This is a genomic window from Chryseobacterium sp. MMS23-Vi53 (assembly GCF_047651245.1).
Classification (GTDB): domain Bacteria; phylum Bacteroidota; class Bacteroidia; order Flavobacteriales; family Weeksellaceae; genus Chryseobacterium.
The window spans coordinates 1,152,656-1,210,326 of the sequence record NZ_CP180265.1 but is presented as its reverse complement, the minus strand read 5'-3'; the positions used below and the strand labels follow the sequence as shown (position 1 = coordinate 1,210,326).

Here is a 57,671-nt window from a genome sequence, read left to right as displayed (position 1 = left end):
AAGCTGTGTTGCTTTCTACAGATCATAAAGATTACGATTTATTGGCTGTAATTTCCAGAACGATTCGTGAAATGTCTGAAGGTGAGCTTCTTCAATTGGAAAAAGCCAGAAAATTAGACATTACGGAAGATGTTTACTATGAAATTATCCGTCAGAAAACAGCTACTTTAATTGCAGCTTGTTGCGAAATCGGAGCTTTATCAAACGGTGCTGATGAAAATTTAGCCGAAAAAATGATGAAGTTTGGAACGTACACTGGAATGGCTTTCCAGATCAAAGATGATCTTTTCGATTATTTAAGTTCAAACGTGATCGGAAAACCTGTCGGAATTGATATTAAGGAGCAAAAAATGACCTTACCTTTAATTCATACGTTAAAAATTGCCAACGAGAAAGATAAAAAATACTATTTCAACACAATTAAGCGTTATAACAATGACCAAAAACGTGTAAAAGAGTTAATTAATTTCGTGAAAAGTTCAGGTGGTCTTGAATATGCAATTACAGTAATGAAAGATTTTCAACAAAAAGCCAAAGATATTCTAAATGAATTTCCTGATTCTGAAGCTAAAAAATCTTTACATATTATGCTGGATTACGTAATTGAGCGAAAATTTTAAATTAAATAACTTTCATTGTTACGATAATTACAGCTAAAACAATGCAAAATAAAGCGATTAAAAATAAATAATCCGCAATATTCTCAAACTTGTTTCCACGCTTTAGATTTTTTGCTCTTATCGCCAAAAATGAAAAGAAGCAACTGAATGCAAAAAACAGACAGGCTACACCTGCAAACTCGTCCAAATGCGTGTCTTTACTGATCTTAGAGATTTTTAATGAAGTGATAATCACCAGTGAAAATCCTAAAAGGTTGCTAGATGCATTAAGAATGTGTGATGACTTTTTTTCCACTTTTACAAATTTATTCTAATATAAACACAATTTTTTTTATTATCAAATTTTTAAAAAAGATTATTAAAAATTAAAATTAATTTAAAAAGTGTATATTAGCAAAATACTTCAAAATAAAAATATTTAATATTTGGCTATGCAAACAACCTATATTGAAACTCAGCAGATTTCCTTTCAAGATTTTAAAAATCAGATACTTGAAGACTATAAATTAGGAAGAATCTCTCGTGAAATGTCCTATTTGGGAAGAAGAGAAGTTCTTACAGGAAAAGCTAAATTTGGTATTTTTGGGGATGGTAAAGAGCTTCCTCAGTTGGCTATGGCGAAAGTTTTCAAAAATGGAGACTTCCGTTCAGGATATTATAGAGATCAGACTTTTGCATTGGCTGTAGATGCGTTGACAGTAGAGAGTTTCTTTGCTCAATTATACGCAGATACAAGTGTGGAAAGAGAGCCTGCATCGGCTGGAAGACAGATGAATGGGCACTTTGCAACAAGAAGTTTGAATGAAGACGGAAGCTGGAAAGATTTAATGGCTCAGAAAAATATTTCTTCGGATATTTCTCCTACAGCAGGACAAATGCCAAGATTGTTGGGGTTGGCTCAGGCTTCAAAAATATATAAATCAGTAAAATTCGACGGTTCTGAAAAATTCTCAAAAGACGGTAACGAAATCGCTTTTGGAACAATCGGTGATGCTTCTACAGCAGAAGGTCATTTCTGGGAAACTCTGAATGCAGCTTGTGCGCTTCAGGTTCCGATGGTTGTTTCGATTTGGGACGATGGTTACGGAATTTCAGTTCCTACAAAAAATCAGAGAGCAAAAGCTGATATTGCTGAAATGCTGAGTGGTTTCCAAAGAAAAGAAGGGGAAGCTCAAGGATGTGAAATTATTCAGGTGAAAGCTTGGGATTATGCTTCATTATTAGATGCTTATGCAAGAGCAGAGCAGTTCGCAAGAATGGAATCTGTGCCGGTTGTAGTTCATGTCATTGAAGTTACGCAGCCGCAAGGTCACTCGACTTCTGGTTCTCATGAGAGATATAAAAATGAAGAGCGTCTGGCTTGGGAATCTCAATTTGACGGATTGGTGAAATTCAAAGAATGGATTTTGAATTATTCAATCGAAATTGATGGTAAAGAACAGGTTTTGGCAACAGCAGAAGAATTGGATGCTATCGATGAAGAAGCTAAAAAGTCTGTAAAGGTTGGTCAAAAACAGGCTTGGGAAAGTTATCAGAAGACAATCACGGATTTAACGAATTCAGTTTTACCTTTAGTTGAAAATATTAAAGGACAAAGTACTGAAATTGAGAATTATATTAATCAATTCAATAAATTAGTCTCAAAAGCTAAGAAAGATGTTTTCCATTTGGTAAGAAAATCTTTATTGGCGACAAGAGGAACAAATTCTGCGGAAAGAAACCAATTGATGCAGAAATACAACGAGATTTTTGAGGTTGAAAAAGACAATTATTCTTCTCATTTATATTCTCAGTCTCAGTGGAAAGCTGAAAATGTGCAGGAAATCAAACCTATCTATTCCGATGCTTCGGAAGATGTTGACGGAAGAGTAGTGGTAAGAAATAATTTCGATAAAATTTTCGAAAAATATCCTGAAACTTTAGTATTTGGTGAAGATGCCGGAAATATCGGTGACGTAAACCAGGGGCTTGAAGGAATGCAGGAAAAATACGGTGACGTACGTATTGCCGATACAGGAATCCGTGAAGCTACAATTCTTGGTCAAGGTATTGGAATGGCAATGAGAGGTTTAAGACCAATCGCTGAAATCCAATATTTAGACTATATTTTGTACTGTTTACAAGGAATGAGCGATGATTTGGCGACAGTTCAGTACAGAACGAAAGGTGGTCAGAAAGCTCCGGTAATCATCAGAACGAGAGGTCACAGATTGGAAGGAGTTTGGCATTCTGGTTCACCAATGGCAGGAATCCTTAATCTTTCTAAAGGTATTTTGGTATTGGTTCCAAGAAACTTGACGAAAGCTGCCGGATTCTACAACACAATGCTTCAAAGTGACGATCCTGCTGTGATTGTTGAATGTCTAAACGGTTACAGATTAAAAGAAAAACAACCTGATAACTTAGGTGAATTCACTGTTCCTGTTGGGAAAATAGAGGTTACGAAAGAAGGAAAAGATGTTACTTTGGTAACTTACGGTTCGACTTGGAGAATTGTAATGGAAGCGGCGGAAGAATTGGAAAAACTTGGAATTTCTGCGGAAGTTATTGATGTTCAGTCATTAATTCCTTTTGATTTAACGCAAGAAATTGCTGAGTCAGTGAAGAAAACAAACAGATTAGTCGTAATCGACGAAGATGTGGAAGGCGGAACTTCAGCGTTTATTTTACAGCAGATTTTAGAGAAACAAAAAGCGTTCAGATTCTTAGATTCTGATCCGTTGACGATCGCTGCAAATGACCACAGACCTGCGTATGCAAGTGACGGAGATTATTTCTCTAAGCCATCTGCAGATGATATGGTTGAAAGAATCTACGCCATGTTCAATGAAACAAATCCTCAGAAATATCCTGCGATATTTTAATTGGAATTTTAGATAAATTTTGAAACCGCTTTCTTTTGGGAAGGCGGTTTTTTGTTTAAATATTCTAAAATTTGTAGATTTAAATTTAATCAAATATAAACGATTTAAATGCTACAAGATCAAATAACTTTAAAAGATCGACACAAATCTTTTGTAAAAACAATTTCGGAAACAGGAATTGTATATGCCTTAAAAAATGAAGATGGTTATGCTACATCCGAATCAAATGAAATAGAAGATGAGGATGGATATCCTGTTGAGATCATTTGTTTCTGGTCTGATAAATCAATTGCTAAATCTTGTATAAAAAATGAATGGAGTGAATATAAAGTTTGTGAATTGAATTTGTCAGAATTTTTAGAAAATTGGTGTGTTGGAATGAATAATGATGGACTAATTGTAGGAATAAATTTTGATAAAAGCCTGTTTGGTTATGAAGTTGAACCTTTATATTTGATTTTAGAAATTATATCTGAATTAAATTTACAAAACAAACAAATTGAGTTTAAAAAATTTAATGGAATTAAAGATTTAGAAATTCAGGTTAAAGAAATTATTAAAGATTAAAAGGCTATCAAACGACAGCCTTTTTTATTTTCTTCTCTTCCAAAAGCGTTTTACAATCCTTCGCTTTATTCGGATCATAAACATGATATTTCGTTTCCCATTCTTCCAATTGATACAAAATCGGTAGCAATGCCAAACCTTTCTCCGTCAACGAATATTCAACTCTTGGAGGAATTTCTTTAAACTCTTCACGAATCACCAATCCATCGGCTTCCATTTCGCGTAATTGGTCTGTTAAAACTTTTCTCGAAATTACATTAATTCGCACCGCAAGTTCTCCAAAACGTAATTTTCGGTCTTTGATTACCAATACAATAATTGGTTTCCACTTGCTTCCCAAGGCAGACATTGCTTTGCCTAAAGGACAGCTGTATTCCATTAATTCGTTCTTTTTCATAAGGAGATTTTTATTTATTAAGCCCGAATGAAACCAAAATTTTATTCGTTACCTTTATGTTACTAATGTAAGTTACTGCAAAGTTACCACTTTTTTTAATTAAAAGGAACAAATATGAACTATTATTAGTTACTTTGTGTAACAATTATAAAATGTAAATTTAAAGATGAGTACAGAATCATTATTTAAACCTTTTAAATATAAGAATTTAGAACTAAAAAATAGAATCGTAATGGCTCCAATGACGAGAGCACAATCTGATAATGGAGTTCCGACTCAGCAAATTACAGATTATTACGCAAGAAGAGCTGCTTCAGAAGTTGGATTGATCCTTTCCGAAGGAACTGTCATCAACAGACCTGCATCAAAAAATATACAGAATATCCCTGATTTTTATGGAACAGAAGCATTAAACGGTTGGAAAAACGTGATCGATGCCGTTCATGAAAATGGAGGAAAAATGGGACCACAAATCTGGCACGTTGGAGATACAAGAAGTTCTGCAGATTATCCTTTGGTTGATATGGAAAAGGCTTCCACAATGACTTTGGAAGATATTCAGGATACGATTGCTCAGTTTGCAGCTTCTTCAAAATCTGCGAAAGATCTTGGATTTGATGTGGTTGAAATTCACGGAGCGCATGGTTATTTAATCGACCAATTTTTCTGGGAAGTAACCAATACAAGAACAGATGAATACGGCGGAAAAACATTGAAAGAAAGAAGCAAATTTGCTGTTGATGTTGTGAAAGCAATCAGAGAAGCGGTAGGAGAGGATTTCACGATTATTATCCGTCTTTCTCAATGGAAACAACAGGATTATTCAACAAAATTGGCGAATACACCGGAAGAAATGGAAGAATGGTTATTGCTATTAAAAGAAGCCGGAGTTGATATTTTCCACTGTTCACAAAGACGTTTTTGGGAAGCTGAATTCGAAGGTTCTGATTTAAATTTTGCAGGTTGGGCTAAAAAAATCACAGGTCAACCAACAATTACGGTAGGTTCTGTAGGTCTTGAAGGAGATTTTATGGGTGCATTTACCGGACAAGGAACTGGAAAAGCTGATTTAACTGAACTTATAAAAAGACTGGAAAGAGGAGATTTCGATTTGGTTGCTGTCGGTCGCGCACTTTTACAAGATCCGGAATGGGTGAAAAAAGTAAAAGAAGGAAAAACAGAAGATCTTTTGGATTTCAAAGCTGAAAGTATGGCAGTTTTATTTTAAAGTCAATTGTGAATTTTTGCTTTGCAAAGTGAATTGTGAATTTAAAATTTACAAGCGAAGCGAATTGACGATTCACTATTCACATATATTATTTTACCTATTTTTTATTTAATCGAAACCGCTTCAGGATCTTGTCTTGAAGCGGTTTTTAGTTTTTTAATTTGAAAGAATCTTAATTTGTTATGTATTTTGAAATAGATTGTTGATATATTCTTGTATTACTTATATAAATGAAATGCCTTTGTTTATCTTTAATTAAGAATATTAAATTTTCAAACAACTTTGTTTACCCTTGCGATAATTAAACGCAAAGCAAAACAAAGAAATATTAAAATTAAATTTAAAAAATAAGGTAAACAAAGGCGTTTCACTTATTTTCGAAAAACAAACTTTTTAGAATAAACGAAACTTTTGTTGAAATAATAATCATAATCACAAAAAACAAAACCACTTTCCAGGAATTTAGAAAGTGGCTTTTTTAACAGATTTAAATATCTAAATGCCATTAAAGGCAAAAAGTGATTCTTATATACCAATATTTTTTGTTGGCTTCAATTGTTTTTTGATTGATTTTGGAAGAGCATCTTTATGTACCAAAATTGCAGTCGATTTGTACTCAACATATGGTCTTGTCACGTAGATATAGCCTTCAAAATCATTCGTTACACCCCACGAATTCTTCACCATATAATATTCTTTTCCGGATTGATCTTTTGCCAATCCTACGATGTGCATCCCATGATCATCCGTTGTAGAAAGGTTGTTCAAGCCTTTTTGACGCATGTCTTCAGTGATCGTCTTATCTTTTTTAGGTTCTGTAAATAAAGTTCCCTTGTTGTCTTTTGTGATTTGATCCAAATCCATGTCCGGAACGTAAGCAACTCCATTTTTATAAGAGAAATAAGGCTCCGAAACGTCTGTTGCCCAACCTACAGAATATCCCTTGTTTACAGCGTTATCGATGATTGCCGTTAAATCTTTCATCGGTACATTCCAGTCAGAGTCATGGCTCCAGTTATCAGGAATTGGAACTACAAATTTTTGGTAATACGGATAATCTTTGTAAGAAGAAAGTTCTACATAGTCATCCGGATTAATGCCTACAACTTCCTTAGCAAAAGTCTGAGGAGTGTAGTTCTTTCCTTCATATGTAAAGTTTGTAGGAACTTTTCCCAGATATTCATCCAAAATTGCATCAACAGAAGACATCCAGTTATCCGTTAATTTTCCTTTTGAAGCAGCCTGAACCAAGCTGTCCAAAACAGGCTTCAATTTACCCTGCATTTCAGAGAAATTGTTTAATGTTTGTCCGGATTTTAAACCTGTATAAACATCTTGAGGAACTGCACCATATTTTTTGTACATGTTGACAACATCATGTAATTCACCTCCATCGCCCCAACTGATTGCTCCATTATTTAAAACATATAATTTTGCTTTATCATGATAAGAATTTCTTGCAGTGAAGATTTCTGCTAAATCAACAGGTTTTTTACCCATTCTTTGCATTTCAGACTCAAGGAAAGAGTTCCCGGAATAGCTCCAGCAAGTTCCTGAAGAACCTTGATTTTTTACCGAAGTTGCACCCACGTCTTTCAACGTTGTGAACTGGAAATTAGCATTTTGAGACTGGTTGTTCTTTAACTTGTTGATTAAGTCATCCTGAGCAAACATCATACTTCCTGCAGACAAAACAAAAAGTAATGATACAAATTTTTTATTTTTCATTACTAAATAAAGGGTTTTACTATTATAATAGTCGTTCATATTACAGATTTGTTACAAAGGGAAAGGTTAAATTTAATATTAAATTTTTTTGAAGAAATAAGGTAGAGAAGCCAAAGACAATCAACTAACAACAATCAACCATTTCCTTTGTTCAGGAGCTATTTCCCGCTTTTCACTGTATCTTTTTGGTTACGGCTTCCACTTCATTCCAGCCGCAACCAAAAAGGATGTCGTTTCAATCGGGGCTAGGGTGAAAGCCATCCATTCAAATATTTGGAAAAATATTCATGGAGTTTGTCATTCCGCAGGAATCTAGACTCGAATCATTCCATATTATTTCCTAATACTACACTTCGATACTTCCAGCATGACAAACTTTATGCAAAAAAAAATAAAGTAAAGAAAACCTTCGGAACCTCAACATTAATCGGCTTTTTAGACTGCTTTTCCATTTGTCTCAATCCAAAAAAATCATTATTTTTTCAAAAAAGTTTACAATGTTTCCAACGCTTTTTAAAATTTTTGCATCTATATAGTATAAAGTCAGACTATGGAACACAGATTACTGATAGAATGTCAACGGAACGACCGCAACGCACAGCGGAAAGTTTACGAAATAATGGCGGGTAAGCTCTACTCAGTCTGCAAACGCTATCTGAAAAATGATGAAGATATCGAAGAAGTGTTGGCGGATACATTTTATAAGATTTTTACGAAGATGAGTCAACTTCAAAATCCTGAGATTTTTGAAGCTTGGGCAAGAAAAATTGCAGTGAATGAATGTTTACAGAAATTAAGATCTACAAAAGCATTGCATATTTCATTAGAAGAAAATCATGTGGGAATTTCCGATTCTACATTAGAAAATGTTTCCTATGAAAAAGATATTTTGAGCTTACTGAACTTTCTTCCCGAAGGTTGTAGAGCGATTTTTAATCTTTTCGCTATTGAAGGTTATCCTCACAAAGAGATTGCGGTAATGCTTTCTATCAGTGAAGGAACATCCAAATCTCAGCTCAATTTTGCCAGAAAAAAACTTCAGGAACTTTTGATTAATCAAAACATTTAAACTTTACAACAATGGAAAATAATAATATTGATAAAACTTTCAACGAGGCTTCTAAGACATTAGAGGAACCTGCGACTTTTCCTGGGTTTGATAAAGTTTGGGCAAAAGTTGAGGAAAAATTAGACAAAAAAGAAGAGAAAAAAAGCAGGCTGATCACTATGTTGCTTCCCTACGGAATTGCAGCGAGTTTACTGATCGGATCTGGAATTTTTTACTTTAATAATAAAAAAGAAAACACAGAAATTACAACACCCGCAATTGCTAAAAATACAATTAAAAGTCAATCTAAAAATATTGAAAATAGTACTCCTGTTCCAGAAAATATCCAAAAAATAGACAGTACGGTAAAAGCAAATATCCAAAGTGAAGTTTTTGCGACTCCCATTCCGAAAATTGCTTATCACTCAGCTCCAAAAATGTATATTGAAGCTCCACAAGCTGCACCTGTATTCGAAAAAGCAGTTGAAACTTCTGATGATTTAAGAGAAATAATGAATTCGGGTAGAGCGTCGATGGATACTCTAAAACGAAGCAATATTGAAGAAGTAATTGCAATGGGAATTAAAAAAGAAAAGGCTAATTCGGCATCTTCTACGGTAATTCCCGATCTGGCTTTTGCAAAAAGAAAGAAAATTTCTGAACTCAATGTGATTGCAGATACAGCAGAAGTTTCTTATCCAATTGCTTTTAATGATAAAGGTCAAGCGCAGGAACCTGAAATTTTAGGATATAATAAATCTAATATTAAGAAAGCCAATTCAATTGCCATGAATTCTGGTTTTGCAAATAGGGTTGGAGAAAAAATGGCTTTTAATTCGCTAAGTGGAAAAGTCTCAGGAATTAATATCAATCCAATTTCAGGAGCACCGGGTTCCGGAAAAGTGGAAATTTCCCTTCATTGTCAAGGTTCTACAACGAATACAGGTCCGCTTTACATCGTTGACGGGGTCGTTACAGATGCAGAAGTCTTCAAAAAAATTGATGTAAAGAAAATTGTCGGAATGAATATTTTTAAAGGTGAAAAAGCGGTTTCATTATTCGGAAATAGAGCTATAAACGGGGCAATCGTCGTGGAAACAAAAGATATTTCAAAAAAGGAAAAAAGAAAGCTTAAAAGACTTATCAAAAAGGAGCTTCCAAAGAAATAGGCATTAAATTATAAGTTCATAATTATATTTTTGGTTGTTGGTGTGAGTAATACAGGCTGCTCACAAGGGTGGTCTGTATTTATTTTTACCCCAAGTTCTTACCTCGTATTTACACAATTCAAATAAAAAATTAAACTCTTAAAAAATAATTAAGATGAGAAAAATATGCATCACAATATTGGCATTGGCTTCATTGGCTGCCTGCAAAACGAAAAATGTTTCTAATGATTTGAAAGAATCAAAACCTTTAAGTCTTAAAAAAGATAAAGACCAGGATGGAATTGCAAATAAACTCGATAAATGCCCTGAAATTGCAGGACCAATAGAAAATGAAGGCTGTCCATGGCCGGATACAGACGGAGATGGTGTAATTGACAAAGACGATGCTTGTCCGACCGTTGCGGGTCCTGCCGAAAACAATGGTTGCCCGTGGCCGGATACCGATGGAGACGGAATTTTGGATAAAGATGATGCCTGTCCTACGGTTCCAGGATTGCCGGAATATAATGGTTGCCCAAAACCTAGAAAACAGACAGCAATGGAAATAGAAAGTGTTGTGGTAACGGGAGCAAGAGGTATCCAAAAAAGGGTGGCATCAATTAGCAAAAGCCAAGGATTTATAAGATCGACACCAGTTAAAAAAACAGGTAAAAAAGTCATCAAAAAACAAAGAGATTATAGCAATGAAGAATACGATGCTTTGGTTGAAAATCCTTTTGAACTGACACAAAATCAGCCGCTTTCTACTTTTTCGATTGATACGGATAATGCTTCTTACTCTAACGTCCGAAGAATGATAGAGTATGGTGAAGTTGATAAAAATGCTGTGAGAGTGGAGGAAATGATTAATTATTTTAAATATATCTATCCTCAGCCTAAGAATAATCAGCCTTTTTCGATTAATACAGAATTGAATACTGCACCATGGAATCCGAATCATAAACTGCTTAAAATTGGTTTAAAAGGAAAAGAACTTTCGATGAAAAATCTTCCGACTTCCAATATTGTTTTCTTAATAGATGTTTCCGGATCGATGAATGAGGAGAATAAATTACCGTTGTTAAAGTCTTCTTTTAAAGTTTTATTAGATCAATTAAGACCTCAGGATAAAGTTGCGATGGTGGTTTATGCAGGAAATGCAGGTGTTGTTTTGCCACCGACTTCGGCTTCTGAGAAAGCCAAAATTATTGAAGCTTTAGACAAATTGCAGGCGGGTGGAAGTACAGCAGGTGGAGTGGGAATCGAATTAGCCTATAAATTGGCAGAAGAAAATTTCGTAAAAGGAGGAAATAATCGTGTGATTTTGGCTACAGATGGAGATTTCAACGTAGGAGTTTCTTCTAAAGGCAGTCTGGAGGAGTTAATTGAAGAAAAAAGAAAATCCGGAGTGTTTCTTACTTGTCTTGGCTACGGAATGGGAAATTACAAAGACAATAAAATGGAAACTTTAGCGGATAAAGGCAACGGAAATTACGCATACATCGACAATTTGCAGGAAGCCAAAAAGTTTTTAGGAAGAGAATTTGCCGGAAACATCTACACAATTGCAAAAGATGTGAAAATTCAGATTGAATTTAATCCTAAATATGTAAAATCTTACCGTCTGATCGGTTACGAAAATCGAAAGCTGAGAAATGAAGATTTTGTAGACGATAAAATTGATGCTGGAGAATTGGGAAGCGGACATACAGTAACGGCTTTGTATGAAGTAATTCCTGCCAATGTAAACTCAGAATTTTTACCGAAGCAAAATAAATTAAAATACAGTGCCACATCAAAAAAACAGAATTTCGGAGATGAATTGGCCACAATTAAATTCAGATATAAAAAACCTACGGGAACAAAAAGTTCGGAAATCGTTCAGGTTGTGAAAAACTCTTCTCTTGCTGGAGTAAAAGCTAGTTCAGATTTCAAATTTGCATCTTCTGTGGCTTGGTTTGGCTTGGTGTTGAGAGATTCAAAATTAATTAAAAAGAGAAGTTTAACTGAAATTCAAAATTTAGCAAAAGAAAATAAAGGAAAAGATTCTGAAGGATACAGAACAGAATTTGTGAAGATGGTGGGAGATTACAAAAAACTTAAATAGGTTTATTAAATTACTTAAAAGACAGCAGACATCCATAAGAATGTCTGCTGTTATTATATAAAATCCCTTCTTATTTGGGAACTGTTTTCTCTCATCACATGTAAGATAACTTTAAAGGATTATATAAGAAGGGAAAGTTTTAATATAGTTATGTTAGCTGTTTTTATGTATTGAAAATCATTTAGTTGGCAATTTTATATCCGTATAAAGAACTTACAATTACCTGATACACACTACCGCTTGATACTGCTGCAACACCTGCCATGCTAACGGTCTCTCCAGCATTGAGATAAGTAATGCATGAAACATTTACTCCGACAAGAGATCCAGGGTTTGGCTGAAAAGACTGCACCAATACATTATTGGGAGTAGTGCTGAAATTTTTAATAAGATAAAGCACGGTAAAGTTAAATGTTGGAGTTCCCGAAACCAAGCTGTTATCAAATTGGGTAGAACCATAAAACATATAATATCCGTTTGTAGGTGCTGTAAAACGACCTGTAGAGGTATTTAATGCATTTCCTGTATTAAGAACGGTTCCCTGCGGATAAATAATTTCCGAACCGAGATATGGACCTGTTGTAGCAGGAAGAGTCTGTCTCGTAGTTGTGCTTACCGTAGAAAATGCATAAGTGGAAGCGGCAGCGGGCAGATTATCCGAGCTTGAAAGTAAAATAAGTTCCCACGTGGTTCCTGTCGTTGTTCCTTTGCTTATAAAAAATGCATAATAACCGGCTGGTACATCTACGGATGAAATACCTGCTCCACTTTGATTATCGATGAGCTCTGTTCCGTTTGCAGTTATTGAAAGTATTGCTGTTCCTGTGTTTTTAAAATGATAGGTTCTTCCAATAAAATTTCCAAATCCGTTTATAGCTGCCGGTAAGGTTAAAGTTCCATTTGTTCCGCCATTATATGCTAAATAATAATCATTAATTCCAACTGTTCCGCTTGTGGAAACTTGTCTGTATGTAGCTGCAAATGAGCCATTCACTGTAAGTTTGCTGCCGGGAGATGGATTGTCGATGCCTACATTTCCGGTTTGTGAGTACAATGTGATTCCCGAAAATAATAGGAGTATAAAAATAAAATGTATTTTCATATTATTAATTCAAAAAAATTATGTTTTATTAATTTTGGAATTTTACAAAGTCTAAATAAAATGCAGGATTTCCACCGTTAAAGCCTGTTGGTACTATATAATTGGTTTTGTGGGCAACTACGGGATAAGTACCCGGTGCAGGGAAATACAGTACTTTGTTTTGATCTCGTGGAATAAAGTTGACAGGATCAGGACTAGAAGTTCCGCAATAAGATTTCCAGACATCTCCAATACCTGGTATATAAAACCAATAATCGTTACAGGTTGAAGTAAGGGTGAGTCCTGAACGGAAAAAATACCATCCTTTGGCAGGAATTGTAACGGATATTCCGGTGGGAAGATTATCACCGCCTGCAGCTCCTGTAAATGGGTTTGTTAATGTTCCATTATAAGAAGTCCAGTTGTCAGCAAATGCTGTGGTAACTGTAGAAGACCAAGTTGCGAGACCATTGGCATCACTTGTAAGGACATAACCTAATTGCTGGGTTCCATCTTTAATTTGTAAAGCTCCGTTTGTCGTACCGTTATCAATCACAATTTTGGCATTTGAAGCGCCTGTAGGAACTGTATTGGTACCTAAAAGAACTTTTCCGGTTCCATTTATGCTTAAATTATTTCCTGCTGTTGCTATATTGGTTGCCTGCGAAAGTGTACCGCCCAGTCTTACATCGGTTCCTGAAATCGTTGTACCGTTGCTTGCGGTAATATTGTTGTTGATAACTGTTGTTCCGCTGCCACTGCCGCCTTCAAGTTCTGTAATGCTCATAAAACCAATTCCAGGATTCAACTGGGCTGTTCCGGCTCCTCCCAAGCGAACTTTTACAGATGTATCGACTGTAGGTCTATAAATGGCGTATGCCTCCGGTTGTCCGCCTATGGTCGTTGCAGGATAATTGTTTATAGCATCAACAACTCCCGTGGTACTTGAAGGTAATATAGAATTATTGGAAGCATCGACCCATTCATAAACGAAAAAACCTCCTGCAAGCGAGAAATCAGTTGCATGTAACTGGCATCGCAATACATATGTTTTTCCGGCTTTTAAGCTAAAAACTCCGGCGTTGTAAGTAATATTATTTGAGGCTATAACAGATCCAAAGTTCACATCCGATCCCGTAGATATAGCCTGAGCTGTATTTGGCTTTACTATAATATAATCACCCGTAGAAGTTGAGCCTGTTGAAACCAGTTCCCAAGTTGGATTGGCACCAGTAAGACCTGTGTTAATAATTTGTATACTCTGATTGGCCGGTACAGGAACGCTTGCATTTCCATTAATGGTTTCCGGTGTTGCAGAATTTACGGTTATCGTAAAATTGGTATTATTTTTTATGGTGTAGAGACGTCCCTTGAAATTTCCGTTTCCGCTGATTGCTGCAGGAAGATTGAAAGTCGCATTTGATGTTCCGTTATAGGATACATGGAAATCGGTTGCGCTCAGATTGTAAATTGCAGAGGTTACAGCATTATACTTTGCAGCCACAGAACCATTGATGTCTATTGTAGATCCCGGGTTCTCTGTATTCACACCTATATTTCCTGCTTGTGCAAGGATAATATAAGAGCTTAGCAGTGCAACGACCTGCCATACTTTAGTAAAATTTTTAGACATTTATTTTTGTTTTTAGTTTCCTAGAAATTTTCCAATTCAATCATTCTTAATTCGAAAATTTTATAAAATCTCTGAATATCATTAATTTTAAAATAATTAGCTTTTGTTGTTAATTATTTATTATATTAACAGATATTAATATTTTATGTTTTAATTATGAAGTAAAACTATAGAATATTTTATACAAAAAAGAATTGATTTTGTAGAAAAAAATAAAGCAATATGTAGAAAAAATTCTACAAGTGGTGAGTTTTTATAATTGAAATTAGGAAATATATGTTTGATAAAGTTTAATAAGATCTGCTATGTTTTTGGTTTTTAGCTTTGTGTGAATTCTTTTTTTGTAAGTACTAATGGTAGGCATTTGGATATTCAGTACATTGGATATTTCCAGATTACCGTTTCCCTTTGCCAGAAGCATGAAAATTTCATATTCCCTTTCCGATAAATTTTTAATTAAATCTAAAGGCGATTCATGAATAAGCTGATTAACAAGGGTTGAAGGGTAGTAGTAGCCATCGGAGAATATTTTTTTCACAGCATCCGAAATCTCGTCGGATTTGCTCAGTTTACTTACATATCCATTCGCTCCTTCTCGGATATATTGAGCTGCAATTTCTTCTTCGTATGCAGAAAAAATAAGGATTTTGATATCAGGATCAATTGATTTTATCTCCGAAATCATTTTTTTATTCTTGCTTTCCGGCATATTGATGTCCAGAATTACAAGATCGTATTTTTTTCGAGAAATTTTTTCTAAAGTTTCCGGATAATCTTCCGCCTGATCTACTTCTGCATCCTGAATTCTTGATTCCAGAATCATAGTGGTTCCTACCAATACAATGTCGTGATCATCGGCTATAAGAATGTTTTTACTCATTTTTTATTTAATAAAATCAGTTTGAAAGAAGTTCCCTGAGGTTCGTTTTTTGTGAAAATAATTTTTCCGCCAATCATCTGTAGCAGTTGAAGGACGAGATGCAATCCCATACCATATTTTTGCAATAATAGCTTTTCATTTTCAATATTATCCTGAAGTCTTGTATAATATTCAATTTTCTTTTCGTCCATTCCGATTCCGGTGTCGGTAATTTTCAGAATAATATTTTCGTTTTCAATGCAGTTTTCAATGGTTATTGTTCCGTTTTCTGTGTATTTAACAGAATTATCAATCAAATTATGTACAATGGCCGATAAAATATTTTTACTAATCCACAATTGCAAAGATTCATCGACATTATTTTGAATGAGGGTATTATTCTTTTCTGCAATTTCATCAAAAAGAATTTTTTTCTCTTCTATCAGTTGAAATAATGAATAAAGTTCAGTTTTATCCGAAATATGATGGCTGTAAATATCTGCATATTCTTTTAAAGTCAAGGTAAAATTATACAACTGATCCGAAGATTTATAAATAGAATTAAGAATTTTCCCGGCCCGTTTTTCATCAAAATTTTCCTGATCCAGAATTTCCTTGGCGGTAAGCGCAATAAACTTCACCGGAGTTGTAATATCATGCGTAATAGTTCCGATTAGTTTCTTTTGCTGTTCTATTTCTTTGTGAAGTTTTCCTTTGGTAATTTCTAGCTTTTCTACTGTGTCAGACAGTATTTTTGTTCTCGAATTTACAATTTCTTCCAGTTCATGATTCTTCTTTTGAAGAAAGCTTATTCTCCATTTTACCAGAAAGTAAATGAATAGAAAGAATAATCCTGTTAGAAATATTTTAAACCAAAATGTTTGATAAAAGTAAGGAGGAATAATGATTTTAATCTTTTTATAGATAAATTTTCCGTCATCCGAAACAAGCATTCTAACCATAAAAATGTGATGACCATACCCTAGATTGGAAACAGAAAATTTTCTGTCTTTCCCTATATTTTCCCATTTTGCGTTAGGAAAATCACTCAGTTTGGCTTCTATCACCAAATTATCAAGATTTGAATAGTAGGGAACATCAATAAACAAGTCCAAACGATTGGATTCCTGGCTGATGTATATTTTTTCTTTAAAATTTTTCTCTTTATTGTCGACCAGCGCCCTTTCTACATAGAAATTTTCGGGATAGAAGCTTTTGATTTTTAAAGGATCAAAGAAAATAAGACCATTAAGAGAAGGTAGTACAAATTCTCCGTTTTTCAGTCGGTTTCCTGCGATGTTGCTGCCGCCGTTAAATTCATTTGTATTAAAACCTGCATCTTTAGAAAATCTACAGTAATAAATTCTGTGCTTTTTATTTTGCGCATATTTCAGAAGTTCTGTTTCCAAAACCTTATATAAACCGTTATTGGTAGAAATCCAGAAAAATCCTTTAGCATCCTCCAAAAGGGTGTGAGATGATGAAATATTACCATCGGCATCATAAGGCATCTTTATAATGCGGTCGTTTTTTAATAAGTAAAAACCTTGTCCTAAGGTGGTTATCCATATATTTCCATCTTTGGTTTTAATTATATTTCTGATCGATAATTCCTTATTTCCAGTTAGTTTGTAAATTTTATTCGTCTTTAATGATATTTTATATAAACATTTTACAGTACCAACCAATACGTATTCCTGATTCAGCCTGATGAATTTGGTGGGTTCATTTTTAAAAAAGATCTTTTTCTCTACAGCATTGAAAGATTGATCTTTATAAATTGCTAAAACGCCATTGAATTCGGGACCGTCGGGATTTTTTATATCTTTAAAAAGCGCAAAATATTGATGATTACTGATGAAAAAGTCTTTTAATAAAAGACTTTTTGTCCTTATGATTCTCTCGTCACCTGATGTTTTTGAGTAGATCTTGATATGATCTTCATGAAGATAAATAATGTTTCCATTCTCTTCACGATCTAAAAAATAAGGAGAAGTATTTTTGAAATTTTTATTTTCCAAAAGACCACTACGACTGTAAACCTCTCCAAATGTTGTGATGACGGAAGAATCGCTGTAAGGTAAAATAGAATAAAAGACAGATTCATGATTGGATGAGGGTCGTTTTACAGTAGTGAAATCCTGAAAACTCAGGATTCGTAACCCATCAATGCTGCTTCCCAAAAATAGCTTTTTGTATTTCTTGTCAAAATAAATACTCATGAAATTCTCATCCTTAACATCCTGTAAAGTAACAAGTTTTGATAATTTTAATTCATTATCCTGATATTGACAGATATAAATTGTTCCCCGATTCAGCGCAAAAAGCTGATGATTGACCTGGCTCCAAAAAATCCTGGTTTTATGATCCGATAACAGAGAATTTTTAAAAGAACCGATGATTTTCCCGTCTTTTATAGTAATAATATTTTTCGTTATAGGATCCACATAAAACAATAAATCTTTGAGTGCAAAAATTGTGGAAGCATTTTTATAAAGCGGCTGTAGATTTAATCTTTGCTCTCTTTTCGAACGAAAATCTGAATAAATCAGCGCGTTATTCAGCAAAAAATATCTTCCGTTTGCAACATTCATAAAAAAACCGATTCCCGTTGAGGCGAAACTATAATGTGAACAGGAAAGGAGATACTTTTTTTTATTTCTGTAAACAACAGTAGAATGGTTCTTTAAAGGGGTAATTTTCGGAAATTTATCATGCAGCAAAATATTTTTTTCATATTCTCCGGTTGTAAAAATACTGTCATTTTCAACACTTCCATAAAAATGGGTAAAGCGTTGGCTGTTCAAAGGAAAATTTTTATAGACCAAAAAACTGCTGCCGTCATAACGCACAATTCCATTTTCAGTGGTAAGCCAAATAAATCCATACTTATCTTTTATAATATCTTTTACACTGTTCTGAGGCAATCCGTTGTCTGTATTGTAAACCTGAAGATGTGTTCTCTGACCTTCCATAAACAAATGAATGAAAGTAAAAAGTATAAGAAGCAGACTTTTTTTCAAGGTTGATAATTTTAGCAATGCAAATGTATTTCTATTATGTGACAAATAACAAAAAATTGATTTTATTAAAATTAATTTTCAAAAATTATTGAAAGTTCAAAAATTATGATTAAATTTGTATCAGAAATTAAAAGTTAAAACAAAATGCAACTTTCAGAAGCTAAAGAAAAATACATCCAGACTTGGGGAACGTTTGCGACCAATTGGGGAATCAACCGTACGATGGCGCAGGTTCATGCGCTGCTTTTGGCAAGTGATAGAGCGCTTTCTACCGATGAGGTAATGGAGCAGCTGGAGATTTCAAGAGGTAACGCGAACATGAATCTTCGTGGGCTGATAGACTGGGGAATTGTAAAAAAAGAGCTGATAAAAGGTGACAGAAAAGAATATTTTGTAGCAGAAAAAGATGTCTGGTATTTATTCAAGCAAATCACTAAGGAGCGCAGAAAGAGGGAAATCGAACCTGTTATTTCTTTTTTGGAAGAGCTTAAAAATATAGAAGATAAAGATTCTCCTGAAGCGAAAGAATTTATTAAATTAATGGACGATTTCAGCTCAGTAACCGGAAAAATCAACAATATTATGGATCTTGCGATAAAGAGTGACGATCACTGGCTGGTCGGTAAGATTACAAATTTATTAAAATAGAAAGGACTTCAAATCCTTTTTTATTTCAAATAAACTTTCAAAAATTATTGAAAATATAATAATATTAAAAAATTAAAAACATGAGACTCAATATTTTAAAACTGGAAGTTGTACTTCAAACAATAATAAGTTTTGTAAGCCTTTTGGTGATTACTTTTGATTATTTTCAAAACAATGAAGGCACAGATTTTTTTATTGCCCTTTTCTTTGTCGGTGTTTCAAATTTACTGGGCTTTTTGATAAGAATTTGTCTTTTTGCAAGCAGGTTCCATCGCTACTATTTTTTCGGAGTTGCACAGTTTTTTGTTCTGCTATATTTCGCAGCGGTATACAGCGAAAGCTTTAATGAAAAGTTTATATTTTATTTTATGGGAATTGGCGGAGTGCTTTTCAATATTTATTATTTATGTTATGGTTTTTACCTTATTAAAAATATTGAAAACAATAAGAAAGAAGGATAAAATTTTTTAAGCTTGAATTTCAAAAATTATTGAAAATATAATATTTATAAAATGTTCAATATTATTTCATACGTGCTTTTTCTTACGGTCAGTTCGTACATCACGATTGATGTAGGAAGACGGTGCTACAGTGCAGGAAAAGAATATCTGAACTATCTCATTCACGATTCCGAACTTTGTCTTACGATCAACAGGATACTTTTGGGATGCTACTACCTCATCAATCTCGGCTACATTGCAATAAATCTTACGAATTGGAACACCGTGAATTCGGTAGAGCAGATTATTACGGAAACAGCTGTTCGAATCGGTAACATCGTTTTGATTCTCTGTGCTTTACACTATATGAACATATTTGCACTCTATTTTTTAAGAAAAAATTTAACAATCAAATAATACTATTATGACAGCAACAGTCCTTACCACAGCAACTTACAATTTTTCGGCGTATATGATTTATTTGCCAATTGTGATTACCCTTACTGTTTTTGTTTCACAATTTCTGTTTAAGAATTCAAAAACATTTATGATCGATATTTTTCATCAGAAAGAAGATATTGCGATGGCTACAAACTCTTTGTTTAAAATCGGATTTTACCTTCTCAACATCGGTTTTGCACTTTGCATCATAGAATTTTATGAAATCAAAACCCTAGAAAGTCTCGTTGTCGATATGAGTGAGAAAATTGGGAAATTTTCGATTTATCTTGGAATTATGATGCTTCTTAATCTTTTACTTTTCCTAAAAGGTCGTAAACACGCTATGAATAAAGATAAAATTATTAAAAATGAAAACGCTGATATTTAAAATTTGGATGTATTTCACTTTTAAAATCCGGAATAAAAGAACGAGAGGAGATTTTTTGAATCTTTAAAAATTAATAACCATGAAAACTTTTGCTAAAAACGATTTTTATATTCAACTTTCATTATTCATAATAGGGCTTATTACGGTATTTTTAGGAATTGTCGTATTTGAAAATGCTGTTGTTTATCTTTTTTATTTCATAGTCGGAATACCTCAATTGATAAGTTTTATCATCAGAGCTTTTCAGGAAATAAAGAAATCCTGGCTGTACATTGTTTACGGAATTTTTATAATTCCTGTATGGATTTCATGGCTGATTATTTTGGCTTTTAATAACAATAATGAGGTTACTAATGTTTTAATTGCATCCATTTTCTACAGTCCATTTCTAGCAATTATATATGTTTATGATACTTACGAATTTTATAAATCTCAAAAATAAAGACATGAAAACCCTCAAAATCATACGCTCATCTACGACAACGAATGTCCGATGTAATTATTCCTCATGTTTTTGGAACACATCAGAAGTTGCCGTGTTTTAAAACTGAATTTTCTTCCGACAATTTCATGAATGATTTCAGCTGAGCCTATCGAAGCATCTCAATATTAAAAACTAGCTACCAAAAGCAATCAACAAACAACCAAAACAATGAATTTCCTAAAAGCCGAATGGCGAAAATTAGCCATCATCAATTACGAAATAAATCCTGAAATTTTAGAAAAGTATCTTCCAAAAGGAACTGAACTAGATTTTTATCAGGATAAATGTTATGTAAGTCTCGTAGGATTTATGTTTTTAAATACCAAATTACTCGGACTTCCAATTCCTTTTCATCGAAATTTTGAAGAAGTAAATTTGAGATTTTACGTAAAGAAAAAAGAAGGAAATGAATGGAAAAGAGGAGTTGTTTTCATCAAGGAAATTGTTCCGAAACCCGCTTTAAGTTTTGTAGCAAATTCTGTATACAAAGAAAATTATAAAACTATGCCTATGAAAAATATCATTCATCAGAAAGACAAAGAACTGTTAATAAAATACTCTTGGAAAGATAAAACATGGCATTCTATTGAAATTAAAGCTGAGAACGAACCCTTAAAAATGGAAACCAATTCCGAATTTGAATTCATCACTGAACATTATTACGGCTTTACAAAAAAAGAAAATAAAACTTCAGAATACGAAGTCTGTCATCCAAAATGGGATTATTATTTTGTTAAAACCCATCAGCTTGAAATAGATTTTCAAAAAGTCTACGGAAATGATTTTGAATGTTTAAATCATCAAAAACCCATCTCCGTCATGCTTGCAGAAGGTTCTGAAATTGAAGTAAAGACAAAAAAGTATTTGATCTAAAAAGTGAAAAGAACCAGGTACAAAGTTTCAAAACAGTTAGTATTAGCGATGTCATGCTGAGCTTGTCGAAACATCTAAGATAAACATAACCATAAACCAAATACCATCAACCAGAATGAAAATAATTATAGCCGCCGGAACCGGTTTTTTAGGCAAGAATCTAGAAAAATATTTTATAGAGAAGGGAGATCAGGTTTATATTTTAACCCGAAATCCAAAACGCGAAAATGAAATTTATTGGGATGCAAAAACATTAGGAGAATGGAAAAATTACATTGAAAATACAGATGTTCTGATCAATCTTACCGGAAAATCTGTGGATTGCCGATATACAGAAAAGAACAAAAAAGAAATTTACGATTCAAGAATTGAAAGTACAAAAGTTCTTCAACAGGCTATTGATCAATGTATCAATAAACCTAAAGTTTGGTTGAATGCAAGTTCAGCTACTATCTTTGTTCACTCTGAAACCCATTTAAATACAGAAGAAGACGGAATCATCGGCGACGATTTTTCTATGAATATCTGCAAAAGCTGGGAAAACGAATTTTTTAAAGTAAAAACAGAAAATGTACGGAAAATTGCTTTAAGAACTTCCATCGTTTTAGGAAATAACGGTGGTGCTTTCCCAAAACTGAAAACCATCATGAGATTGGGGTTAGGCGGAAAACAGGGAAGAGGAAATCAGAATGTAAGCTGGATTCACATTGATGACTTCTGCAGCGCCGTTGAGTTTATAATTAATCATGAAAATATTTCGGGAGAAATCAACGTAACGACTCCAAATCCTTTGTCTAATGAAGATTTTATGCGAAAATTAAGAAAGCAAATGAAGATTCCTTTTGGATTAAATGCACCTGTTTGGCAATTGGAATTGGCTTCTATATTTTTAAATACAGAAACGGAATTATTATTAAAAAGCAGAAACGTTTATCCTGAAAAATTAATGAAAAGTGGCTTTGAATTTACTTATTCAAATATTGAATCTGCATTTAACGATTTGGTTTAAAGATAAAAAATAAATGGAATTAGAAACCCACGCAACAGAAAATCTTCGATTTTCAAAACTAATGTGTTCTTTTACAAAGTGTGATAATAATCTTAAATTCTAATGTGTTTTAATCTTTTGTGTCTTTTGTGGTTAAAATTTTCCGTTTAAGCATTAAATTAGCAAAAACTAAACGTAATGTTCATCAGACCAAAAGCTAAAACCTTATTTCTTTCATCCTTTCTTATATCATCCGCTTTTTTTTCACAGGCTCATAATGTTTCCGAAGGCTATCAGAAGCCAACTGATCCGCTTGTAATTAAAAATCTTGAAAACTGGCAAGACTTAAAATTCGGGCTTTTTATGCATTGGGGAACATACAGTCAATGGGGAATTGTGGAAAGCTGGAGTCTATGTCCAGAAGATGAAGATTGGACGAAAAGAAAACCTGAACACGGAAAATCGTACTATGAATACGTCAAAAACTATGAAAATCTTCAGACGACTTTCAATCCCACTCAGTTCAATCCTCAGAAATGGGCAGATGCAGTGAAAAAGGCGGGAATGAAATATGTAGTGTTCACAACAAAGCATCACGATGGTTTCGCGATGTTTGATACACAACAGTCTGATTATAAAATTACTTCTACAAAAACTCCATTTTCTAAAAATCCAAAAGCCGATGTAACGAAGGAAATTTTCAATACCTTCCGAAAAGAAGGCTTCAAAATTGGAGCTTATTTCTCAAAACCCGATTGGCATTCTGATGATTACTGGTGGTCATATTTCCCGCCAAAAGATCGAAATGTGAATTATAATCCGAAAAAATATCCGGAAAAATGGAATAGTTTCAAAAAATTCACCTTTAATCAGCTGAATGAAATTACTTCAAATTATGGTAAAGTCGATATTCTTTGGTTAGATGGAGGTTGGGTTCGTCCATTTCACACGATTGATCCCAATGTTGAATGGCAGAGAACCATTAAGGTTGAACAGGATATTGATATGGATAAAATCGGAACGATGGCTCGAAAAAATCAGCCCGGAATTATCATTGTAGACCGTACCGTTCCCGGAAAATGGGAAAATTATGTGACTCCCGAACAGGCCGTTCCTGAAAAACCGCTTTCAATTCCATGGGAAAGCTGCATCACGATGGGCGATTCGTTTTCATATGTTCCGAATGACAATTATAAATCGTCTCAGAAAATCATTGAAACTTTAATTAAAATCATTTCAAGAGGAGGGAATTACCTGATGAACATTGCTCCCGGACCAACCGGAGATTATGATGCTATTGTTTATGAAAGATTAAATCAAATTTCAGGTTGGATGGATAAAAATCAGTCGGCGGTTTTTGCGACTAGAAGTATTGCGCCTTATCACGACGAGAATTTTTATTACACCCAAAGCAAAGACGGAAAAACAGTGAATATTTTTCATTTGGATGAAAAAACAAATTATGAATCTCCATCAACATTAAGTTTTATAGTTCCGGAAAATTTTAAGCCGAAATCATTAAAAGTTTTAGGATTATCAAACAAAATTAAATGGAAAAAGACAGGAAATTCAATTGAAATTCATTTACCTAAAGAAAGAAATCAGTTAAAATATTCAACAGTAATTCAGATTACACAATAGTTAAATTATAAACTATTTTTATATTAAGCGACCTAGGAAATCGGAGCATTAAGAAAATAAAGTCTGTGAACGTTAAGAAAATTCTACTGTTTGAGCACGAGACAAATTTGAATTGAAAGACAAACATCAAATTCGCGCGAGTTTTAGAATTTTTAGAGAACAGATTTTATTTTTAGCGGAGAGTTCCAAGTCTTGAACTTTTGGTTCTTTTGTTTGACTTCGTCGAATCTGCGATTTCAAGACAAAAGAACAATAATTAAATCAAATTATTTATGTTCTTAAAATTTCGTTTTAAAATCATAGCAATTTCATTAGTGAGCACAACATTTATTGCCGCTCAAAAACCAATATACAAAGATCCAAAACAACCTGTAGAAGCCAGAGTTCAGGATTTATTAAAACGCATGACACCAGAAGAAAAATTCTGGCAATGCTTCATGATTCCCGGAGATTTGGATCATGTTCCGAAAGGTCAGTATTCCCACGGAATTTTCGGATTGCAGGTGAGTGCGGGAAACCAAGGCGGTGGAGTTGCCGGACAATTGTTGAAATATAATGCGAATGAGGATGCGGAAAGGCTGGCAAAAAAAATAAACGCCATTCAGAAATATTTCGTGGAAGAGTCTCGGTTGGGAATCCCGATTATCCCTTTTGATGAGGCTTTGCACGGATTGATGCGTGAAGGTGCAACTGCTTTTCCGCAAGCGATTGGTTTATCGGCAACTTTCAATCTTGAGCTGATGAAAGAAGTTTCCACAGCAATTGCCAAAGAATCGAAATTAAGAGGAATCCGTCAGATTTTAACTCCGGTTGTGAACTTGGCGAGTGATGTTCGATGGGGAAGAACGGAAGAGACATATGGTGAAGATCCGTTTTTAACTTCCGTGATGGGTGTGAATTTTGTCAGTTCTTTTGAAAATCAGGGAATTATTACCACTCCGAAGCATTTTTTAGCAAATGTTGGTGAAGGTGGAAGAGATTCATATCCAATTCATTGGAGTAAAAGATATTTGGAGGAAACACATTTGATTCCTTTTCAAGAAGCCTTTAATCAAGGGAAAAGTCGTTCGGTGATGACGTCTTACAATTTGTTGGATGGAAGACCTTCAACAGCAAATCATTGGTTATTGACGGAAAAACTAAAAAAAGAATGGAGTTTCAAAGGTTTTGTCATTAGCGATGCGAGTGCGGTTGGTGGAGCAAACGTTTTGCATTTTACGGCAAAAGATTATGATGATGCTTCTGCACAGGCCATAAATGCGGGACTTGATGTGATTTTCCAGACAGAATATCAGCATTATAAATTATTTATCCCGCCGTTTTTGGATGGAAGGATTTCGAAGGAGAGAATTGATGATGCAGTGGCGAGAGTTTTGAGAGCAAAATTTGAGCTCGGTTTGTTTGAAAATCCCTATGTTTCCAATAAAGATATTAATGAATTAAAGAAAATTAATCATAAACCTTTAGCGGAAAAAACTGCAATCGAATCTTTTGTTTTGCTTCAAAATACTAATCAAACGCTTCCGATTTCTGAGAATTATAAAAAGATTTTGGTGGTTGGAACCGATGCTGTCGATGCAAGGTTGGGTGGTTATTCAGGACCGGGAAATAAAAAGGTGAATATTTTGGATGGAATTAAAAATTTCGTTAAAAATAAAAATATTGAAGTCAAATATTCAAAAGGAATTGACTGGAATTTGAAGCAATTTGTAACAGTTCCGACCGAATTTTTGTCTTTCGAAAATCAAAAAGGACTAAAAGGAAATTATTTCTCCAATTCAGATTTAAAAGGAAATCCGGCTTTTGAAAAACAGGACGAACAATTAAATTTCAAATGGACTTTGTATTCTCCAAATCCTGAAAAATTACAACCCGACAATTACAGCGTTCGTTGGACAGGAAAACTGGAAGCTCCGGATTCTGGAAAATATCAGTTAGGACTTCGTGGAAATGATGGTTTCAGGTTATATTTAAATGGAAAATTATTGATTGATAATTGGGAGAAATTGAGTTATTCAACCAAAACAGTTGATATTGATTTTGTGAAAGGTCAAAAATCAGATATTGTCATTGAATTCCATGAAAATAGAGGAGAAGCCAACATCGAACTGATTTGGAATTACGGTTTAAATGACTATCAGAAAGATTTTGATGAAGCATTAAAACTCGCTCGAAATGCAGATTATATCATCGTTACCGCCGGAATTCATGAAGGTGAATTTCAGGATCGTTCTTCGCTAAGTTTGCCCGGAAATCAGGAAAAATTTATTCAGGAAGTTTCAAAACTAAATAAGCCGACAACGGTTGTCTTGGTTGGGGGTTCCGCTATAAAAACTACGGATTGGAAAGATAAAATCGGTGCGATTTTAGATGTTTGGTATCCCGGAGAAGAAGGCGGAAATGCTGTGGCGAAAGTACTTTTCGGAGAAGAAAGTCCTTCGGGAAAATTGCCAATCACTTTTCCTATTGAAGAAGGACAATTGCCTTTGACTTACAATCATCATCCGACAGGCAGAGGAAATGATTATTATGATTTAAGTGGCGAACCATTGTATCCATTCGGTTTTGGATTAAGTTATACGACTTTTGAAATTTCTGATTTACAATTAAATCAATCCAAATATGCTGAAAATGATACCATCATCGCAAAGGTTAATGTAAAAAATACAGGCTCAAAGGCTGGAAGTGAAGTGGTTCAGTTATACGTAAAAGATTTGTTAGCTTCAGTTTCGAGACCGATTATTGAGTTGAAAGGTTTTCAAAAAGTATTTTTAAAACCAGGAGAATCAAAACAAATTTCGATTGAAGTTCCTGTGAAAGAATTACAGTTTTTAGACGAGAAAATGAATTGGATTGTAGAAAAAGGAACATACAGAATTTTTGTAGGAAACTCATCTAAAAATCTTCCTTTGAAGCAAAATATCGAATTAGAATAAAATTTTAAATATAATTTTTTAAATTAGATAAAACCGTTTTCTGTCTAAGGGAACGGTTTTTGCAATTTTAGAGAGGAATTATTTAACACACCAAATCTTAAAAATTTATGAAAAATTATCTCTTACCTTCATTGGCAGTGCTGCTTTTTAGCTGCAAGGAAAATAAAAAAGAAAATGTCTCTTCAGGCACGCAGGTTGTTACCGAAACAGACACTTTAAAATTGCCTGCGCCGGATGAAAAAAATGCAAAAAATAAGTTCAGTAACGTTTTGGGTTGGCCAAAAGATAAGACACCGATTGCGCCACAAGGTTTTACAGTTACGCGTTTTGCCGAAAATATTAAGAGCCCGAGAAATATGATTCAGGCTGAAAACGGGGATATTTTCGTAGTACTTTCCAATTCCGAACGTTCGGCTACGGAAAAAATTAAAAATGATATCAGCGGAAAAAGTGATGCTGAAGTGAGGGGTAAATCTGCCAACAGAATTATTCTCTATCGCGATGCCAATAAAGACGGTGTTGCAGAGTCTTCGTCCGTATTTTTGGATCATCTGAACCAGCCTTACGGAATGCTCATCATTAAAGATAAATTTTACGTTGCCAATACTGACGGGCTTTGGGTTTATCCTTATAGATTAGGCGATACAAAAATAACCCAACCCGGAAAAAAGATTGTCAGTCTTCCGGCAGGAGGTTACAATAATCACTGGACGAGAAATCTCATTGCGAATAAAGATCAATCAAAAATCTATATTACGGTAGGTTCAGGAAGTAACGTTGCAGAACATGGAATGGAAAATGAGATCCGCAGAGCCAATATTCTGGAAGTAAATCCTGATGGAACCAGTGAAATTATCTTTGCATCGGGTCTTAGAAATCCTGTTGGGATGAGCTGGAATCCTGCTACCGGAGCACTTTGGACGGTTGTGAATGAAAGAGATGAACTCGGAGACGAGCTTGTACCTGATTACCTTACGAGTGTAAAAAAAGATGCTTTTTACGGATGGCCTTATGCCTATTTCGGAAAGCATGAAGATCCCAGAAGAAAAGGTGAAAATCCTGAAATGGTTTCCAGAACAATTGTTCCGGATGTTCCGTTAGGAAGCCATACTGCTTCTTTGGGACTTACTTTCTACACGGGAAAAAAGTTTCCGGAAAAATATAAAAACGGAGCTTTCATCGGGCAGCACGGTTCTTGGAATCGTTCTTCGCTAGTTGGTTATCAGGTAGCTTTTGTGCCTTTTGCCAACGGAAAAGCTGCAGGACCGTATCAGCCATTTCTTACCGGATTTATAGCTGATGAAGCAAAAGGAGATGTATACGGAAGACCAGTCGGTGTTTTGCAGATTGCCGATGGATCGCTATTGGTAGCAGACGATGTAAGTGGAATTGTTTGGAGAGTTGCTTACAATGGAAAGTAATTAATAAACTTTTCTTAAAGTTTTATAATTAAGGTTTACAAAAGTGAACAAAATAAAAAAATCAAAGATTTTTAAAGACTTATGTGTTCATTTTTTGTGTTTAAATAGTAACTTAAAATAATTAAAGTATTAAATCTTTTGTGCCTTTTGCGGTTAATTTTAAAATTAATTTAACAGGCTTAATATTAAAAAAATCATAAGATGAAAATTATGGTATGATATCTGTAATATTGATTACGAACCCGAATGATTAGTTGAAATTAAAGAATCAGTTAAAATCATTCAAAAATTTAAAATGTCATGAAAAAGTTATTTATATCAACACTTTTATTAGTCGGTTTATCAACGAGTGCTTTTGCACAGCAACGTCCAACACCGCCACCACATCCTTCGAAAAGCGAATTGATTAATATTAAATCGAAAGAGCTTGATAAAAGATATAATCAGGAAAAAAGAGCAATTTTGAATCATCCATTGGCTACGAAGCAAATGAAGAGAGATCAATTAAAAGCCTTAAATCAAAAATATCAGGAGCAAAAACGATTGCTTAGAAAGATGTAATATTTGCTAATTTTTAAAAATAGCAGAATTGAGAGGGTCAAATTTAGCTCTGTTACTTTTATGAAATTTTTAAATTTAAATAAAATTTATTGAAAAGAGAATGCTTTTAGTGTTCTCTTTTTGTTTAAAATTAAATGAAAATAACAATTATTATGCATTGCTTCACGAATTTTCATAAACGTGCTTCATCCAATATTTTTCCTTAAATTCGCATAAAAATTTTAAACTAATGAATTACGATATTATTGTCATCGGAAGTGGTCCTGGTGGATATGTTACTGCAATTAGAGCGGCACAATTGGGTTTCAAAACTGCAATTATCGAGAAAGAAAATTTAGGGGGAATTTGCCTTAACTGGGGATGTATTCCAACTAAAGCTTTATTGAAGTCGGCTCAGGTTTTTCATTATATCAACCATGCTGAAGATTATGGTTTAAATAAAGTAGAAGGTAGCTTTGAATTTCCAAACGTAATTCAGAGAAGCCGTGGAGTTGCCAATAAAATGAGCAAAGGGATTGAATTCTTGATGAAAAAAAACAAAATCGATGTTATTTTAGGAACGGCAAAAGTGCAAAAAGGTAAAAAAGTTTCTGTTACAGATAAAGACGGAAAAGTAACTGAATATACAGGTAATCACATCATTATCGCAACCGGGGCTCGTTCCAGAGAATTACCAAACTTGCCACAAGACGGTAAAAAAGTAATCGGATACAGACAGGCATTATCTCTTCCTGAGCAGCCAAAATCTATGATTGTTGTAGGTTCCGGAGCTATCGGAGTTGAGTTTGCTGATTTCTATAATACAATGGGTACAAAAGTAACTGTTGTTGAATTTATGCCAAATATCGTTCCTGTAGAGGATGAAGAGATCTCTAAACATTTGGAAAAATCTCTGAAAAAGTCAGGTATCGAAATTATGACGAATGCTTCTGTAGAAAGCGTTGATACAAGCGGAGAAGGTGTAAAAGCTACGGTAAAAACTGCAAAAGGAAACATCGTTCTTGAAGCTGATATCTTATTATCTGCTGTTGGAATCGCTGCAAACATCGAGAATATTGGTCTTGAAGAAGTGGGAATCCAGACAGATAAAGGAAGAGTTTTGGTCAACGAATGGTACGAAACTTCAGTTCCTGGTTACTATGCAATCGGAGATTTGATCCCGACTCAGGCTTTGGCACACGTTGCTTCTGCTGAAGGAATTACTTGTGTTGAAAAAATCAAAGGAATGCACGTTGAGAAAATCGACTATGGCAATATTCCTGGATGTACTTACTGTCACCCTGAAGTGGCTTCAGTTGGTCTTACAGAAAAGCAGGCTAAAGAAAAAGGGTACGAAATCAAAGTGGGTAAATTCCCTCTATCTGCAAGTGGAAAAGCGACTGCAAACGGAAATACAGATGGTTTCATCAAAGTTATTTTCGATGCGAAATACGGTGAGTGGTTAGGTTGCCACATGATCGGAGAAGGAGTTACAGACATGGTTGCGGAAGCTGTTGTTGCCAGAAAATTAGAAACTACAGGTCACGAAATCATCAAATCTATTCACCCGCATCCGACAGTTTCTGAGGCTATCATGGAAGCTGCTGCTGCTGCTTACGGAGAAGTGATTCACATTTAATTTGAGATAATCAATTTTAAATATATTAAAACCACAGATTTTGTCTGTGGTTTTTTGTTTTTTAATCAGTTTAACTTATTATTTTCAAAGTTTGTCATTGACTCCGTCGAATCTGCGATTTCCGTAGGAATATAGACTCGAATCTTTCTAGAATCTCTCTAATAATATGCTTTGATGCTTTTAGCATGACAATAACTGTGTATATTTTCGTAATGTTTTAAGGGATGACTTTCACCTAGCCCCGATTGTAGCGGCATCCTTTTGTGTAGCGAAGCGGAGCAAAAGATATAGTGAAAAGCGGGAAATTGCTCCTAAAAAAAACAACAAAAAAACAATTCGACAGAGTCAAAAAGCTTCAGATAGAAAATTAAAGCCGCTTTTCGATGTAATCATATCGCTCCTAAAAAAGTTTAAACAAGTTTAATTTAATCTCAGTTATTTTCTTAATTTTATTGACTTAAATAAACTACAAATTAAAATAAATTATGTTCAAAAAATTAGCTGCTGAAGCTTTAGGATTAGGAGATATCGGTAAAATTATTCCTTCTCACGATTATGATAAAGTAGACTCGGACGATTATATTTTATCAGAAGATAACGAGAAAATTTTCTTTCTGATTAAATCTAAAAGAGACGAATACTGCTTTACCAACAGAGCGCTAATTCATATCGACGGAGCAAGTGCTCTGGACAAAAAAAGAGTGTTGAAGAGATACGAATATTATCAGTTTCCTTTTTCAAGTATTGCATTACAAACTGCAGGAACAATCGATTTGGATGTTGAAATTTCATTTAATATCGGGAATGTTCCTATGATGATCAGCGTTGCCAAAGGTCAGATCGATCAGTTGAAAGATTTATACAAAGCTCTTTTGGCGATTCAGCAGGAAGTTCACCACAATCATTCATTATTGAATTTTTCTAATGACAGCATCCAAAAAGCAATCACAAGTGTAGCTTCCGGAAAGCAGGAAAATGTTTCGAAAAGTCAGGAATTAAGAGCTATCAACGAATATATTTTTGCATGGAACACAAACAGCTTCGATAAATATAATCAAAAAGATTTCTCAAGAATTTTTGAAAAGTATATTAATAACTAGAAAATTAATTTCATATATGTCTAAAGCCCGAGAATTATCGGGCTTTTTTGTATCTTACCATCATGAAAAAAATTGTATTGCTGCTTACGATTTCCTTTTGTAATTTATTATTCGCACAAAAAGAAGAATTGTATAATGAAGTTTATTTCCCTGTAAAATATATTTTAAAAAATTCTAAAGACACCATAAACACGAAAGTTTTAAATATAGGATATTATACCAACGAAGAATTTTCTCCCGCAACGTATATCAAACAAATGACAGTTTTAGATCCTTCCGGAAAAAAGCTAAAAGTAGCTGAAAACTCCATCCAATACATGGAAATTACAGATCTTAAAAATATCAAACGAACATTTGTCGATGCAAAACCAATTATTTCTAAAGATTTAGGATTGCTTCAGGAAATGTACAATGGTAAGAAAACCATTTGGTACAGGAAAAGCAATTATTCAGGTTCTATTTATACCTATAAAACAGATGATACGGATTATTTAATATTTCGTAAAGATAAAAGCACTACACAAATTCACTTCAAAATGCCAGGAACAGTAGCTCTTTTAAAGGAAAAGTTCAATTATGATTTTACTATTTCGGCACAATTAGATATGATGGCTGAAGAGACAGACCTTTTAAAAATCCTCAAATTATACGATAAAAAATAATCCCAAATAGTGATAACCCATTCAAAATTAACTTCCTAACTTTATTGTACTAAACACTAAAGTCATGAAATATTTTGATTTCCACTGTCATCCTGTTTTAAAACAGCTGTTTAATGACGATCCCAACATCGATGCTTATATTTACAAGAACGATGTAGCAACACTTCCTAAACTGTGTTCCGATCTGCCGAATATTATTGAAACGCAGACTCATCAATCTCAACTTTCCGAGTTTCAGGACGAGGTTATTCTTGGTGCAGTTTTGTATAGCGTTGAAAGAAACGTTGCAGATACGGTAATTCCGCTCCGTGGATTTTTGAAAAAAGCGTCTCAGTTCAAATTATCAGAGCAGCTTTTAAAAGATATTGTCAGTAACAATAATAAGCCGTTTTCAGATTTTTTAATGAAAAGGACTTTGGATAAATATCTTCAGGCAACTTCTTCGTTTAATATTTTAGCGAAAGAAAGCTTCAAAAGTCCGCTTCCGAAAAATAAAGTCAATGTGTTTTTCACAATCGAAGGTTGTCATTCTTTGGTTGATGCTCCTAATTTTTGCGATGCAAATAACAAGTATAAACCGAGTGATATTTTAAGCAATCTCGATAAAGTTTTAACTAAAGTTCCGATTATTTCTATTAATATCACACATCTTCAACAATCAAGTCTTTGCAATCAGGCTTTTGGGATGCAAGTTGCCGATTCTACCAAGTTTTTCCCATCAGGAAACGGTTTCGAAAACGATGGAAGAACTGTCGTACAGGGAATTTTCGATCGAAAAATTTGTGTCGATGTCAAACACATGAGTTACAAATCTAGAAAAGATTTAATGTCAGAAATTGATTCAAAAAAATATAAAAACATACAACCTTTGGTTTGCACACATGCTGGATTTACAGGTGTTTCTTTCAAAGATTGGGCAGGACAAATTCAGTTGAAAAAGCCCTTATCCGGAGCTTTGTATTTAGAAATTACAAAATCTTTACATTCAAAAAATAACCCAAGAAGACCTGGTTTTCCCAGCTTTAATGCTTCCACAATTAATTTGTTTGATGAAGAAATTGCATGGATAGTAAAAAACGGCGGAGTGATTGGAATCTCAATGGATAGAAGGATTTTGGGCTACGTTGATAAATTTGACGACAACCCGGTGGGAATTACCGGAATGGATAGAATTGTCGATAAAGAATTCTTTTCAAAAACAGAATGGACTTCATTAGGCATTAAAAACGAAGAAATCGGAACATCAATTGATGATAATGATTGCCTGTTAATGACCGAACTTGAAGAAAATACAGAAAGTTCTATTCCACAACGGGATGAATACTTTTATGATCATATTTTAAATCATATAAAACACTATTTTCAGGTTTGTAAAGACAACGGAATTCCTATTAATATCGCTCAAAAACAGATTACCATCGGAACGGATTTCGATGGGTTAATCAATCCATTCATCAATATGCCGACCGTGAAAAACATGAGGGATGTGCGAAGTTACATCAGCATGAATTTAAAATATTTTCTGAAAGATTTAAAAGACTCCAAAAAATGGGCAGATGAACTGAATATCGATATTTTTATGGAAGATATTTTTTACAACAACGGCTACAGATTTCTGAAATCTAGGTTCTGAAAAATATTAATAGAATTTTGGTTTTATTAAAATAATTTTAAAATTCACAGATTTAGAAAAATTAATCTGATTTTCTCGCCCTGTTTTCTTAATTTTATTCTATGAACTTTGAGAAAGTAGGGCTTGTTTTATCTGGTGGCGGAACAAAAGGGATCGCTCATGCCGGAGTTTTAAAATTCCTGAGCGAAAAGAATATCGATGTAGATGTCCTGTCATGTTGCAGTGCAGGCTCTATCGTTGGCTGTCTTTATGCGGTCGGAAAAACACCCGAAGAAATCTTGGAATTCTTCAATTCGGTTTATTTTTTCAACTGGAAACATTTTACTTTCAATCAACCGGGTTTGGTTTCCTCAGTGATTTTCCGAAATTATCTCGGACCTATTTTTGGTGAAATGAAATTAGGCGATTTGGATAAAGAAGTGAAAATCGTTGCAACAGAATTAGTCGGCGGAACAGAAAAAATATTTGAAGATAATTTCAAAATTGTAGATGCAATTATTGCGTCATGTTCCATTCCGGGAGTGACAACTCCTTATATTATTGACGATGAAATGTACTGTGATGGAGGAGTTTTAAACAATTTCCCGGCAGACATTATCCGAGACGAATGCGACAAATTAATCGGAGTTTTTGTTTCTCCGCCTCATGATATTAAAATTAATGATTTAAAATCTATCAAGGCAATTGTTTCTCGTTCTTACGACCTGCTTTCTTATCGCATTGAAAAAATCAAGTTTGATTACTGCGATTGGTTTATTTCTTCACAGGAATTGTCAACTTACGGAACTTTTGAAAGAAGAAAAGACCGTTTGGAGCAAATTTTTAATATTGGTTATCAAGCTGCAAAAGACAGTTTTAATGAAAGCCAATTTTACGCAGAATTGAAAAATGAAAAGCGAATTGTTTAAGATTGAACTTTTTACAATATTATCTTTTTTTGCGACGTCACTTCGAGAGATTTGAAAATAGGCGTATCGAGAAGTTCAATTAGTTAAAAGTTCTCGATACATTTTTCTTCATTTTATTACTAAAACACTCGAACTGACGAGCGTTTTACTGTTTAAATCCTATCTAATAAACACATCCGTAAACTCAAAACTCTTCCCATTAAATAACCCTTTATCACTCAATTTCAATTCTGGGATCACCAGAAGAGCCATGAAAGACAAACTCATATAAGGTGCTCTCAACTTACTACCCAATTCTTTCGCGCGTCGGTCTAATTTAATATAAGATTCCGCAACTTCTTCGGCCGGAAGTGTCGTCATAATTCCGGCAATTGGCAGTTCCAGAACCATTTCTTCAGTTTCTGTAGCAAGAGAAATTCCGCCTTTCGCCTTAATAATGGCATTCACAGCTTTACACATATCATCATCATTCGTTCCGACTACGACAATATTATGACAGTCATGGGCCACACAGGAAGCAATAGCTCCCGTTTTTAAACCTATATTTTTGATAAACGCTGTAGCAACTGGTGCGTCATGATAACGATTCACAACCGCTATTTTTAGAATATCTTCATCTGCTGGATTGGATTCTGCAAAACCATTGATAATTAAGGACTCTGCATGAACTTCTTTGGTGATTAATTGTCCGTCTAAAGTTTCGATCACACGAATTTTTTTTCCTTCACTTTTTACTTTAAAATCTGAAGGAGTTTTTAAGTTACAATGAAAATTATTCACAATCGTGGCTTCGAGAGAAGGCAGGAAAGATGTTCCATTTTCTGCGACAAGATTTCCGTCGATATATGTTTTTAAAATGGTGAAATCCTCAAGATTATCGATTTCAATAAAATCTGCATTGTCACCAATTTGCAATAATCCAATCGGCAAATTGTAGTGTTTTACGACATTATAAGAAGACGCACGTAAAACATCATATAAATTATGACCTAATTTTAAGGCTCGTTTTACATGATCGTCGATATGAGATTCCAGTAAATTATCTGGATGTTTGTCATCGCAACAAAACATGATTTGATCTGGAAAATCTTTCAATAAAGGAATCAAAGTATCAAAATTTTTTGCAGCACTTCCTTCACGAATCATGACTTTTACACCATGCTGAAGCTTTTCCAGTGCTTCCTGATATCCAAAACACTCATGATCGGTTGTAATTCCTGCATTAAAATAGGTTTTCATATCTTCACCCATTAAACCCGGAGCATGACCGTCGATTGGTTTTTGATGTCTTTTAGCAGATTCTAACTTTTTCAGAACTTCTTCATCATTGTAAATCACTCCCGGAAAATTCATCATTTCAGCGAGATACACAATTTCTTTTTTATCTAAAAGTTTATCGATATCATTAGAATCAATTACCGCTCCTGCTGTTTCAAAATTGGTTGCAGGAACACATGAAGGCGCGCCAAAATAAAAATGAAAAGGGACTTGTTTAGCGTTATCAATCATATATTCGATACCGGAAATCCCCAAAACATTGGCAATTTCGTGTGGATCTGAAATTGTTCCCACAGTTCCGTGTTTTACAGCAATTCGGGCAAATTCTGTCGGAACCAGCATGCTGCTTTCAATATGAACGTGAGCATCGATAAAACCAGGTAAAATATATGTATTTTGAATTTCTGAAATTCTTTCTATTGAACTGATTTTATTATCTTTAATAGTAATTTCAGCAGGAAAAGTTTCCCTTCCGACGATGTCGATCAGGTTGGATTTAATGGTAAGCGCCATTGTGTCTCGATTATTTTACAGTGAATTTACTAAAATAAAAGGAATATTTTCGTTGGTAATCGTAAAGACGCAATGATTTTATGACCATTCAGAATATCTTCAAGGCGCAAAAATCAAAGATTTTAATTTTAAAATTGTTAAATTTTATCGAAGATAAAATCCTTGCGCCTTAAAAATAATAGTTCATCTAAAACTTTGCGTCTTTGCGATTACCAACAAAAAAATAAAACAAAAATTCCCAACTAAAGTAAGGAATTTAAATCTATTTATCTTAATTTTTTACAACGTATCCATCTTGGTTTACGATTGTTTTTCCATTTTGATCGGTAACTGAAAGGGTATAAGGGGCTTTTTTAGGAGAATCTGTTAAATAATTTCTCCAGATTTGGTAAGTATAACCATTATTGTTGAATTCGTAGTAATAATTTCCGCCAGTTCCATCAGGAACCAATTGTCCGTCAGAAATAATCATACTCGGTTTGGAAGTTACTTTTCCGTTCACACCCCACGATTGATACAGGTAATTACCATTGGGTTGCTTATCAACCTTTATTTTAAACTTTTTAGTTTTAATGATGAACGATTTGGGTAGTTTTTCCTGTTGGTAATTTGCTTTTGAAATCGGATTTTCATTAAAATTATTGGCTTGAACTAATGAAAACTGAGCGATACAAAATACACCGAATAAAAGTTTTTTAATCATTTTTTTAATGTTATTCGTTAGACATAGATCTTATCAAATTTAAAGCCAATTTAATCATATTTTTGACATTTTTAAAGAACATTTTTATATTAAAATGAAATGTTTTTAAATCTGAAAATATCAAAGATTGAAAATTTTAATATTGATTATCAGTGTTTTGTGTGCTTTATTTGAAAATATTTAAATTTTTTGAAACAAGTGATTATTTTTCTTGCGTACATTTGTACCACCAAAGGATCTCGTTCCTTTACCATTGAAATGAAACTAATTAACTTTAAGTTTTTTCTATTAAAAGTATCAGAAATCATCTTTACGATTTTTAATACATCTCCTCCTACAATTTCTTAATTTTTTCGAAAGAATTATCAAATAATTCGTACTCTGTTTTTTCTTGTTCCGAAAAAATAGAGCAGAATCCTTGTTTCCAAATTTAATCAAAACATAAAAACAAACGAACTATGGAATTAACTTTTCATGGCTGGATGATTCCTGCCGTAATTGCGCTGTTGTGCGTACTTTTTTACAAATTCATTTTAAGAATTTTCTTCGGATTAATCATTGTTCCACAAGACAAAATTGGTTTAGTGACCAAAAAATTCGTGCTGGTGGGTAAGCAGGAACTTCCTGAAGGAAGAATCATTGCAACGAATGGAGAAGCGGGCTTTCAGGCTCAGACACTGGCTCCTGGAGTGTATTTCGGAAAATGGATTTGGCAATATTCAATTGATTTTCAATCATTCACAGTGATTCCAACCGGAAAAATCGGATTGTTATTAGCAAAAGACGGTATGGAATTAGAAACAGGAAGAATTCTTGGCCGAAAAGTCGATTGCGATTCTTTTCAGGATGCAGAAGCTTTTTTAAGAAATGGCGGAAGGAAAGGTCGCCAAACCGCAATTATTGCACCGGGATCTTACAGAATTAATACCTTGTTATTTGAAATTGAGTTAACGGATATGACTCAAATCCCCGATAATGCTGTGGGAATTATCACAACAATGGAAGGTAGCCCTTTGGAAGAAGGGCAGATTGCAGGTAAAATTATTCAGGATCATAATAAATTTCAGGATGTTGATACTTTTTTAAATAACGGAGGTTACAAAGGTCTTCAGGAACAGGTGATTTTGGCGGGTTCTTACTTCTTAAATCCTTGGTTTACAAAAGTTGAAATGGTGAAAATGACGGAAATTCCAATCGGACATGTCGGTGTAATTATCAGCTATGTCGGTGAAGAAGGAAAAGATTTAAGTGGTGTTGATTTTAAACACGGAAATATTGTTGAAAAAGGTCATAAAGGAGTTTGGGCAGAACCTATCGGTCCCGGAAAATATCCAATCAATCCTTATATTATGAAGGTCGAGCTTGTTCCTACAACGAATTTGGTATTAAACTGGGCTTATGAAAGAAGTGAATCTCACCAACTTGATAAGAATCTTTCCACGATTACGGTGCGAAGTAAGGATGGTTTCCCTTTTAATCTAGATGTTTCGCAAATCATTCATATTCCGACATATGAAGCTCCAAAAGTGATCGCCCGTTTCGGAAATATGATTAATCTTGTAAGTCAGGTTTTAGAACCTACAATTGGAAATTATTTCAGAAATTCCGCACAGGACAGCGATGTGATTGCATTTTTGGGAACTCGTAAAGAAAGACAACAATCTGCAAAAGATCATATCAGCAGCGTTTTGGAACAGTATAATGTCAATGCAGTTGATACTTTGATTGGCGCGATCGTACCTCCGGAAAGTTTAATGAAAACATTGACAGACAGAAAATTAGCGGAAGAACAGAAAATTACTTACGAAACCGAAATGCTGGCTCAGGAAACCCGACAGGCTTTGGAGAAAGAAACCGCCGTTGCCGATATGCAAAAAGAAATTGTAAAAGCTGACCAAGGTGTTGTGATTGCAGAAAGAATTGCCGATGCATCGGTGAAAAAAGCAACCGGAGACGCAAATTCTGTGAGATTACAGGCAAATGCGGAAGGTGACAGATTGAAATTATTGGCAACAGGTGAAGCCGAAAAAACAAGACTTCTTGCAAAAGCAGAAGCCGAGAAAATCGAGTTATTAGCAAAAGCAAGTGCTGAACAAATTTCATTAACAGGTAATGCAGAAGCGGAAAAAATTCTAGCAATCGGTAAGTCTAATGCAGAATCTTACAAATTATCTGTGGAAGCGATGGGCGGAAATAATTTTACTCAATTAAAAATAATGGAGAATATTGCGAATCAAAATGTAAGAATTATGCCTGAAGTTTTAATCGGTGGAAACGGTGATTCTGCAAATGGTGGAATCAGTGGACTTTTGGGACTTCAGCTTTTGGAACAGGTTCAGAAGAAAAAATGTTGAAAGTGTTTCTGTTGTTGAAGAAAAAAAGGATGATAATTTTTAATTTAAATAAAAACAGCTTTAAAATTTTAACCACAAAAGGCGCAGAAGATTTTAGTACTTTAGTTTTTTAAGTTAAAATTAAAGCTAAAAAGAAGAGCACATAAGTTTTGAACATCAAAGATTTTCATTTTGTGAACTTTGAAATACGTTAAAATTAATTTACAATATATCTTTTGTGGTAAAAAATAAAGGTAAAAATGCTCCAAAACCTTGGAGCATTTTTTATTGTTATGCAGTATAACTCGTAAAAGCCTCCTCCAGACTTTCAAACCTGCCTTTAAATTCATCAATTGAGCAATCTTGAAGAATATTTCCTTTGTGAATAAGGATTACACGTGAGCAAAGCGCTTCAACTTCCTGCATAATGTGAGTAGAAAGTAAAACCGTTTTTTGTTGCCCAATTTCCTTTACCACGTTTCTGATTTCGATGATTTGGTTTGGATCGAGACCATTTGTCGGTTCATCTAAAATCAATAAATCCGGTTGGTGAATGATTGCCTGTGCAAGACCAACTCTCTGTTTGTAACCTTTAGAAAGTTGTCCAATTTTTTTAGATTTTTCGGGAGTAATTCCTACCAATTCTATCACCTCATCAACTCTTGAAACTGGAATTTTATGAATGTTTGCAACAAATTGTAAGTATTCTTTTACATACATTTCCAGATACAGCGGATTATTTTCAGGAAGAAAACCTATTTTTTTCTTGCTTTCGATTTCGTATTCTGTGATGTTCTTATCATTAAAAATAACTTCACCTTCATCAATTGTTAAAGCACCGACAATGGATTTCATTAACGTAGATTTTCCCGCTCCGTTTGGGCCTAAAAGACCGATGATTTCATTTTTATCAATGGTAATATTAATATTGTTCAGGACGGTTTGTTCACCAAATTTCTTGGTCAGGTTATTTATTTGAAGAGACATAATTTGTAATGATCTTTTTGCAAAAATAAAAATAAAAAAACTCATTCGGATGAATGAGTTGAGTTAATATTTAATAAAAATTGATTATTTCTTATTTTTCTTCGGCGTTTGGTTAGCCGTAGGAGTCGATGTCGAAGCCTGACTTGTGGCAGGTTTTGTACTATGCACGTTGTTCATCGTTGCAGGTCTTTCGTAAGAAGAAGCTTTTCCATTTGTTTTTCCGAAAACTTTATCGATCTGTTTTTTGTTCAGAAATTGTGATTTTCCAACATATTTTTTGTTTTTATTAATATATTGGATGAACTGTACAGTCGGCTGTCCGAAATTTTTCTCGTAGTGAAGTTCGATAATATCATTAGGAAGTTCCAAAACAATATTGCTTTCAGGAGTATCGATAAAACCGTTTGTTATAAGCTCGTATAAACCGGAAACATCTCCGTTTAAATTCTGGAAAGAAAACGATCTGAAAGTATTCAGATTTGCTGTGTTCAGATCCTGATAATTGATTGTGAATTTATCGTCTTTTTTATATAAACCTACGGAATTATCTTTACCAATTTCCACTAAAGTCTCGTTTTTCAACACTTTAATTTGTGAGAAAACCGAAATACCGAACATGCATGTAAATAGTAGAATTATTTTTCTCATGTGATGATTTTTAATGTTTCATAAAATTGGTGTACCTAAATATACTAATAAAAATGTTTAAAAAACAAGTCTATTTTAAAAGCAAAAGTAACATTTTTTTTTAATATTCATCATGCCTTAAAGCTTGATATTATGTATTCCATTGCAATCAAAAAATTAAGTTTAAATATTTGATTGTAAGAATATTATACAAACTTTAGTGATTTATTTGTATAGGCTTAATGCACGATAAAATTCATCTATTAACAATTGTATTTTGCTGAAAATCAATTATTAATAGAATATTTTGCATCAAAAAATTTACCAATTTAAAATAAATGTTAATTCTGTTTAAATATATCAGCTACGCCGAATTTAATTTTTTAGATTACCTGAATTAATGATTTTAGAACTAATGATCTTTTCTTTGAGGGTTTTAAAATGTCATAGAGATTGTAAATTAAAAATTTTTTCATTGTGTGTATTTTAAAAATTTAAGGTGCAAAGATAATGAAAAATAATTAGTTAGATATTTTTAGAGTTATTGGCGCACAAACCTTTTGGTGATAATGGTTTGCCTAATCTTTAAGTTCTGTTATTTTTAATTAGACATATTATATTGTGTTTAAATAATTACTTAATTCGTCGCTTCTTTCTAATTGCATTTTATTTTTAATTTTAGTTTTATAAACCCGCACACTTCCTGGAGTGATGTTCTCTAATATTGAAATTTCTTTTGAAGTAAGTTTTAGCCTAAAAAATACACAGAGTTTTAGTTCGTTCGGGGATAAATCTGGAAACTTACTGGAAATTTTTTGAATAAAGGCATCATATTCTTCTACACTTTCGTTGATGGTTTGTTTGCTGTTTCTTTCATCAATTTGTATTAAGCTCATTATTTTGAATTGAAGCTCTTTTAGAAGCACTTCAAAATCAATATCTTTTTCTTTTTTTATTTTCTTTAAATTCTCTAAAAAAGCTTTTTCGGTTTCTGTTTTTAAATTTAAATTAAGGCGTAAATTTTTAATCTTATTTCTATGATAACGCAAATTATTTTCTAAGTGGCATTTTTCAGATTCCAGACTTTCTTTTTCGATATTATTTTTCCGAATCAGATTATTTAAAAAATTCATAAATGAAATGATGGAAATAATTAATAATAACAGAAGAATAATGATTTTGGTTTTATGGCTTTTAATCTTATAATCAAACTTTTGGTCGATATTTTTTATGATATATTCATTAAGTTGCTGCGAAACATCGTAGAGTTCTGTTGCTCTTTTTCTCGTATTTTCGATGGTATATCTTCCTAGCTTTTCAGAAATTATCATAGAATATTCTGAATTTCCCTGCTGTATGTAAAAGTTTTGTAAAAACAAACCAATTTCAATTTTAGTTTTGGTACTTTTAATATCTGATAATAAGAGGGATAGATTGTAAGCCAAAAACTTTTCTTTTTCTATATTTTTAGTTTTTGAATAGAGATTAAATAGAGTTATAGGAATTTTAGAATCAAATTCTTTTAAAGCATTATTTTCTTTATTTTTAGAATAATTAAGAAAACATTTCCAAAGAACATTTTCAGCTTTGTCATATTCTTTGTTTTTATAATAGGCGATTCCCAAATTGCCTTTTAATTGATTTAATATAGAATTTTCTTCCGGACGTAAATTTTTCTTTTTTTCTAGCGTATCAATCCCTTTTTTTAAATATTCGATACTTAATTTACAATTTCCTGTTTCCAAATTATTTAAGCCTAAAGCATTATAAACGGAGGTTGTAAAAAGCAAGTCATTTTTGAATTTTAAGGATTTTAAATAATAATTTTGAGCATCTGTGTAATTTTGTTGATCATAATTCCATTTTCCTTTTAATTTGTATAACTGAGGCAAAAAGGTTTTTTTCTGAGATAATTCTTCTAACTGAATTGCATCATTCAAAAAATGAAAACATAAAACAGGTGATATTTTTTCAACTTCAATGGCTAAATAATACTTGCATGCTATAGTTAAAAACGTATACTTATTATCATTGATTTTCAGTAGCTCATAAAGTAACGATATTCTTTTGGGTTTGTTCTCCGGATATAAAAATGATTCAACATATTTACTACTCAGTTGATATTTTTTATTTTTCGATTGGTTGAATTTTTTAAGCTCAATGAGGTATAATGAAGAAATTTTTCTTTGATCATTATTGGCATAATTGAGTTTTTCGTTTATATCATAAAAATATTCTTGATTTGTTTCATTGTTACAGGAAATTATCATAAAAAGAACTCCTATGAATAAAATTGGTGCAAGCTTTTTCATGTAACAAATTTATTTATTATAGTGATAAAAATATAGCTGATAATACGGCTATTAACGATTATTAAAGGGGATAAATTAAAATTTAATATTTATATTTTTATGTTATTTTGTTTAGTGAGACTATTTATTTCTATTTTAAACTTGATGTTGATTAAAAAAATATTTAATTATTTGAATATTATAGTTTTATTTTTATCTGATAAAATGTAGTTAATATTAACACTTAATTTTAAGAATCAAATTACAATTGCTACTCATTGAAGTACTTTTGCTGTAAAAATTGGAGTGTAAAATAAAAACTAATTTCTATAAAATAATGAAAAAAATTCATCAATTTTTGCCTTTTTTATTTCTTATATATTTAACATATTGTAACGCTTATATCAACATTTAGGTAACTGTATTGTAGTTTATTTTCCATAAGACGAGAATAATTTTGTATAGAATTTCAAGAACGTTTTTCATTTATAATAATAAGTGATACGATTCAGACAAATGATATTAAAAATTATTTTAAATCTCATACATTATGAAAAATTATTTTATTATTGGAACTTTAAGTATAAGTTCATTCTTTTTTGGACAAGTCGGAATTAATACAACAGCGCCTAAAGCCACTCTAGACATCGTTGCTAAAGAAAAAACAGGAAGCAACCCAAAACCGGAAGGACTTATAATTCCAAGAATTGACAGAGAAAAAGCACAATCTATGACAGGGGTTGAGGTTTCGACGATGGTTTACATCGATAACATTAGTACAGGTATACAAAACGGTATTGCAGCTAATATCGATGCTATAGGATATTACCATTATGATGGTAATGCTTGGGTAAAAATGACCACGCAAAATAATGTGAATAATATTTACAGATCAAACGGTATACTTTCAGGAGATAGAATTATTAATCAGGGAAACAATAAATTGGCGTTTACAGGAAATTCAGCGAACGCATTTTCTGTTGATGGAAGTACTTTTTCGGTGGATGCAAGTAGTAATAGAATAGGTATTGGAACAACTTCACCGTTTGGGAAAATAGATATTGTTACAGACAATCCATCTTCTACTAATGATAACGAAATCTTTATGAGAAGTTTTGGTAAGGGTAAAGTTCCAATTATTTATCTGAGTTCTGCAAATGGAACGTTGGCTAGTCCCACAGATCTTACAAATGGTGATATAATAGGGAAATTAAGCTTTACTGCGAGAGTTGGAGGTTCTTATTCTTGGGGGAAAGGCTCTACGATATTATCTACTTACAAAGGAAACGGAACTACAGAGTCTACAGATCTTAAATTTCAAACTTCAAATACCGATAGGGTTATTATAAATGAGGTTGGAAATGTAGGAATAGGAACTATTGCTCCTAAAAATAGATTAGACTTAGGAAGTGATGCACCAGCAACCGCAACTGATGTGGCAGGAAAAAAATTAGCAATCTACAATAATGCTGCAGGAGACTCCTTTTATGGATTTGGAGTTCACTCATTTAGATTACAGTTTCATTCCGGATCTAAAAAAGATTCTGCTCCCGCAATGGTTTTAGCCGGAAATCAAACTGATAGTACAGGTATGTTAGGTATTAATACAATAAATCCGGAAACAAGGTTAGATGTTGTTACGGTAAATAATATGTATGGGATACAACATTCGAATGGTACCATAAAATTAAGAACATATTTAGGAACCGGAACTTCAAACGGAAATACAGAAGCAGCCTGGTTTGGTACACAAACCAATCATCCTTTGGATTTTATGACTAATAGTTCTATGAGAATGAGAATTACTATTGATGGTAGGGTGGGAGTAGGAACATCGGCTCCAGATTCAGCAGCAATTTTAGATCTGGCATCTACTACAAAAGGTTTTCTTCCTCCAAGAATGACGGACGCCCAAATGTCACAAATAGCAGCACCTGTTCCGGAGGGTCTTATGATATACAATTCTACAACTAAGAAAATGCAATATTATAACGGAAGTGCTTGGATTGATTTCTAGTAAGAATGTTGTTTGATACTTTTATAGGACTAAATTGTAGTCAAAATAGCCAAGGCAGATTTTCTTGCTTTGGCTTTTTTACGATTATGTTAATGTTAAATTTTCTAATTTTTTAAATGAATTTTAAATTCTGAAATTTCAATTAAAAATATAATGTTTGTTTATATTATCATTGAATATTGATTTTTGAAAAAATAAAATACTTAAAAATGCATTTGCTGCTTAAAAGATATAATTGTTTTTATAAGTTATTATTTTTGCTGAATTTTGTTAATAGCTCTTAAACAGGATGTTATAGGCTGTAATTAGTGTCGATAAGTTGTATATTTGAGATAGACCATTAAATGAAAAACAACGACACTATGCCTTCAAAAATTATATTAATTTTTGCACTATTTTTATTCTCTTATTTCTTTGCGAGACCTCCCAAAATAGATAGTATTTATAAAATAATTGAAAGAAGTTATTTTGATGGAAACTTTGATCGGAAAATACTTTTAAAAAATATTACAGACCTATATTATCTTTCAAAAGAAGCAAATGATACGGAAGGGCAGTTATTGGCTGTTTTTGAGGATTCCAGAATGAATTACATCAGTGGGAATATCGATGAAGCCCTTTTCAAAATAAACGAAGGAATAGACCTTGCAAACAGAAAGGAAGATTATAATATTCGTTGTCGTTTACAGCTTATCTATTTAAGGATTTTACTGGAGCTAGACCATTTCAAAGAATCTGATCTTGTTTTAAAAAAATGTGAATATTATAATAGCCTGATTTTGGATAAAGAAGAACAAAAAATAAATAATTCCTTTATCCTATTATCTAAAGCTGATTTGTTAGCGGTCACCGAGAAAACAAAGTTTTCATCGATTATCGATTTAAAGAAAAAATCTTACGCCAATATTTTAACAGTAGCAGATTCTAATAAACTTAAAAAAGCTGCCCAAATTCATACATTACAGTCTTTGGCATGGTCGACTATTCTGTCTGGGAATATTGCTGAAAGCAGGAAATATATCTCTAATATTGATCATCTCCTTGTAAATTATCCCAATGAAAATTTTATCACTCAGAATTTAGTATTAAAAGGAATGATAGAAAACTCAGACAAAAATTATTCTAATGCAGTTAAATATTTTTCACAGGCAATTTTATTAGCGGAAAAGAATAATAATAGCTATAAATTGTATGAAATTTACCCTTTAATTTCTCAATCCTACACCAATTTGAAAGATTTTGAAAATGCAGCATCTTTTTCATTAGAATTTCGAAAATTATCCGATAGTATCGATTTTATAAAAAAAATGTCGGGTGACGTCGATCTTGTTAAAAAAATTAACGACAAAATTTTAAGCGAAAAACAAACCTCATCAAATAACAAATTTTATTGGACGTTTTCAATTATTACAGTTTTGAGTTTGGTATTGGGATTTATTTTTTTTAGAAAGTTTAAGGCTAATAAAAATATTTCTAACAATGAAGAATTACCAAATATTGAAAATCAAGATGTTGAATATCATGCTGTTTCTGAGGATTCTTTTTCGGGAAAAGAATTGAAAGATCAATTAGAACTCACCAAAAAACTGGTAAGTCTTGCCAAAGAAGATATTAATGCTTTTTATGTTGAATTTAAAAAAGCTCATCCTACATTTTGTACGTTTCTCAAAGAAAAATATCCAGATTTGAATATGTCTGATCTTAATTTTTGTTGTTTAATAAAAATGAACTTCGGAACCAAAGAGATCTCCATGTATACAAATTCCAGTTTGCGGTCTGTAGAAAGTAGAATATATAGAATTAAGAAGAAAATGGAGATAAAAAGTCAGAACGATTTATATCTTGATATTTCGTTGCTGAAGTAAAATTGTTCTCAATTTTTTGAAATTTATTAATTTTTTTTAGATCACAATCAATTCAATATGTTGAGTTTTTATCTTAAGCATTGCTGAAATTTTACCATTTAAAAATTTAAACAGATTATTAAAACATTAATCTTTAAATAGCTCTACAACACATATTTCTTCAAAAATACGCAACTCTACTCAAAGTGTTTTTATGCTGTTTTTGTGCTGATGAGTGGTATGCAATTCGTTATGTGTTTTCCGATTAAAAAAAAAGAATTATGAAAAATTTCTTATTATTCACATTATTTTTATGTGCTTGTATTTCTTTGTATTTTTTTTGTGATGCCGTAGTTGCGGATAATGATTACAATCCTCCTGCAGATCAAATCGAAGCAATCCTAAGTGCACTCTTAACTATTCTATCCATTGCCTTAATTGGATTGGTTTCGCGAAATTTCAAAATTTCTATTTCGAAACGAGAGGAGTAGTTTAAAAGCTTGACCTGATCGTTTTTAAAATAATTATCAGGTCAAGTTTTAATAAGTAACCGTGCTTTTCTCTTTATTGGCTTATAAATTGATACGATTATTTTTATTGAATTTTAGGGTATCAATGAATAAATCGGTAGTAATTTTAGTATTTTTATTAAATTGTTTCTTCTTTTTAAACGCTCAGGAGAAAAAAGATTCACTCTATTACAAAATAGAACAGTTCTCGGATAGGAGGAAGGTTACAAAATTTATTCATCGTTTTATATTTCGTAGAGAGGCAGATTCGGCTTCTGTAAAAACACGAACCGAAAAACCCGCGCAGGAAACCTACAACGGAAAACATATCCGAAATGTAAAAATTGAAACAATTGACCCATTTGGATACGGCTCAGACGACAAAAAAGAAAAATCGAAATGGTACGACTGGTTTACAAATCATCTTCATTCCAATACAAGGATTTCTACGGTTAATAATTATCTGCTTTTTAAGAAAGGGGAAGAATATAATGCTCAAAAGTTATACGAATCTGAACGTTTATTGAGAGAAATGCCTTTCATAAACCGAGTAAACATAAGTGTTTCGGACAGTACTTCAACCAAAGATTCTGTCGATATTGTGGTAAAAGTTCTGGATTCGTGGAGTTTAAAACCAAGACTCAGTTATTCTGGAAGTAAGATCGGCTTGGGAGTTACTGAAGAAAACGTTTTAGGTTTAGGTCATAAGCTCGATTTCCTTTACAGAAACGATTCCAAAGAGAAACAGGATTATCTTTTAGGAAGTTACACGGCTTATAATCTTTTTGGATCTTACATTAATGCTCAGGTTTTAGGCGAAAGAGATTTTGCTAAAAATGAAAGAATTAATTTTAATGTGAGACGAGACTTTTTCTCACCCTTAACGAAGTGGGCAGGAGGTTTTACTTTCGAATATTTTATGCGAAGAGTTCTGCTGCCGATGGAAACTGAGACCTCTTTCCCGGAGGTTCAGATCAAAGTTTATAGTCAGGATTTATGGGGCGGTTATCAAATCCCCGTTTCGTCTGATTCGAAAGAAAAAATATCCAGCAATATTGCATTAATAGGCCGTTTTCAGAATTATCAGTATAAAGATAGTCCGGGAATCGATCAATTTCAATATTTCAGTTCTTACAGCAGTTTTTTGATGTCGATAGGATATATTCAACGAAATTTCTCGGTTCAGAAAAATATTTTTCAATACGATTTACCCGAAGATATTGCTTACGGAACTTCGGTGAATCTTACGGCAGGAGCTTTGTCGAGAAGCAATGAAGTAATGCCTTACGCTGGAATATCGGCATCATATGGTAATTTTACCAATTTCGGTTATTTCAATGTGAAAGCTCAGTTTGGAAGATTTTTTAATGAAGATCGGCAAAATCGAGAATCTTTCCGCATAGACGGAACCTATTTTACAAACCTCATGGACTGGAAATTTGCCAAAGCAAGACATTTCTTTGCTCCGACTTTGGCGTTGGGAAATCCACAACATAATTATTCTTACAGAGATAGAATAAACCTTACCTCATCGGATGAGTTTCCTGTCTACAATGCGGATTATATTGGAACAAAAAAATTGGTGCTAAGGTATCAGCTTCAGCTTTTCATCAATAAAACGTGGAAAAATTTCCACTTCAGTCCATATCTTACGGCAGCAGTCGGATGGTTGGGAATGCCCAATGATAAATTGTTGAAAACCAATACAAATACAAAAATTGGAGTTGGAGTTCTTATTAATAATCCATTTTTGGTGTTCAATAGAATACAGATTTCGTTCATGTATTACCCACGAGTTCCCTTTGATAATAATTCTGTTTTTGATTTTAACAGCAATCGAAACAATATTTTACCGTTAAATAATTTCGCAACAGAGATTCCGCATTTTGTGAATTTCGGAAATTAATATTTATTCTGTGTTTATTTGTGAAAATATTAGTGAAACTTGTGTTTAAGTCAAAAAAAGAGACCATCCAAAGACAGTCTCAGTTTTAATTTTTTTAATCTAAATTATTTCTGATCATAAGGAATATACTGATCCCATTTCCAAGGAGTGAATTTGTCACCAATTCCGTATTCCAAAAGATATTTGAAAATGCCTTCTGCATGCTCGCTGTTGGACATGATGACCATTGCAGTGCCTTTATCCGGAAAAATAATTCCGTAATGATGAAAACCGCTACCAGCACCTTCTTTGAAGGCTGCTTTGCCGTAAGGTGTTTTTATCAATCCCCATCCAAGACCGTAAGAGAGCTGAATATCTTCATTAAAATCTCCATCCACAGTCGCTCCCGGTCCAAATTGATTTTTAGATTTAATGCGAATCTGAGGTGAAAATATTTCTCGATACGACGATGATTTTAGAATTTTTTTATTCAGCACTGCTTCAATAAATTTACTGTAATCTTCTATGGTTGTTTCTAAAGTTCCGGCGCCTCGTGGTGCATTATCTTTGTCTTTTTCGTAGATTTTCCCGTCTTTATCATGTCCGTTTGCGAAATCTGTTTCAAAAAAAGGTTGCCATTTATAACTTGAATTCGACATTTGCAAAGGCTTAAAAATTTTCTCCTGTGCAAGATCTTCCAAAGACTTTCCTGTAATTTTTTCTAAAACCACCTGAAGATAGGTCAATCCCTCACCGGAATAGCTGTAACGAGTTCCCGGTTCATATTTTATGCGGAGCTTTTCATCGGGTTCAAACCATCTCCAGTTGGGAAATCCGGTGGTGTGGCTCAGACACATTCTTGCCGTGATTTTTTTGTAACGAGGATCATCTTTCAAAGCTGTAAAATCTTCATGCCATACTTTGTGAGGATATTCATAGATCGGTTTTGGAAGGTATTCCTGCAAGGGTTTGTCTAGGCTTATGATTTTTTCTTCAACCAATTTCATGACAAGAACAGCAAATATGGCTTTGCTCAAGGAAGCTCCGTACATATTGGTTGTGATTTCCAACGGTTTTCCTGTTTTAATATTCGATTTTCCGAAAGCCTTCAGATAAATCAGTTTTTTGTTATTAAAAACCGAAATTTCAAGACCGATAACTTTTGCACGAGCCATCAGTGTATCAACTTTTTGTGTTAATTCATTTGTGGTAATTGTTGTACCGTCGAGCCGCTTAATTAATTGTTGCCCAAAACAAAACGAGGTAAATAATAGTAATGTGACTAATAGTGGGAATTTTTTCATATTAATTGAAATTTTATGGTTAATGATTTGAAATGGTGATTTTTAGTAATGAAATCTAAGCAATAAAAATCAGATATCCGACATCCCGAAAATCATAAATTATATTGCTGAATTTTATAAATAAATCATCTTCGACTCTAGAATAAAGCCGTAAACATTACGCGAATTGCGTGTGATATTTTTAGAAAAGTTTGATGAGGTAAAGTTATTGTTTTTTACCTTTTCTTTGGAAAAAATGAAAAATATTTGATTGAAATCTGTTAGTTTATTTCAGAATAATGCATGATAAAAAAAGTACCACTTAGTTGTAAGCAGTACTTTCAGTATTATTTACCCCAACAAAAATCTTGTAGAAGTTTTATTTTTTATCAGATTATTTTCTCGGTTTTAAGGAAAGATTATCCATATAAACTGCCTGATGAACGCCATTTAATAAAACTTTCAGTCCCAAAAACGAGTCCTTTTTCAAAGAAATATTAAATGTTTTTTTATCGCCTGTTATTTTCGAAGCTTTCACAATAGAAACAAAAGATTTTGCATCAGAAGTACTGTTTATTGAAAATAATTCCAACGTAGTTTCTCCTCCGTTATCAGAAGCATCAACCGAAAGTGTGTAGTTCCCAGCCTTGATTTTAGGAGTAACCAGATACATATTTTCTCTAGGATTCGTCATCGAGTAAAATATAATTTTCTTATCACTTGCATAAAGCATTGCTTTTCCTCCCTGAGCCGTCCAGCATTTATTAATGTCTTTCCAAGTATCAAAATTTTCGGTAATATTCGTTACAGTTTTGCATTGTGCGCTAGTAGCTAGAAATCCGCCTAAAGTCAATATTCCTGCAAATAGGATTTTTCTCATGTTATTGTTTATGTATTGTACGGTAAAAATAGTTAAAAAAAGACCATATGGAGAGTATTATGCTAAATATCAGTTTTCCTGAATCTTGAAAATGCAGCTTCATCAAATCAACTTGTTGATAATTCTTTGCATCAAAAAAATAATCTTAATTAAATAGATAATAATTAAATTTGTTCTATAACCAGAAATTAATGTTCGATATTTTCCTAAAATACCTTACCGATAAAATAGAACTTTCCGATTCGGAAGTACAATTATTAGAATCTGTCTGCAAACCAAAAAAACTTCGTAAAAAACAGTTTCTTCTTCAGGAAGGGGAGGTTTGGCATTATAACGCATTTATTTGCAGAGGTTTGGTAAAAACATTTTCTATTGCTGAAAACGGAACAGAACACATCATCAACTTCGCTCCGGAAAATTATTGGACAGGCGACCGTGAAAGTTTGTACAACGGAACTTCATCACTTTTAAATATTGATGCCATCGAACCAACGGAAATGATTTTAATTGAAAAATCAGATTTCGAAAAAATATGTGCAGAAATTCCTCAACTCAATCAACTTGTGAATCAGATTATTCAGAAGAGTTTTATTGTTTCACAAGGAAGAATTTTAGCCAATATCAGTTTTTCGGCGGAAGAAAAATATCAGAATTTCCTAGAAAAATATCCTCATATCGTTAATCGTATACCACAACATATGATTGCATCTTACATCGGAATTACTCCGGAAACTCTTACCAGACTTCGCAGAAACATGGTTAAGAAATAGAACATCTTATTTTCATTGACATTTGTTTGCTTTTTTTTCAAGCTTTTGTCAATGGATGAAGGCTTCCTGTTGCCGCATCTTTGCCTTATTAAAATAACAATTAAAAATAAGACAAAATGAATAAGACAGTTTTTATCACAGGAACGAGCACAGGATTTGGAAAATTAACTGCTACAACCCTTGCCAACGCAGGCTAGACCGTAATCGCAGGAATGCGAGGTGTTTCAGGAAAAAATGAAACCGTAGCCAAAGAATTGGGAGCACTCCCAAATTTAGAAGTCGTTGAAATCGATGTTACCGATGATGCTTCGGTCACCAATGCATTCGAAAAAGTTCTTCAAAAATATAATAAAATCGATGTATTGGTGAACAACGCAGCCGTTTCAGGATTTGGATTGCTGGAAGCGTATAGCCTCGACAGAATCCGCCAGATGTTCGAAGTTAACTTTTATGGTATTATCCGAACTTACCAAGCTGTATTGCCTTCTATGAGAGAAAATAGGAGTGGTTTAATTATCAATATTACTTCTGGAGCAAGCGCACATACATCACCGTTTATGGTTCCATATTTTGCATCGAAATTTGGAGTTGAAAGTATTACAGAAGGGCTGCAGGACGAATTGAAACAATTTAATATCGATAATGTCTCTATTCAGCTGGGAGTTTATCCGACAGAAATGAATTCAGGAGAAAAAACAGGTGTGAATGCCGACAAACCTGAAGTTACATCACTTTACGATCCAGTTGCGACAGAACAGTTCAATGCAATTGGTGCTGCATTATTCGGCAAAATGAAAGAATTTAATATGAATCCGCAAACCATTGCAGACGGAATTTTAGAATTGATCCAGATGAAAGAAGGTTCCCGCCCTCTACGTTTCCCATTGGATGCCGTTGCACAGGGTACAGATTTGGAATTCATCAACGCGAGAGCAGAATTGAAAGCAAAATGGTTGGCAAAATATAGTGAATAATTTGAGTTTTTAATAATATTTAATAAGGTTGGGATATATGTCCCGACCTTTTTTAAAATTTTGTGCCGTCATTGTTTTTTATAATTTTCTTAGTATTTACAAGACCGCCTCAATGTTTCAATCATTCTCTTGTTCCCCTAAACTGACTTGGTGAAATCTGAAGCCGCTTTTTAAAAAATGTACTGAAATGAGACGAACCTTCAAAACCTAGACTGTATGCGATATCAGAAATTGCCCACGAACTGTGTTTAAGCATAATCTTAGCCTCACGAAGAATCCGTTCTGATATAAGGTCTGAAGTAGTTTTTTGGGTAATCTCTTTCACGGACTTATTGAGATGATTTACGTGTAAAGCCATTTGGGCAGCAAATTCTGATGCAGTTCGTAAAGGTAATCCGTTGAGGGTATTACGAATTGGGAACTGATTTTCCAGAAGCTCTAAAAAAAGTGTTGTAATTCTATTTGCTGCCGTATTTTTTTCAGCGATTAAATCTGAAGATGGTCGCATTTTCAGAGCCGAATGGATCAATTGTAAAATGTTGTTGCGGATAACATCATCCTTAAACTCGAAATTTGAATTTTTTTCACTCATAATTTCAGTGAAAATTCTTGTCAGAGCGTTTTTTTCTATCTCTTCCAATTCAAAAACAGGATATCCACCAACCTGAAAAACAGGATATTTTTTAAGATGCCCAAATTCATTGAAATATGATTCGGTAAAAATACAGCTGAATCCCGACTGCTTTTTTTCTAATGGCTCCCAGTTGTAAGGTATTAGAGGATTGGCAAATAAAAGTCCGTTTTCGAGAATTTCGAAACTCTTATCGGCATAGTGAATTTTACTTTTTCCTGTAACCAAACAAATTTTAAAATAATCCTTCCGTCCGTACGTGATTGTATTGGCATATTCCGGAGAAAGCTCTTCAATTTTAAAAACATTAAAATGGGCCTCTTCTCTGCTTAAATCAGGAGTTTTAATGAAATTATACTTGGTGTAATATTCTTCTAATGTTTCTGGTTTTGTCATTTTTAAAAGCATCAACCTTTTCAGTAAATATTTTACATCAACAAAACTAATAATTTTTCCCATATGGATATTTTTAAAGAAAAAGATAAATAGCCCGAATGCTATCTTCGGACTATTTAATGGTATTCAATTTAATCTTGTACAAACTCACTCAAAGGAGCATCGATAGCTTCCAGAGCAACCATAGGATTCCAGAAGTCTACATACTTTAAAATTTTTCCTTCTGTATCGGTGGTTACTACAGAGATATATTTCTGATTATAAGGCTTACCTGTAGATAGTGCATTTCCCTCACTTGTAAATTCTGCAATTACCAGCGTAGGATCTTCTGTAGCATGGAAATGAAGATTTTGAAACTCTACTTTAAAATGTTTAGGAAAATTTTTCATATACTCAAATAATTCTTTTTTTCCTTTTACTTTTTTAGGAAAATCCTTTGGACCATAGGGAAACTCCAGTTCGCCATCATTTTCAAAAAGCTCTACCCATTTTTCTATTTGACCGGTAGACAAAAATTCTAAATGATTTTTAAATGCATTTTGTGCTGCAGCTTTAATTTGTTCTTTACTTTTCATTTTAAAATAATTTTATGATTAAATAATTTTTAGCCTGGCTCTCAGGTAAATTTCTATGACAAAATTAGCTTTCAGTTGTATAGAGATGTTTTAAAAAATCAAAGCATTACTTTAAAAAATCAATCAATATTGGCTTTTGTAGTTTAATTACTTTATTGAATAATGAGTTTTAGCTGTTTAAACCTTCCTTTTTCATTGACATTTGTTTGCTTTTTTTTCAAGCTTTTGTCAATGGAAAAAGGCTGCTGAATATTGGAAATTTGCTTCATTAAATAACAACAAAAACGATCATAATGAGCAATTTAAAAAAACAAATTAAAGTTAACGCAACAGCAGTGGCAAGTGCACTTTTATTATCAACAGCAGTTTCAAACACTTCAGCACAGGAAAAAACAGGAATTCTTGGAATAGATCACTTGGGAATCAACGTTCCGGATATGAAGGAGGCGGTGAACTTTTTCACCGATGTGCTAGGATTTTCGGCAGTGACAACTTTAGGTCCGATTCCTCTGGATGATGCTTGGAAAAAGAACAATCATATGAATGCGAAAACCGGTCCCGTAACCATCAAAATGGTAAAAGCAGGAACTGGTGCCAACATCGAATTATTTGAATATAAAGACAATAAAGGTAGTACACAACAACCGGGAGGGGACGATATCGGAGCAAGTCATATCGCTTTTTATACCAATGATATTATTAAAAGTGTAACGTATCTTAAAAGTAAAGGCGTACAATTTTTAGGAGAGCCATTTTTGATGCCTTCAGGAGATACAGAAGGCGAAACTTGGGTTTATTTTGTAACACCGTGGGGTTCTAAAATGGAATTGGTTTCTTATCCGGACGGAAAAGGCTATGAGAAAAAAAATCCGACAACAATTTTATGGTCACCAAAAGATGCAGTAAAATTTCAAACCGAAAAATCAGATACTAAACCGCTTTCTGAAGCAGAAATTAAATCTTTAGTTGAAGGACATTTAGCAATCTGGAACGAGAGAGACCTTAAAAAACGGGAAGCATTAATGTCAAAAATTTATGCAGATGATATTAAAATGGTTGATAGTCATTTTGTTGCTGTCGGTCACAAAGAAATCAATGGTTTTGTTGATGGAGTACAGCAGAAAAATCCAAATTCTAAATTTTCTCATATCAAAGCAATCGACGTGAATCACAACATTGCAAGGTTGTACTGGCAAAACGGAACTCCCGAAAAACCCGATGCCGTTACCGGAATGGATCTATTTGTTTTCGAAAACGGAAAAGCGGTGAAGTTATATGTTTTCGTAGATGGGAAAAAATAATTTTAATCAAATTTAAAATTATCATGAAAAATATTATAGATCTTCTCCAATGGCGATACGCGACAAAGAGAATGACGGGAGAAAAAATTCCCTCTAAAAAAATTAATAAAATTCTGGAAGCCGCTCATTTAGCGCCTTCCGGAATTGGATTGCAACCGTATGAAATTATCGTTATCAGTAATCCTGAAATCAAAAAGAAAATATTGCCGATTGCTATGAACCAGTCTCAAATTGTGGAATCTTCGCATCTTTTGGTTTTTGCAGTTTGGGACGAATACACGAAAGAAAGAATCGATCATGTTTTTGATCATTTAATTTTAAAACAAAACAAACAAGCTGATTCTTACCGCAACCAGAGGAATTTTGCGAAAACATTTTTCGGAAATATGAGTATTGAGGAAAACTTTCATCATGCTGCAAAACAGGCGAATATTGCATTAGGTTTTGCTATTGTTGCAGCTGTTTCCGAAGGAATAGATTCAACGCCGATGGAAGGTTTTGATCCGATGGCTCTTGATGAATTTTTAAAACTTTCATCTAAAGGTTTACGTAGTTCAATGCTATTGGCTTTAGGCTACAGAGATCAGGAAAACGACTGGAATCTGAGACAGGAAAAAGTTCGGAAACCTTTTGAAGAATTTGTTACTTTTCTTTAGAATTATTAAAAAAAAATAGGATAAAATATTTATCTAAAAACGGCACACTTTGTTTCGAAAGCTGTGCTTTTTTATTTCTTATTTTAAATACATTTTATTTTTGAAATAGAGTATAAAACTGGTAAATCTTCAAAGAAAGTGTTATTTTTTTAAGCTATCTTGTACTATCCTGT

46 protein-coding genes (1 of these 46 cut by a window edge) are annotated in these 57,671 nt (G+C 33.3%); 30 read left to right on the top strand and 16 right to left on the bottom strand.

Features of this window, described 5'->3' with window-relative positions:
- Nucleotides 1-620, top strand: the 3' portion of a protein-coding gene (locus ACKX2A_RS05330; protein ID WP_415328110.1) for a polyprenyl synthetase family protein. Its footprint begins 358 nt before the window's first position; the window shows 620 of its 978 coding nt (coding positions 359-978); the start codon falls outside the window, past its left edge; its stop codon occupies nt 618-620.
- Between the two features lies 1 nt (nt 621).
- Here ACKX2A_RS05330 and ACKX2A_RS05325 read toward each other — a convergent pair whose 3' ends face one another.
- Nucleotides 622-915 carry a hypothetical protein gene (locus tag ACKX2A_RS05325; protein ID WP_415328108.1) on the bottom strand — a complete coding sequence of 98 codons (294 nt, stop codon included), beginning with the start codon at nt 913-915 and terminating at the stop codon, nt 622-624.
- Between the two features lie 136 nt (nt 916-1,051).
- Between ACKX2A_RS05325 and ACKX2A_RS05320 the strand changes: the two genes are divergently transcribed.
- Complete coding sequence (locus ACKX2A_RS05320; RefSeq protein ID WP_415328106.1) at nt 1,052-3,484, top strand: thiamine pyrophosphate-dependent enzyme; 2,433 nt, start codon at nt 1,052-1,054, stop codon at nt 3,482-3,484.
- 108 nt (nt 3,485-3,592) lie between these two features.
- Complete coding sequence (locus ACKX2A_RS05315; RefSeq protein ID WP_415328104.1) at nt 3,593-4,051, top strand: DUF2750 domain-containing protein; 459 nt, start codon at nt 3,593-3,595, stop codon at nt 4,049-4,051.
- A gap of 7 nt (nt 4,052-4,058) precedes the next feature.
- On the opposite strand, the gene ACKX2A_RS05310 is transcribed toward ACKX2A_RS05315, so the two are convergent.
- The gene (locus tag ACKX2A_RS05310; RefSeq protein ID WP_415328102.1) at nt 4,059-4,448 is read right to left on the bottom strand and encodes a winged helix-turn-helix transcriptional regulator; all 390 of its coding nucleotides are present in this window, start codon (nt 4,446-4,448) and stop codon (nt 4,059-4,061) included.
- Between the two features lie 166 nt (nt 4,449-4,614).
- On the opposite strand from ACKX2A_RS05310, the gene ACKX2A_RS05305 reads away from it, so the two are divergent.
- Complete coding sequence (locus ACKX2A_RS05305; protein WP_415328100.1) at nt 4,615-5,676, top strand: NADH:flavin oxidoreductase; 1,062 nt, start codon at nt 4,615-4,617, stop codon at nt 5,674-5,676.
- A 525-nt stretch (nt 5,677-6,201) separates the two neighbouring features.
- Here the strand turns inward: ACKX2A_RS05305 and ACKX2A_RS05300 are convergent.
- Entirely contained in the window at nt 6,202-7,404 is a 1,203-nt protein-coding gene (locus ACKX2A_RS05300; RefSeq protein WP_415328098.1) for an aminopeptidase C, read from the bottom strand.
- A gap of 550 nt (nt 7,405-7,954) precedes the next feature.
- Here ACKX2A_RS05300 and ACKX2A_RS05295 point away from each other — a divergent pair.
- The 3 genes from ACKX2A_RS05295 (at nt 7,955) to ACKX2A_RS05285 (ending at nt 11,707) form a co-directional block, all read left to right on the top strand.
- Nucleotides 7,955-8,473, top strand: a complete 519-nt coding sequence (locus ACKX2A_RS05295) for an RNA polymerase sigma factor (RefSeq protein WP_415328096.1) — start codon at nt 7,955-7,957, stop codon at nt 8,471-8,473.
- Between the two features lie 11 nt (nt 8,474-8,484).
- Nucleotides 8,485-9,621, top strand: coding sequence for a hypothetical protein (locus tag ACKX2A_RS05290; protein ID WP_415328095.1), 1,137 nt, complete (start codon nt 8,485-8,487; stop codon nt 9,619-9,621).
- Between the two features lie 154 nt (nt 9,622-9,775).
- Entirely contained in the window at nt 9,776-11,707 is a 1,932-nt protein-coding gene (locus ACKX2A_RS05285; RefSeq protein ID WP_415328093.1) for a YfbK domain-containing protein, read from the top strand.
- A 181-nt stretch (nt 11,708-11,888) separates the two neighbouring features.
- On the opposite strand, the gene ACKX2A_RS05280 is transcribed toward ACKX2A_RS05285, so the two are convergent.
- The 4 genes from ACKX2A_RS05280 to ACKX2A_RS05265 form a co-directional block, all read right to left on the bottom strand.
- Complete coding sequence (locus ACKX2A_RS05280; RefSeq protein ID WP_415328091.1) at nt 11,889-12,809, bottom strand: hypothetical protein; 921 nt, start codon at nt 12,807-12,809, stop codon at nt 11,889-11,891.
- A 28-nt stretch (nt 12,810-12,837) separates the two neighbouring features.
- The gene (locus ACKX2A_RS05275) at nt 12,838-14,421 is read right to left on the bottom strand and encodes a hypothetical protein (RefSeq protein ID WP_415328089.1); all 1,584 of its coding nucleotides are present in this window, start codon (nt 14,419-14,421) and stop codon (nt 12,838-12,840) included.
- Nucleotides 14,422-14,686: 265 nt separating this feature from the next.
- A complete protein-coding gene (locus tag ACKX2A_RS05270; RefSeq protein ID WP_415328087.1) occupies nt 14,687-15,301 on the bottom strand; it encodes a response regulator in 615 nt (204 codons plus the stop codon).
- Entirely contained in the window at nt 15,298-18,303 is a 3,006-nt protein-coding gene (locus ACKX2A_RS05265; protein WP_415328085.1) for a sensor histidine kinase, read from the bottom strand. The genes ACKX2A_RS05270 and ACKX2A_RS05265 overlap by 4 nt, the downstream gene beginning before the upstream one ends.
- Before the next feature lie 144 nt (nt 18,304-18,447).
- Between ACKX2A_RS05265 and ACKX2A_RS05260 the strand changes: the two genes are divergently transcribed.
- The 15 genes from ACKX2A_RS05260 (at nt 18,448) to ACKX2A_RS05190 (ending at nt 35,045) form a co-directional block, all read left to right on the top strand.
- Nucleotides 18,448-18,951: a GbsR/MarR family transcriptional regulator gene (locus ACKX2A_RS05260; RefSeq protein ID WP_415328083.1), complete on the top strand. Its 504-nt coding sequence runs from the start codon at nt 18,448-18,450 to the stop codon at nt 18,949-18,951.
- Nucleotides 18,952-19,031: 80 nt separating this feature from the next.
- On the top strand, nt 19,032-19,412 hold the full coding sequence (locus ACKX2A_RS05255) for a hypothetical protein (RefSeq protein WP_415328081.1): 381 nt from the start codon (nt 19,032-19,034) through the stop codon (nt 19,410-19,412).
- A gap of 403 nt (nt 19,413-19,815) precedes the next feature.
- Nucleotides 19,816-20,220 (top strand): hypothetical protein, encoded by a 405-nt coding sequence (locus ACKX2A_RS05250; protein ID WP_415328080.1) that lies wholly within the window; start codon nt 19,816-19,818, stop codon nt 20,218-20,220.
- Nucleotides 20,221-20,299: 79 nt separating this feature from the next.
- Nucleotides 20,300-20,662 (top strand): hypothetical protein, encoded by a 363-nt coding sequence (locus tag ACKX2A_RS05245; RefSeq protein ID WP_415328078.1) that lies wholly within the window; start codon nt 20,300-20,302, stop codon nt 20,660-20,662.
- A gap of 210 nt (nt 20,663-20,872) precedes the next feature.
- Nucleotides 20,873-21,577: a YqjF family protein gene (locus ACKX2A_RS05240; RefSeq protein WP_415328076.1), complete on the top strand. Its 705-nt coding sequence runs from the start codon at nt 20,873-20,875 to the stop codon at nt 21,575-21,577.
- Between the two features lie 115 nt (nt 21,578-21,692).
- Nucleotides 21,693-22,586 (top strand): TIGR01777 family oxidoreductase, encoded by an 894-nt coding sequence (locus ACKX2A_RS05235; RefSeq protein WP_415328075.1) that lies wholly within the window; start codon nt 21,693-21,695, stop codon nt 22,584-22,586.
- 177 nt (nt 22,587-22,763) lie between these two features.
- A complete protein-coding gene (locus ACKX2A_RS05230) occupies nt 22,764-24,206 on the top strand; it encodes an alpha-L-fucosidase (protein ID WP_415328073.1) in 1,443 nt (480 codons plus the stop codon).
- 272 nt (nt 24,207-24,478) lie between these two features.
- Nucleotides 24,479-27,142, top strand: coding sequence for a glycoside hydrolase family 3 N-terminal domain-containing protein (locus tag ACKX2A_RS05225; protein ID WP_415328071.1), 2,664 nt, complete (start codon nt 24,479-24,481; stop codon nt 27,140-27,142).
- A 107-nt stretch (nt 27,143-27,249) separates the two neighbouring features.
- Complete coding sequence (locus ACKX2A_RS05220) at nt 27,250-28,563, top strand: PQQ-dependent sugar dehydrogenase (RefSeq protein WP_415328069.1); 1,314 nt, start codon at nt 27,250-27,252, stop codon at nt 28,561-28,563.
- Between the two features lie 300 nt (nt 28,564-28,863).
- The gene (locus ACKX2A_RS05215; RefSeq protein WP_415328068.1) at nt 28,864-29,124 is read left to right on the top strand and encodes a hypothetical protein; all 261 of its coding nucleotides are present in this window, start codon (nt 28,864-28,866) and stop codon (nt 29,122-29,124) included.
- Between the two features lie 229 nt (nt 29,125-29,353).
- Nucleotides 29,354-30,742 carry a dihydrolipoyl dehydrogenase gene (gene lpdA / locus ACKX2A_RS05210; protein WP_415328066.1) on the top strand — a complete coding sequence of 463 codons (1,389 nt, stop codon included), beginning with the start codon at nt 29,354-29,356 and terminating at the stop codon, nt 30,740-30,742.
- Nucleotides 30,743-31,227: 485 nt separating this feature from the next.
- Nucleotides 31,228-31,842, top strand: a complete 615-nt coding sequence (locus tag ACKX2A_RS05205; RefSeq protein WP_415328064.1) for a PH domain-containing protein — start codon at nt 31,228-31,230, stop codon at nt 31,840-31,842.
- Nucleotides 31,843-31,904: 62 nt separating this feature from the next.
- The gene (locus ACKX2A_RS05200) at nt 31,905-32,504 is read left to right on the top strand and encodes a hypothetical protein (protein WP_415328062.1); all 600 of its coding nucleotides are present in this window, start codon (nt 31,905-31,907) and stop codon (nt 32,502-32,504) included.
- A 64-nt stretch (nt 32,505-32,568) separates the two neighbouring features.
- Nucleotides 32,569-34,137 carry a hypothetical protein gene (locus ACKX2A_RS05195; protein ID WP_415328060.1) on the top strand — a complete coding sequence of 523 codons (1,569 nt, stop codon included), beginning with the start codon at nt 32,569-32,571 and terminating at the stop codon, nt 34,135-34,137.
- Nucleotides 34,138-34,238: 101 nt separating this feature from the next.
- Nucleotides 34,239-35,045 (top strand): patatin-like phospholipase family protein, encoded by an 807-nt coding sequence (locus tag ACKX2A_RS05190; protein ID WP_415328058.1) that lies wholly within the window; start codon nt 34,239-34,241, stop codon nt 35,043-35,045.
- A gap of 159 nt (nt 35,046-35,204) precedes the next feature.
- Here the strand turns inward: ACKX2A_RS05190 and ade are convergent, their stop codons facing one another.
- Complete coding sequence (ade, locus tag ACKX2A_RS05185; protein WP_415328056.1) at nt 35,205-36,836, bottom strand: adenine deaminase; 1,632 nt, start codon at nt 36,834-36,836, stop codon at nt 35,205-35,207.
- Between the two features lie 271 nt (nt 36,837-37,107).
- Entirely contained in the window at nt 37,108-37,539 is a 432-nt protein-coding gene (locus tag ACKX2A_RS05180; RefSeq protein WP_415328054.1) for a hypothetical protein, read from the bottom strand.
- 458 nt (nt 37,540-37,997) lie between these two features.
- Here ACKX2A_RS05180 and ACKX2A_RS05175 point away from each other — a divergent pair, with 458 nt between their 5' ends.
- Nucleotides 37,998-39,893: an SPFH domain-containing protein gene (locus ACKX2A_RS05175; protein WP_415328053.1), complete on the top strand. Its 1,896-nt coding sequence runs from the start codon at nt 37,998-38,000 to the stop codon at nt 39,891-39,893.
- A gap of 270 nt (nt 39,894-40,163) precedes the next feature.
- Here ACKX2A_RS05175 and ACKX2A_RS05170 read toward each other — a convergent pair whose 3' ends face one another.
- The 3 genes from ACKX2A_RS05170 to ACKX2A_RS05160 all read right to left on the bottom strand — a co-directional run bounded on the left by ACKX2A_RS05170 (nt 40,164) and on the right by ACKX2A_RS05160 (nt 43,798).
- Nucleotides 40,164-40,859, bottom strand: a complete 696-nt coding sequence (locus tag ACKX2A_RS05170) for an ABC transporter ATP-binding protein (RefSeq protein ID WP_415328051.1) — start codon at nt 40,857-40,859, stop codon at nt 40,164-40,166.
- Nucleotides 40,860-40,943: 84 nt separating this feature from the next.
- Nucleotides 40,944-41,507 carry a hypothetical protein gene (locus ACKX2A_RS05165; protein ID WP_415328049.1) on the bottom strand — a complete coding sequence of 188 codons (564 nt, stop codon included), beginning with the start codon at nt 41,505-41,507 and terminating at the stop codon, nt 40,944-40,946.
- 593 nt (nt 41,508-42,100) lie between these two features.
- Entirely contained in the window at nt 42,101-43,798 is a 1,698-nt protein-coding gene (locus ACKX2A_RS05160) for a hypothetical protein (RefSeq protein ID WP_415328047.1), read from the bottom strand.
- Between the two features lie 529 nt (nt 43,799-44,327).
- Between ACKX2A_RS05160 and ACKX2A_RS05155 the strand changes: the two genes are divergently transcribed.
- The 3 genes from ACKX2A_RS05155 to ACKX2A_RS05145 all read left to right on the top strand — a co-directional run bounded on the left by ACKX2A_RS05155 (nt 44,328) and on the right by ACKX2A_RS05145 (nt 50,053).
- Nucleotides 44,328-45,794 (top strand): hypothetical protein, encoded by a 1,467-nt coding sequence (locus ACKX2A_RS05155; protein ID WP_415328045.1) that lies wholly within the window; start codon nt 44,328-44,330, stop codon nt 45,792-45,794.
- Between the two features lie 344 nt (nt 45,795-46,138).
- Complete coding sequence (locus ACKX2A_RS05150) at nt 46,139-47,659, top strand: helix-turn-helix transcriptional regulator (protein ID WP_415328043.1); 1,521 nt, start codon at nt 46,139-46,141, stop codon at nt 47,657-47,659.
- A gap of 594 nt (nt 47,660-48,253) precedes the next feature.
- On the top strand, nt 48,254-50,053 hold the full coding sequence (locus tag ACKX2A_RS05145) for a POTRA domain-containing protein (RefSeq protein ID WP_415328041.1): 1,800 nt from the start codon (nt 48,254-48,256) through the stop codon (nt 50,051-50,053).
- A gap of 104 nt (nt 50,054-50,157) precedes the next feature.
- Here ACKX2A_RS05145 and ACKX2A_RS05140 read toward each other — a convergent pair whose 3' ends face one another.
- A complete protein-coding gene (locus ACKX2A_RS05140; RefSeq protein WP_415328039.1) occupies nt 50,158-51,336 on the bottom strand; it encodes a serine hydrolase domain-containing protein in 1,179 nt (392 codons plus the stop codon).
- 373 nt (nt 51,337-51,709) lie between these two features.
- Nucleotides 51,710-52,195: a hypothetical protein gene (locus tag ACKX2A_RS05135; protein WP_415328037.1), complete on the bottom strand. Its 486-nt coding sequence runs from the start codon at nt 52,193-52,195 to the stop codon at nt 51,710-51,712.
- Between the two features lie 191 nt (nt 52,196-52,386).
- On the opposite strand from ACKX2A_RS05135, the gene ACKX2A_RS05130 reads away from it, so the two are divergent.
- Together ACKX2A_RS05130 and ACKX2A_RS05125 are read left to right on the top strand one after the other, a co-directional pair.
- Nucleotides 52,387-52,965, top strand: a complete 579-nt coding sequence (locus ACKX2A_RS05130) for a Crp/Fnr family transcriptional regulator (protein ID WP_415328036.1) — start codon at nt 52,387-52,389, stop codon at nt 52,963-52,965.
- A 212-nt stretch (nt 52,966-53,177) separates the two neighbouring features.
- Nucleotides 53,178-53,939 (top strand): SDR family NAD(P)-dependent oxidoreductase, encoded by a 762-nt coding sequence (locus ACKX2A_RS05125; RefSeq protein WP_415328034.1) that lies wholly within the window; start codon nt 53,178-53,180, stop codon nt 53,937-53,939.
- A gap of 121 nt (nt 53,940-54,060) precedes the next feature.
- Here the strand turns inward: ACKX2A_RS05125 and ACKX2A_RS05120 are convergent, their stop codons facing one another.
- Together ACKX2A_RS05120 and ACKX2A_RS05115 are read right to left on the bottom strand one after the other, a co-directional pair.
- Nucleotides 54,061-55,029, bottom strand: a complete 969-nt coding sequence (locus tag ACKX2A_RS05120; protein ID WP_415328033.1) for a helix-turn-helix domain-containing protein — start codon at nt 55,027-55,029, stop codon at nt 54,061-54,063.
- A 68-nt stretch (nt 55,030-55,097) separates the two neighbouring features.
- On the bottom strand, nt 55,098-55,541 hold the full coding sequence (locus ACKX2A_RS05115; RefSeq protein WP_415328032.1) for a nuclear transport factor 2 family protein: 444 nt from the start codon (nt 55,539-55,541) through the stop codon (nt 55,098-55,100).
- 293 nt (nt 55,542-55,834) lie between these two features.
- Here ACKX2A_RS05115 and ACKX2A_RS05110 point away from each other — a divergent pair, with 293 nt between their 5' ends.
- Together ACKX2A_RS05110 and ACKX2A_RS05105 are read left to right on the top strand one after the other, a co-directional pair.
- On the top strand, nt 55,835-56,842 hold the full coding sequence (locus ACKX2A_RS05110) for a VOC family protein (RefSeq protein WP_415328031.1): 1,008 nt from the start codon (nt 55,835-55,837) through the stop codon (nt 56,840-56,842).
- 23 nt (nt 56,843-56,865) lie between these two features.
- Nucleotides 56,866-57,498, top strand: a complete 633-nt coding sequence (locus tag ACKX2A_RS05105; protein WP_415328029.1) for an NAD(P)H-dependent oxidoreductase — start codon at nt 56,866-56,868, stop codon at nt 57,496-57,498.
- Nucleotides 57,499-57,671 lie beyond the last annotated feature (173 nt).

Bases quoted from the DNA above. Each gene is read 5' to 3' on its own strand.
- ACKX2A_RS05320 (WP_415328106.1), top strand. From the start codon at position 1,052: ATGCAAACAACCTATATTGAAACTCAGCAGATTTCCTTTCAAGATTTT.
- ACKX2A_RS05315 (WP_415328104.1), top strand. From the start codon at position 3,593: ATGCTACAAGATCAAATAACTTTAAAAGATCGACACAAATCTTTTGTA.
- ACKX2A_RS05310 (WP_415328102.1), bottom strand. From the start codon at position 4,448: ATGAAAAAGAACGAATTAATGGAATACAGCTGTCCTTTAGGCAAAGCA.
- ACKX2A_RS05305 (WP_415328100.1), top strand. From the start codon at position 4,615: ATGAGTACAGAATCATTATTTAAACCTTTTAAATATAAGAATTTAGAA.
- ACKX2A_RS05300 (WP_415328098.1), bottom strand. From the start codon at position 7,404: ATGAAAAATAAAAAATTTGTATCATTACTTTTTGTTTTGTCTGCAGGA.
- ACKX2A_RS05295 (WP_415328096.1), top strand. From the start codon at position 7,955: ATGGAACACAGATTACTGATAGAATGTCAACGGAACGACCGCAACGCA.
- ACKX2A_RS05290 (WP_415328095.1), top strand. From the start codon at position 8,485: ATGGAAAATAATAATATTGATAAAACTTTCAACGAGGCTTCTAAGACA.
- ACKX2A_RS05285 (WP_415328093.1), top strand. From the start codon at position 9,776: ATGAGAAAAATATGCATCACAATATTGGCATTGGCTTCATTGGCTGCC.
- ACKX2A_RS05280 (WP_415328091.1), bottom strand. From the start codon at position 12,809: ATGAAAATACATTTTATTTTTATACTCCTATTATTTTCGGGAATCACA.
- ACKX2A_RS05275 (WP_415328089.1), bottom strand. From the start codon at position 14,421: ATGTCTAAAAATTTTACTAAAGTATGGCAGGTCGTTGCACTGCTAAGC.
- ACKX2A_RS05270 (WP_415328087.1), bottom strand. From the start codon at position 15,301: ATGAGTAAAAACATTCTTATAGCCGATGATCACGACATTGTATTGGTA.
- ACKX2A_RS05260 (WP_415328083.1), top strand. From the start codon at position 18,448: ATGCAACTTTCAGAAGCTAAAGAAAAATACATCCAGACTTGGGGAACG.
- ACKX2A_RS05255 (WP_415328081.1), top strand. From the start codon at position 19,032: ATGAGACTCAATATTTTAAAACTGGAAGTTGTACTTCAAACAATAATA.
- ACKX2A_RS05250 (WP_415328080.1), top strand. From the start codon at position 19,816: ATGACAGCAACAGTCCTTACCACAGCAACTTACAATTTTTCGGCGTAT.
- ACKX2A_RS05245 (WP_415328078.1), top strand. From the start codon at position 20,300: ATGAAAACTTTTGCTAAAAACGATTTTTATATTCAACTTTCATTATTC.
- ACKX2A_RS05240 (WP_415328076.1), top strand. From the start codon at position 20,873: ATGAATTTCCTAAAAGCCGAATGGCGAAAATTAGCCATCATCAATTAC.
- ACKX2A_RS05235 (WP_415328075.1), top strand. From the start codon at position 21,693: ATGAAAATAATTATAGCCGCCGGAACCGGTTTTTTAGGCAAGAATCTA.
- ACKX2A_RS05230 (WP_415328073.1), top strand. From the start codon at position 22,764: ATGTTCATCAGACCAAAAGCTAAAACCTTATTTCTTTCATCCTTTCTT.
- ACKX2A_RS05225 (WP_415328071.1), top strand. From the start codon at position 24,479: ATGTTCTTAAAATTTCGTTTTAAAATCATAGCAATTTCATTAGTGAGC.
- ACKX2A_RS05220 (WP_415328069.1), top strand. From the start codon at position 27,250: ATGAAAAATTATCTCTTACCTTCATTGGCAGTGCTGCTTTTTAGCTGC.
- ACKX2A_RS05215 (WP_415328068.1), top strand. From the start codon at position 28,864: ATGAAAAAGTTATTTATATCAACACTTTTATTAGTCGGTTTATCAACG.
- lpdA (WP_415328066.1), top strand. From the start codon at position 29,354: ATGAATTACGATATTATTGTCATCGGAAGTGGTCCTGGTGGATATGTT.
- ACKX2A_RS05205 (WP_415328064.1), top strand. From the start codon at position 31,228: ATGTTCAAAAAATTAGCTGCTGAAGCTTTAGGATTAGGAGATATCGGT.
- ACKX2A_RS05200 (WP_415328062.1), top strand. From the start codon at position 31,905: ATGAAAAAAATTGTATTGCTGCTTACGATTTCCTTTTGTAATTTATTA.
- ACKX2A_RS05195 (WP_415328060.1), top strand. From the start codon at position 32,569: ATGAAATATTTTGATTTCCACTGTCATCCTGTTTTAAAACAGCTGTTT.
- ACKX2A_RS05190 (WP_415328058.1), top strand. From the start codon at position 34,239: ATGAACTTTGAGAAAGTAGGGCTTGTTTTATCTGGTGGCGGAACAAAA.
- ade (WP_415328056.1), bottom strand. From the start codon at position 36,836: ATGGCGCTTACCATTAAATCCAACCTGATCGACATCGTCGGAAGGGAA.
- ACKX2A_RS05180 (WP_415328054.1), bottom strand. From the start codon at position 37,539: ATGATTAAAAAACTTTTATTCGGTGTATTTTGTATCGCTCAGTTTTCA.
- ACKX2A_RS05175 (WP_415328053.1), top strand. From the start codon at position 37,998: ATGGAATTAACTTTTCATGGCTGGATGATTCCTGCCGTAATTGCGCTG.
- ACKX2A_RS05170 (WP_415328051.1), bottom strand. From the start codon at position 40,859: ATGTCTCTTCAAATAAATAACCTGACCAAGAAATTTGGTGAACAAACC.
- ACKX2A_RS05165 (WP_415328049.1), bottom strand. From the start codon at position 41,507: ATGAGAAAAATAATTCTACTATTTACATGCATGTTCGGTATTTCGGTT.
- ACKX2A_RS05160 (WP_415328047.1), bottom strand. From the start codon at position 43,798: ATGAAAAAGCTTGCACCAATTTTATTCATAGGAGTTCTTTTTATGATA.
- ACKX2A_RS05155 (WP_415328045.1), top strand. From the start codon at position 44,328: ATGAAAAATTATTTTATTATTGGAACTTTAAGTATAAGTTCATTCTTT.
- ACKX2A_RS05150 (WP_415328043.1), top strand. From the start codon at position 46,139: ATGAAAAACAACGACACTATGCCTTCAAAAATTATATTAATTTTTGCA.
- ACKX2A_RS05145 (WP_415328041.1), top strand. From the start codon at position 48,254: ATGAATAAATCGGTAGTAATTTTAGTATTTTTATTAAATTGTTTCTTC.
- ACKX2A_RS05140 (WP_415328039.1), bottom strand. From the start codon at position 51,336: ATGAAAAAATTCCCACTATTAGTCACATTACTATTATTTACCTCGTTT.
- ACKX2A_RS05135 (WP_415328037.1), bottom strand. From the start codon at position 52,195: ATGAGAAAAATCCTATTTGCAGGAATATTGACTTTAGGCGGATTTCTA.
- ACKX2A_RS05130 (WP_415328036.1), top strand. From the start codon at position 52,387: ATGTTCGATATTTTCCTAAAATACCTTACCGATAAAATAGAACTTTCC.
- ACKX2A_RS05125 (WP_415328034.1), top strand. From the start codon at position 53,178: ATGCGAGGTGTTTCAGGAAAAAATGAAACCGTAGCCAAAGAATTGGGA.
- ACKX2A_RS05120 (WP_415328033.1), bottom strand. From the start codon at position 55,029: ATGGGAAAAATTATTAGTTTTGTTGATGTAAAATATTTACTGAAAAGG.
- ACKX2A_RS05115 (WP_415328032.1), bottom strand. From the start codon at position 55,541: ATGAAAAGTAAAGAACAAATTAAAGCTGCAGCACAAAATGCATTTAAA.
- ACKX2A_RS05110 (WP_415328031.1), top strand. From the start codon at position 55,835: ATGAGCAATTTAAAAAAACAAATTAAAGTTAACGCAACAGCAGTGGCA.
- ACKX2A_RS05105 (WP_415328029.1), top strand. From the start codon at position 56,866: ATGAAAAATATTATAGATCTTCTCCAATGGCGATACGCGACAAAGAGA.